Annotated in this window: 49 protein-coding genes and 1 pseudogene (1 of these 50 cut by a window edge); 17 read left to right on the top strand and 33 right to left on the bottom strand. The window is 70.4% G+C overall.

Annotation, left to right across the window (positions count from 1 at the left end):
- From ACFWFZ_RS26900 to ACFWFZ_RS26875, 6 genes are all read right to left on the bottom strand, one after another.
- On the bottom strand, positions 1–1247 hold the 5' portion of the coding sequence (locus tag ACFWFZ_RS26900; protein WP_387125551.1) for an aspartate aminotransferase family protein. The gene continues 49 nt to the left of window position 1, outside the view; the window shows 1247 of its 1296 coding nt (coding positions 1–1247); its start codon is at positions 1245–1247; its stop codon lies off the left edge, out of view.
- Complete coding sequence (locus ACFWFZ_RS26895; RefSeq protein WP_387125550.1) at positions 1244–2086, bottom strand: nitrilase-related carbon-nitrogen hydrolase; 843 nt, start codon at positions 2084–2086, stop codon at positions 1244–1246. Before ACFWFZ_RS26895 ends, ACFWFZ_RS26900 begins: the two co-directional genes overlap by 4 nt.
- A 549-nt stretch (positions 2087–2635) precedes the next feature.
- Positions 2636–4258: a hypothetical protein gene (locus ACFWFZ_RS26890; protein WP_387125549.1), complete on the bottom strand. Its 1623-nt coding sequence runs from the start codon at positions 4256–4258 to the stop codon at positions 2636–2638.
- 99 nt (positions 4259–4357) lie between these two features.
- Entirely contained in the window at positions 4358–4738 is a 381-nt protein-coding gene (locus tag ACFWFZ_RS26885; protein ID WP_387125547.1) for a PPOX class F420-dependent oxidoreductase, read from the bottom strand.
- 118 nt (positions 4739–4856) lie between these two features.
- The gene (locus tag ACFWFZ_RS26880) at positions 4857–5033 is read right to left on the bottom strand and encodes a hypothetical protein (protein WP_387125546.1); all 177 of its coding nucleotides are present in this window, start codon (positions 5031–5033) and stop codon (positions 4857–4859) included.
- 105 nt (positions 5034–5138) lie between these two features.
- A complete protein-coding gene (locus ACFWFZ_RS26875; RefSeq protein ID WP_387125545.1) occupies positions 5139–5390 on the bottom strand; it encodes a helix-turn-helix domain-containing protein in 252 nt (83 codons plus the stop codon).
- 78 nt (positions 5391–5468) lie between these two features.
- On the opposite strand from ACFWFZ_RS26875, the gene map reads away from it, so the two are divergent.
- Positions 5469–6236 carry a type I methionyl aminopeptidase gene (map, locus tag ACFWFZ_RS26870; RefSeq protein WP_387125544.1) on the top strand — a complete coding sequence of 256 codons (768 nt, stop codon included), beginning with the start codon at positions 5469–5471 and terminating at the stop codon, positions 6234–6236.
- Between the two features lie 18 nt (positions 6237–6254).
- Here the strand turns inward: map and ggt are convergent, their stop codons facing one another.
- A complete protein-coding gene (gene ggt / locus ACFWFZ_RS26865; protein WP_387125543.1) occupies positions 6255–8057 on the bottom strand; it encodes a gamma-glutamyltransferase in 1803 nt (600 codons plus the stop codon).
- 101 nt (positions 8058–8158) lie between these two features.
- On the opposite strand from ggt, the gene ACFWFZ_RS26860 reads away from it, so the two are divergent.
- Positions 8159–8884: a hypothetical protein gene (locus ACFWFZ_RS26860; protein WP_387125542.1), complete on the top strand. Its 726-nt coding sequence runs from the start codon at positions 8159–8161 to the stop codon at positions 8882–8884.
- Here ACFWFZ_RS26860 and ACFWFZ_RS26855 read toward each other — a convergent pair.
- From ACFWFZ_RS26855 to ACFWFZ_RS26830, 6 genes are all read right to left on the bottom strand, one after another.
- Positions 8844–10106 carry a cytochrome P450 gene (locus ACFWFZ_RS26855; protein WP_387125541.1) on the bottom strand — a complete coding sequence of 421 codons (1263 nt, stop codon included), beginning with the start codon at positions 10104–10106 and terminating at the stop codon, positions 8844–8846. The genes ACFWFZ_RS26860 and ACFWFZ_RS26855 overlap by 41 nt on opposite strands.
- Before the next feature lie 120 nt (positions 10107–10226).
- On the bottom strand, positions 10227–10763 hold the full coding sequence (locus ACFWFZ_RS26850; protein ID WP_387125540.1) for a hypothetical protein: 537 nt from the start codon (positions 10761–10763) through the stop codon (positions 10227–10229).
- Positions 10760–12205: an ATP-binding protein gene (locus ACFWFZ_RS26845; protein WP_387125539.1), complete on the bottom strand. Its 1446-nt coding sequence runs from the start codon at positions 12203–12205 to the stop codon at positions 10760–10762. Before ACFWFZ_RS26845 ends, ACFWFZ_RS26850 begins: the two co-directional genes overlap by 4 nt.
- Before the next feature lie 6 nt (positions 12206–12211).
- Positions 12212–12895 carry a response regulator gene (locus ACFWFZ_RS26840; RefSeq protein WP_387125538.1) on the bottom strand — a complete coding sequence of 228 codons (684 nt, stop codon included), beginning with the start codon at positions 12893–12895 and terminating at the stop codon, positions 12212–12214.
- Positions 12896–12935: 40 nt separating this feature from the next.
- Positions 12936–14603 (bottom strand): murein biosynthesis integral membrane protein MurJ, encoded by a 1668-nt coding sequence (gene murJ / locus ACFWFZ_RS26835; RefSeq protein ID WP_387125537.1) that lies wholly within the window; start codon positions 14601–14603, stop codon positions 12936–12938.
- Positions 14600–15763: a lipid II:glycine glycyltransferase FemX gene (locus ACFWFZ_RS26830; protein ID WP_387125536.1), complete on the bottom strand. Its 1164-nt coding sequence runs from the start codon at positions 15761–15763 to the stop codon at positions 14600–14602. The genes murJ and ACFWFZ_RS26830 overlap by 4 nt, the downstream gene beginning before the upstream one ends.
- Positions 15764–15988: 225 nt before the next feature.
- Here ACFWFZ_RS26830 and ACFWFZ_RS26825 point away from each other — a divergent pair, with 225 nt between their 5' ends.
- Positions 15989–17182 (top strand): Ig-like domain-containing protein, encoded by a 1194-nt coding sequence (locus tag ACFWFZ_RS26825; RefSeq protein WP_387125535.1) that lies wholly within the window; start codon positions 15989–15991, stop codon positions 17180–17182.
- 133 nt (positions 17183–17315) lie between these two features.
- Positions 17316–18914, top strand: a complete 1599-nt coding sequence (locus ACFWFZ_RS26820; RefSeq protein WP_387125533.1) for a CocE/NonD family hydrolase — start codon at positions 17316–17318, stop codon at positions 18912–18914.
- 43 nt (positions 18915–18957) lie between these two features.
- On the opposite strand, the gene ACFWFZ_RS26815 is transcribed toward ACFWFZ_RS26820, so the two are convergent.
- From ACFWFZ_RS26815 to ACFWFZ_RS26775, 9 genes are all read right to left on the bottom strand, one after another.
- Positions 18958–19701, bottom strand: coding sequence for an amino acid ABC transporter ATP-binding protein (locus ACFWFZ_RS26815; RefSeq protein ID WP_387125532.1), 744 nt, complete (start codon positions 19699–19701; stop codon positions 18958–18960).
- A gap of 203 nt (positions 19702–19904) precedes the next feature.
- Complete coding sequence (locus tag ACFWFZ_RS26810; RefSeq protein WP_387125530.1) at positions 19905–20345, bottom strand: DUF6278 family protein; 441 nt, start codon at positions 20343–20345, stop codon at positions 19905–19907.
- 118 nt (positions 20346–20463) lie between these two features.
- The gene (locus ACFWFZ_RS26805) at positions 20464–21249 is read right to left on the bottom strand and encodes an exodeoxyribonuclease III (RefSeq protein ID WP_387125529.1); all 786 of its coding nucleotides are present in this window, start codon (positions 21247–21249) and stop codon (positions 20464–20466) included.
- A 75-nt stretch (positions 21250–21324) separates the two neighbouring features.
- Positions 21325–21957 (bottom strand): MBL fold metallo-hydrolase, encoded by a 633-nt coding sequence (locus ACFWFZ_RS26800; protein WP_387125528.1) that lies wholly within the window; start codon positions 21955–21957, stop codon positions 21325–21327.
- Positions 21958–22033: 76 nt separating this feature from the next.
- Positions 22034–22627 (bottom strand): hypothetical protein, encoded by a 594-nt coding sequence (locus ACFWFZ_RS26795; RefSeq protein ID WP_387125527.1) that lies wholly within the window; start codon positions 22625–22627, stop codon positions 22034–22036.
- Positions 22624–23796: an ROK family glucokinase gene (locus tag ACFWFZ_RS26790; protein ID WP_387125526.1), complete on the bottom strand. Its 1173-nt coding sequence runs from the start codon at positions 23794–23796 to the stop codon at positions 22624–22626. Before ACFWFZ_RS26790 ends, ACFWFZ_RS26795 begins: the two co-directional genes overlap by 4 nt.
- The gene (locus tag ACFWFZ_RS26785) at positions 23793–24752 is read right to left on the bottom strand and encodes an ATP-binding cassette domain-containing protein (RefSeq protein ID WP_387125525.1); all 960 of its coding nucleotides are present in this window, start codon (positions 24750–24752) and stop codon (positions 23793–23795) included. The genes ACFWFZ_RS26790 and ACFWFZ_RS26785 overlap by 4 nt, the downstream gene beginning before the upstream one ends.
- A complete protein-coding gene (locus tag ACFWFZ_RS26780) occupies positions 24719–25753 on the bottom strand; it encodes an ABC transporter permease (protein WP_387125524.1) in 1035 nt (344 codons plus the stop codon). Before ACFWFZ_RS26780 ends, ACFWFZ_RS26785 begins: the two co-directional genes overlap by 34 nt.
- A complete protein-coding gene (locus tag ACFWFZ_RS26775) occupies positions 25750–26730 on the bottom strand; it encodes a sugar ABC transporter substrate-binding protein (RefSeq protein ID WP_387125523.1) in 981 nt (326 codons plus the stop codon). Before ACFWFZ_RS26775 ends, ACFWFZ_RS26780 begins: the two co-directional genes overlap by 4 nt.
- 250 nt (positions 26731–26980) lie before the next feature.
- Here ACFWFZ_RS26775 and ACFWFZ_RS26770 point away from each other — a divergent pair, with 250 nt between their 5' ends.
- Entirely contained in the window at positions 26981–27994 is a 1014-nt protein-coding gene (locus ACFWFZ_RS26770; protein WP_387125522.1) for a Gfo/Idh/MocA family oxidoreductase, read from the top strand.
- Between the two features lie 87 nt (positions 27995–28081).
- Here the strand turns inward: ACFWFZ_RS26770 and ACFWFZ_RS26765 are convergent, their stop codons facing one another.
- On the bottom strand, positions 28082–29014 hold the full coding sequence (locus ACFWFZ_RS26765) for a DMT family transporter (protein ID WP_387125521.1): 933 nt from the start codon (positions 29012–29014) through the stop codon (positions 28082–28084).
- A gap of 134 nt (positions 29015–29148) precedes the next feature.
- Here ACFWFZ_RS26765 and ACFWFZ_RS26760 point away from each other — a divergent pair, with 134 nt between their 5' ends.
- Positions 29149–29517 (top strand): hypothetical protein, encoded by a 369-nt coding sequence (locus ACFWFZ_RS26760; RefSeq protein ID WP_157840143.1) that lies wholly within the window; start codon positions 29149–29151, stop codon positions 29515–29517.
- 75 nt (positions 29518–29592) lie between these two features.
- Here ACFWFZ_RS26760 and ACFWFZ_RS26755 read toward each other — a convergent pair whose 3' ends face one another.
- Positions 29593–30210 (bottom strand): dihydrofolate reductase family protein, encoded by a 618-nt coding sequence (locus ACFWFZ_RS26755; RefSeq protein WP_387125520.1) that lies wholly within the window; start codon positions 30208–30210, stop codon positions 29593–29595.
- Positions 30211–30421: 211 nt separating this feature from the next.
- A complete protein-coding gene (locus ACFWFZ_RS26750; protein WP_052030017.1) occupies positions 30422–31003 on the bottom strand; it encodes a hypothetical protein in 582 nt (193 codons plus the stop codon).
- 301 nt (positions 31004–31304) lie between these two features.
- Here ACFWFZ_RS26750 and ACFWFZ_RS26745 point away from each other — a divergent pair.
- A pseudogene (locus ACFWFZ_RS26745) lies at positions 31305–32068 on the top strand (transposase family protein).
- 390 nt (positions 32069–32458) lie between these two features.
- Here ACFWFZ_RS26745 and ACFWFZ_RS26740 read toward each other — a convergent pair.
- The 3 genes from ACFWFZ_RS26740 to ACFWFZ_RS26730 all read right to left on the bottom strand — a co-directional run bounded on the left by ACFWFZ_RS26740 (position 32459) and on the right by ACFWFZ_RS26730 (position 34379).
- Complete coding sequence (locus ACFWFZ_RS26740; protein ID WP_387125519.1) at positions 32459–32920, bottom strand: hypothetical protein; 462 nt, start codon at positions 32918–32920, stop codon at positions 32459–32461.
- A gap of 1034 nt (positions 32921–33954) precedes the next feature.
- On the bottom strand, positions 33955–34185 hold the full coding sequence (locus tag ACFWFZ_RS26735; RefSeq protein WP_387125518.1) for a hypothetical protein: 231 nt from the start codon (positions 34183–34185) through the stop codon (positions 33955–33957).
- A complete protein-coding gene (locus ACFWFZ_RS26730) occupies positions 34182–34379 on the bottom strand; it encodes a hypothetical protein (protein ID WP_387125517.1) in 198 nt (65 codons plus the stop codon). Before ACFWFZ_RS26730 ends, ACFWFZ_RS26735 begins: the two co-directional genes overlap by 4 nt.
- A 156-nt stretch (positions 34380–34535) precedes the next feature.
- Between ACFWFZ_RS26730 and ACFWFZ_RS26725 the strand changes: the two genes are divergently transcribed.
- Positions 34536–35258, top strand: a complete 723-nt coding sequence (locus tag ACFWFZ_RS26725) for a GntR family transcriptional regulator (protein ID WP_019761424.1) — start codon at positions 34536–34538, stop codon at positions 35256–35258.
- Between the two features lie 70 nt (positions 35259–35328).
- Here the strand turns inward: ACFWFZ_RS26725 and ACFWFZ_RS26720 are convergent, their stop codons facing one another.
- On the bottom strand, positions 35329–36168 hold the full coding sequence (locus ACFWFZ_RS26720) for a GntR family transcriptional regulator (protein ID WP_387125516.1): 840 nt from the start codon (positions 36166–36168) through the stop codon (positions 35329–35331).
- Between the two features lie 259 nt (positions 36169–36427).
- Here ACFWFZ_RS26720 and ACFWFZ_RS26715 point away from each other — a divergent pair, with 259 nt between their 5' ends.
- From ACFWFZ_RS26715 to ACFWFZ_RS26695, 5 genes are all read left to right on the top strand, one after another.
- Complete coding sequence (locus ACFWFZ_RS26715) at positions 36428–36754, top strand: hypothetical protein (RefSeq protein ID WP_387125582.1); 327 nt, start codon at positions 36428–36430, stop codon at positions 36752–36754.
- On the top strand, positions 36754–38082 hold the full coding sequence (locus tag ACFWFZ_RS26710) for an FtsK/SpoIIIE domain-containing protein (RefSeq protein WP_387125515.1): 1329 nt from the start codon (positions 36754–36756) through the stop codon (positions 38080–38082). Before ACFWFZ_RS26715 ends, ACFWFZ_RS26710 begins: the two co-directional genes overlap by 1 nt.
- 138 nt (positions 38083–38220) lie before the next feature.
- Positions 38221–39567: a replication initiator gene (locus tag ACFWFZ_RS26705; protein ID WP_387125514.1), complete on the top strand. Its 1347-nt coding sequence runs from the start codon at positions 38221–38223 to the stop codon at positions 39565–39567.
- Positions 39560–39745 (top strand): helix-turn-helix domain-containing protein, encoded by a 186-nt coding sequence (locus ACFWFZ_RS26700; protein ID WP_387125513.1) that lies wholly within the window; start codon positions 39560–39562, stop codon positions 39743–39745. The genes ACFWFZ_RS26705 and ACFWFZ_RS26700 overlap by 8 nt, the downstream gene beginning before the upstream one ends.
- On the top strand, positions 39742–40998 hold the full coding sequence (locus ACFWFZ_RS26695; protein ID WP_387125512.1) for a tyrosine-type recombinase/integrase: 1257 nt from the start codon (positions 39742–39744) through the stop codon (positions 40996–40998). Before ACFWFZ_RS26700 ends, ACFWFZ_RS26695 begins: the two co-directional genes overlap by 4 nt.
- A gap of 93 nt (positions 40999–41091) precedes the next feature.
- Here ACFWFZ_RS26695 and ACFWFZ_RS26690 read toward each other — a convergent pair whose 3' ends face one another.
- Together ACFWFZ_RS26690 and ACFWFZ_RS26685 are read right to left on the bottom strand one after the other, a co-directional pair.
- Positions 41092–41370 (bottom strand): hypothetical protein, encoded by a 279-nt coding sequence (locus tag ACFWFZ_RS26690; protein WP_387125511.1) that lies wholly within the window; start codon positions 41368–41370, stop codon positions 41092–41094.
- A 52-nt stretch (positions 41371–41422) separates the two neighbouring features.
- Positions 41423–48760: a polymorphic toxin-type HINT domain-containing protein gene (locus ACFWFZ_RS26685; RefSeq protein WP_387125510.1), complete on the bottom strand. Its 7338-nt coding sequence runs from the start codon at positions 48758–48760 to the stop codon at positions 41423–41425.
- Positions 48761–49322: 562 nt separating this feature from the next.
- Here ACFWFZ_RS26685 and ACFWFZ_RS26680 point away from each other — a divergent pair.
- The 4 genes from ACFWFZ_RS26680 (at position 49323) to ACFWFZ_RS26665 (ending at position 54899) form a co-directional block, all read left to right on the top strand.
- The gene (locus ACFWFZ_RS26680) at positions 49323–52442 is read left to right on the top strand and encodes a DNRLRE domain-containing protein (RefSeq protein WP_387125509.1); all 3120 of its coding nucleotides are present in this window, start codon (positions 49323–49325) and stop codon (positions 52440–52442) included.
- Positions 52443–52599: 157 nt separating this feature from the next.
- Positions 52600–53334, top strand: a complete 735-nt coding sequence (locus ACFWFZ_RS26675; protein ID WP_387125508.1) for an SDR family NAD(P)-dependent oxidoreductase — start codon at positions 52600–52602, stop codon at positions 53332–53334.
- 352 nt (positions 53335–53686) lie between these two features.
- Positions 53687–54322 (top strand): VOC family protein, encoded by a 636-nt coding sequence (locus tag ACFWFZ_RS26670; RefSeq protein ID WP_387125507.1) that lies wholly within the window; start codon positions 53687–53689, stop codon positions 54320–54322.
- A 127-nt stretch (positions 54323–54449) separates the two neighbouring features.
- The gene (locus ACFWFZ_RS26665) at positions 54450–54899 is read left to right on the top strand and encodes a GNAT family N-acetyltransferase (RefSeq protein ID WP_387125506.1); all 450 of its coding nucleotides are present in this window, start codon (positions 54450–54452) and stop codon (positions 54897–54899) included.
- A gap of 196 nt (positions 54900–55095) precedes the next feature.
- On the opposite strand, the gene alc is transcribed toward ACFWFZ_RS26665, so the two are convergent.
- On the bottom strand, positions 55096–56214 hold the full coding sequence (gene alc / locus ACFWFZ_RS26660; protein ID WP_387125505.1) for an allantoicase: 1119 nt from the start codon (positions 56212–56214) through the stop codon (positions 55096–55098).
- A gap of 3 nt (positions 56215–56217) precedes the next feature.
- Positions 56218–57552: an allantoinase AllB gene (allB, locus tag ACFWFZ_RS26655; RefSeq protein WP_387125581.1), complete on the bottom strand. Its 1335-nt coding sequence runs from the start codon at positions 57550–57552 to the stop codon at positions 56218–56220.
- Positions 57553–57671: the final 119 nt, after the last annotated feature.

The following is a 57671-nucleotide window of genomic DNA, read 5'->3' as shown; positions in this document are numbered from 1 at the left end:
GCCTCGGCGACGGTGAGGGAGAGCGGCGGCGCGATGCGCAGCACGCTGGTGTTGTGGCCGCCGCCCTTGCCGAGGAGCAGGCCGCCTTCGCGGGCCGCCTCCAGGACGGCGGAGGCGGCGTCCGGGTCGGCCTGGTCGGTGCCGGGTTCGGTGAGCTCGATGCCGGCCATCAGGCCCCGGCCGTGGACCTCCCGTACGGCGGGGACGGTGGCGGCGATCTGGCGCAGCCGTTCCAGGAGCAGGCCGCCGACGCGTCGTGCGTTGCCCTGGAGGTCGTGTTCCAGCAGGTAGCCGAGGTTGGCGACGCCGGCCGCCATGGTGACGGGGGAACCGCCGAAGGTGGAGATGGAGTTGGAGTCGAGGCAGTTCATCACCTCGGCGCGGGCGACGACGCCGCCGACGGACATGCCGTTGCCGATGCCCTTGGCGAAGGTGAGGATGTCCGGCGGGCCGTTCTGCGCGTGCGCCTGCCAGCCCCAGAAGTGGTCGCCGGTACGGCCCCAGCCGGTCTGCACCTCGTCGCTGATCCACAGGATGCCGTGGCGGTCGAGGACCTCGCGGAAGACGCCGTACAGCCCGTCGGGCGGGGAGGTGAAGCCGCCGACTCCCTGGACGGGCTCGGCGATGAGGGCGGCCACTCCCCCGCGGGCCTGGCCGAGCACGTCTTCGAGGTCGGCGACGGCCGCGGCGGTGAAGGCGGTGTCGTCGAGGTGGGCGAAGGGGCCGCGGGTGCGGACGGCACCGTGGACGTAGTACGTCTGCAGCGGCGAGAGGCTGGTCGGGGACCAGCCTCGGTTGCCGGTGACGGAGACGGTGGAGAAGGACCGGCCGTGGTAGCTGTTGCGCATCGCCAGGATCTGGTTGGAGCGGCGGTACGTCGTCGCGAGCAGCAGGGCGGTGTCGTTGGCCTCGGTGCCGGAGGTCGTGAAGAAGACGCGGGCGTCGGGGATGCCGGACAGGGCGGCCACCCGTTCGGCGAGCTCGATCATCGGCCGGTTGAGGTACAGGGTGGAGGAGTGGATGATCCGCCCGGCCTGCTCGGAGACGGCCTTGGTGACCTCGGGCAGGGCGTGGGCGGTCATCGTGGTGAGGATGCCGCCGAAGAAGTCGAGGTAGCGGTTGCCGTCGGCGTCCCAGACGTGGCGGCCCTCGCCGTGGGTGAGCTCGATGGGGTTGGTGTAGTAGAGCGCGAGCCAGTCGGGCAGGACGGTGCGGTGGCGGTTGTGGAGCGGGGTGGGGTCGGTCACGGCTGTACGAGCCCTCCGTAGGCGTCGGGGCGGCGGTCGCGGTAGAAGGCCCACTGGTCGCGGACCTCCTTGATCAGGTCGAAGTCGAGGTCGCGGACGAGGAGTTCCTCCTCCTTGTCGCTGGCGACGTCGCCGACGAACCGGCCGCGCGGGTCGACGAAGTAGCTGGTGCCGTAGAAGTCGTTGTCGCCGTACTCCTCCTGGCCGACGCGGTTGATCGCGGCGATGAAGTACTCGTTGGCGACGGCCGCGGCGGGCTGTTCCAGCTGCCAGAGGTAGGCGGAGAGGCCCCGGTGGGTGGCGGAGGGGTTGTAGACCAGCTGGGCGCCGGCCAGGCCCAGTTGGCGCCAGCCCTCGGGGAAGTGGCGGTCGTAGCAGATGTAGACGCCGATCCGGCCGACGGCGGTGTCGAAGACGGGCCAGCCGAGGTTGCCGGGGCGGAAGTAGTACTTCTCCCAGAAGCCCTTGACCTGCGGGATGTGGTGCTTGCGGTACTTGCCGAGGTAGGTGCCGTCGGCGTCGATGACGGCGGCGGTGTTGTAGTAGAAGCCGGCGCTCTCCAGCTCGAAGACGGGGACGACGATGACCATCCCGGTCTCGCGGGCGAGGTCCTGCATACGGCGGACGGTCGGGCCGTCGGGGACGGCCTCGGCCCAGCGGTAGTGCTCGGGCTCCTGGACCTGACAGAAGTAGGGGGCGTTGAACACTTCCTGGAAGCCGATGATCTTCGCGCCTTCGGCGGCGGCCCGGCGGGCGTACTCCTCGTGCTTGGCGATCATCGATTCGGTGTCTCCGGTCCAGGTGGCCTGGACCAGCGCGGCGCGGACGACTTGGGCCATGAGCTGCTCCTTGTGACGGGAACGCCGTGTTCTACGCACGTAGACGGTGTGCGTAGGGAGTAGAACGTAGGCCTCGTCACAGCGCGGGGCAAGACCGCCTTGCACAGTTGGAGTAGTCGGTCACGTTACGTCGCGACGCGGTCGTTTGCGGTCAGCGGGCGGGACTTTGACGACATGAAGGCGGGGTGTCCGCAAGGGGTGGCGCCCGCGGCGTGCCGTGCGACGTGCAGTGCAGCGGGCCTGCGGCGGGCCGTGCGGCGTGCCGCGGCGGGTCGGGGTGCGCGGTGGCGGGCAGCGCGGGCCCGGCCGGATCCGAAGGCTCGCTGCAGCGCGACGGCCCCCGGTGCGGGTGCCCATGCGGGGCGGACGGTCCGGCCACAGCACTCAGGGCTGTCCCGTGATCCCCGACGGGCACGCGACGCCGGCTACGGCGCCATCGCCGCGTGGTCGCAAGCGCCCGCATACGCCCAGCATGAGGACGCTCCTGCGCTTCGCGATGCGCCGCATCCGACGCCGCGCGCTGATCTACCGCAGATGACGGGACAGCCCTCAGGCAGGGACGATGCCGGCGACGCGCAGGGCGTGGACGAGGTCGCGGTGGCGGGCGCCGGGGAGCAGGCCGGCCGCATGGAGCAGCTTCGGGGTGAACCACTGGGGGTCGTGCCGGGCCAGGGCGGCGGCCTCCTCGGCGGTACGGACCCGTACGAAGGCTCCGAGCAGGGCGTCGGCCTCCCGGGAGCGGCCGGCCGCGCCGAGGGCGAGAGCCGCGTCCGCGACCTCGGAGGCGGGGCGGGAGACGCCCTGGCGGAGCAGGGCGTCGCAGTCGGCCTCCCGGCCGGCGTCGCCGAGGGCGGCGGCGGCCGCCGCGAGCTGTACGGGCGGCAGCGAGGCAGCCTCCCAGAGCAGGGTGTTCCAGTCGGCGGCCAGGCCGGCGCGGGCCAGCTCGGCGGCCAGGTGGGGCAACTGCCAGGCGGGCCAGGCCGCGGCCTGGCACAGCAGGGCGTACGCCTCCCCGGTACGGCCCTGCGCGCGCAGCGCGAGCAGCTCGACGGTGACGGCCCGGGGCGTGCCGGTCGGCTGCGCCGGCGTGGGCGGGGCCTCCGGTTCCGACGCCGGCGCCGGCGCCGGCTCGGGCTGCGGCTCAGGCGGCCGTAGGCCGAACCGGGCGCCGCGTGGGGCGGGGTGGGCCCCGTCGTCCGAGTGGCCCGGAGGCGGGGTGAAGGCGGGGGCTTCGGGAGCCGGCGCCCCGGCGTACCGGGCACCCCCGCTACGCCGCGCCCCGCGCAACCACCGCCCCTCGGCCCGCCCGACGGGCGGCAGAACCGGCGCCTGCGCCGGCCCCTCGACGGGAACGCCTGTCTGAGCCGCGGGCTCCGCAGGCACGTCGGCCTCGGCCCGCGCCCCGGCCACGGGCCAAGCCCCTGCCTGGGCTGCGCCCTGTGCGGGGACCCCGGCCCGCGGCGGGGTCACGGCGTGCAACCCCGCCTCGGCCGCCGGCTCCGGGTGGCCGACGGCCCCGGGCCGGAGCCCGATGTGCGGCACCGCCTCGGCCGCCGGGCCCGCGCGGCCGGCGGCCCCGGGCCGGGGCCCGGCGTGCGGCACCGCCTCGGCCGCGGGCTCCGGCGGCGCGCCGGGGCGACGTCGGGGCCGGGGCGCGGGGTGGGTGGGGGCTTCGGCTCGGGGCGGGTGGGGGGATCGTTGGTGGGGGACGGTGGGTAAGGGGTCGGTCTGCAGGGCGGTCAGCCGGGCCGCCAGGTCCTCGTGGCGGGCCACCGCGCGGGCCACGTCGTCCTGGGTCCAGGACAGCTCCCGGGTCAGGGCGTCGGTCTCGGCCCGGTCGGCGGGCGCGCTCAGCCGGGCGGTCAGGCTCCGCAGGGCGGCCTCCGACTCCGCCCGCCGGGCGGCCTCCGCCGCGAGGAGGGTCCGCAGCTCGCCCTCACCTCCCGGCAGCCGGTCCCACACGGTGACGGCCGCCGCCCGCAGCCGCGCCGCGTATACGGTCTCCCGCGCCGCGAGCTCCGTGCCACCCACCCGCGCCAGGTCCCTCAGCAGCGATTCCACCACGTCCCACGGGGGTATCGCCGCCCCGTCCAGACAGGCCCGCACGCCTTCCGGATCCCGGCGCAGGAACTCCCCGTACCAGCCTGCCCCGGCATCCAGTCTCTGCGTCAATCCCCTCAAGTATCCGGAGAGTTGACTGATCGCCAGTGAAGTCGCGGTCTCCATGACCGCATTGGATCCCACCTGTGTTACGGGCGGGCTACGGGAGCCTCAAAGCTTGACGGCGATCGCGGTGTGCGGCCGCTTCCCCCGGCGCACCAGGGCGGCGGGCACGTCCAGCGCCCAGAACTGCCAGGTGTACTTGCGCGACATCAGCTTGCGCACCCGTCGCAGCCCCTCCTCGTCGAGCAGCCGGGCGCGCCCCTCGACGACGGGCGCGCCTTCCTCGACGCGTCCCCGCACGTCGCACGCGGCGAGCGTGACCCGCCCGTCGTTGCGGATGCGCTTGACCTTCCACGAGTCGCTGCGCGTCCACACGTACAGCTCGCCTCCGTCGGCGACCGCCCACACCGGGGTCGCCACGGGCGTGCCGTCCTTGCGGAAGGTGGTGAGGCTGACGTACCGCGCGTTGCCGAGCTCCTGGAGATCCATACCCGGACCCTAGTCCTGACGGCCGGCGGCCCGCGGCCCGGCACCCCCGGGAGCCGGCGGGGTGTCGGGCCCGGCCGTCACTCCACCGGCCGAGCGCGTCGCCGGCGTGCGGCGCCGGTCAGCGGGCGGACGGGGCGCGGGGGGCCGGTGTCCCCTGCCGGGCGCGCCCGTCCGCTTCCCGTGCGGGATCCGGCCGGTCGTCCGGCAGTGCGCACGCGGCCAGCAGCAGCCCTCCGGCGAGGAGGGCGCCGACGGCTGCGCATCCGAGTCGTTTGGCTGCGTTCGCGGCTGACACGCCTTCACGCTTGCCCCGCCCGCGGCAAGTCCCACCGCCGATTGGGCCGTTCGGCCTCGGCTCCCGCCCGAACGGCAGGAGGAGGCGGCGGGCTGCTCGGCGGTCCTACGCCGGAACGGCCGCGCAGCGCCGGAGGAGATCGTCCAGCGAGAGGCCGAGCGCCTCGGCGAGGGCGGCGACCGTGAAGAAGGCGGGGGTGGGCGCCCGGCCGGTCTCGATCTTGCGCAGCGTCTCGGCGGAGAGCCCGGCTCCGGCCGCGATCTCGACCATGCTGCGGGCGCCGCGCGCCTCGCGCAGCAGGGCGCCCAGGCGCTCGCCGCGCTCGCGCTCTTCGGGGGTGAGAGGGGTACGGACCATGGGGTCATCCTACCCGGAGCCCCAATAGTTATCCCGGTATAGTTATCCCGTTACAGTTATACCGGTATAGTTATTGGCATGGTGGAACTGAAGACAGCACCCGAGATCGAGAAGATGCGCGCCGCGGGCCGGATCGTCGCCCGCACCCTGGCCGCCGTACGGAAGGCCGCGCACGTCGGAGTGACCCTGGCGGAGCTGGACGGGGTGGCCCGCGGGGTGCTTCACGGAGCCGGCGCGACCTCCCCCTTCCTCGGCTACCGGCCGCGGTTCGCGCCCGTGCCCTTCCCCGCGGTGGTGTGCGCCTCCGTCAACGACGCGATCGTGCACGGCATCCCCGACGGCTACCGGTTGCGCGACGGCGACCTCGTCAGCATCGACTGCGGGGCCAAGCTCGCCGGCTGGGTCGGGGACGCGGCGGTCAGCTTCACCGTCGGCCGCGCCCGGCCCGAGGACCAGCGGCTGATCGAGACGTCCGAGGCGGCCCTCGCGGCCGGTATCTCCGCCGCCGTGCCCGGCAACAGGATCGGGGACATCGCCCACGCCGTCGGCACGGTCTGCCGCGCCGCCGGATACGGCGTCCCCGACGGCTTCGGCGGCCACGGCATCGGCCGCAGGATGCACGAGGACCCGGGCGTGCCCAACGAGGGGCTGCCGGGGCGCGGTATGAAGCTGCGCCCCGGCATGGTCCTCGCCATCGAGCCGATGCTGATCGCGGGTGGTACGGACGACTACCGGTGCGACGGCGACGGCTGGACCCTGCGCACCGTCGACGGCACCCGCGCCGCCCACTCGGAGCACACGGTCGCGATCACCGGTCGCGGCCCGCGGATCCTGACCGCCCTGTGACCCTCGGGAGCCCGCCGCCTACGGGTTCCCGCGCGGGTGGACCACCATGGCCGAGCCGCCGCCCCGGCGGCTGGTCTCCGCCCCCGCCAGCCAGCGCCCGTCCGGCAGTCGCTGCACACCGGTCGCCGCGCCGATCTCCGGGTTCTGCCGGAACGCCTGCCCCAGGGCCTCCAGCTCGGCGCGCAGCGGGCTGTCCCACAGGCCCGGCTCCAGCTCGGTGGTGGTCTGGTTGCGCTGGCTGGCCCGCGGCGCCGCGATCGCCGCGACCAGCGGCAGGCCCCGGTCCAGGTGGCCGGTCAGGGTCTGCAGGACGGTGGTGATGATGGTGGCTCCCCCGGGTGAACCGACCGCCAGCACCGGTCGGCCGTCGTCCAGCACGATCGTCGGGGACATGGACGAGCGCGGCCGCTTGCCGGGACCGGGCAGGTTCGGGTCCGGGACTCCCGGCGCCGCCGGGGCGAAGGAGAAGTCGGTGAGTTCGTTGTTGAGGAGGAAGCCGCGGCCGGGGACGGTGATGGCGCTGCCGCCGGTGGACTCGATGGTCAGGGTGTAGGAGACGACGTTGCCCCAGCGGTCGGCGACCGTCAGGTGCGTGGTGTTCTCCCCCTCGTACGTGGTCGGGGCGGCCTGCCCGGTGGTGGCGCAGGGCGCCGGGTGGCGCGGATCGCCGGGGGCCAGCGGGCTGGTCAGCGTCCGGTCCGGCCTGATCAGGCAGGCGCGGGAGTCGGCGAACCGCTGCGAGAGCAGTTCCCGCGTCGGCACGTCCACGGCGGCCGGGTCGCCGACCCAGCGGCCGCGGTCGGCGAAGGAGATCCGGGAGGCCTCGATGAAGCGGTGCAGGTACTGCGCCTCGGACAGCTTCGAGAGGTCGGTCCGCTCCAGGATGTTCAGCGCCTCACCGACCGTGGTGCCGCCCGAGGACGAGGGCGCCATGCCGTAGACGTCCAGGCCGCGGTAGCCGACACGGGTCGGTTCCTGCCGCTTGGTCGCGTACGCGCGCAGGTCCCCGGTGGTCAGGTCACCGGGCCGTACCGTGCGGGTGGCCGCGGGGTCCACCGGGGGTGTGCGCACGGCCCGGACGATGTCCTCGGCGAGGCGTCCCCGGTAGAGGGCGCCGGTTCCCTTGCGGGCGAGTTCGGCGTAGGTGGCGGCCAGGTCGGGGTTCTTGAAGGTGGAGCCGACGACGGGCAGGGCGCCGCCCGGCAGGAAGAGCTTCGCGGTGTCCGGGAAGTCCTTGAAGCGGTCCTCGTTGAGTGCGGTCTGGGCGCGGAAGGTGCTGTCCACCCTGAAGCCGTCGCGGGCCAGTCTCTCGGCGGGCTTCAGCAGGGAGCCCAGTGAGCGGCTGCCCCAGGCGTCGAGAGCGGTCTTCCAGGTGGCGGGGGTGCCGGGGACACCGACGCCGAGGCCGCTGGTCTGGCCCTCGGCGAAGGGGATCGGCTGCCCGTTCTCCTGGAAGAGGGTCTCGGTGGCCGTGGCCGGGGCGGTTTCCCGGCCGTCGACGGTGTGGACCCGGTGCGAGCGGGCGTCGTAGTAGACGAAGTAGCCGCCCCCGCCGATGCCCGCCGAGTAGGGCTCGGTCACGCCGAGCGCGGCGGCGGTGGCGACGGCCGCGTCGACGGCGTTGCCGCCGGAGCGCAGCACGGCGATCCCGGCGGCCGAGGCGTCGGCGTCGACGCTGGCGACGGCCCCGCCGTAGCCGGCGGCGACCGGTACCTTCGCCGGCGGGGTGGCCGTGGTGGTGGGCGGGGCGGTGGCCCCGGTGGAGACGAGCGCCCCGGCGAGGGCGACGAGCGCTAACTGACGTGCGGCGGGACCACGCATCCGATACCTCCAGTCGACGGCCGGTCAGGCCTGGCTGGCGCAGCGTAGCTTCACCGCACCCCCCGCGTCAGGAAGGCCGGGCGGCGGCTACCATCCGCCGCATGAACGATGACGTGCGCAACATCGTGCTGGGGTTGATAGCCACCGGCCTCTCCGCCGGGGTCGGCTGGTTCGCCCGGACGTATCTGTGGCGCCGCGCGCTGCGCCGCAAGCAGGTGTTCTTCGGGCTCCCGCCCGGCTCCGACTGCCTGTTCGTCGTCAACCGTCAGATGGGCGGCAAGGAGTCCTCCGTCCACCGCAACGACGCCTTCGCCCTGCTGGAGGTCTCCGCACTCATCAAGGACTGCGGGGCGAACGTGCAGATCGTCACGCACGACACCGCCCGTCAGGGCTTCGGCGACCGGGCCGAGTTCTGCGTCGGCGGGCCGGTGTCCAACGCGCGCACCACGGCGCACCTGTCGTCCATGCTGCCGGGCATCACCGTCAACACCGACACCGAGCAGCACGAGGACCGGGGCGCGATCCTCGTGGGCGGCGAGACCTACCGGTGGCGTCCGGGGCTGGAGGAGCACGTGCTGCTGGCCCGGCTGACGGGCGGGGAGGGCGGCCGCCCGGTGTTCCTGCTGTCGGGGCAGACGGCGGTCAGCAACCAGGCGGCCGCCCGGTACCTGAGCCGGCACCACACGCAGCTGGCGCGCAAGTACGGGGCGGACTCGTTCTGTCTGGTGCTGAAGGTGGTCAACAGCGACGCCTACGGGCCGGACGTGACCGAGCTGGTCGCGGACGTCACCCGGCCGGCCCGGACACCCGCAGCGGCAGCCGTGTGATCCCGTTGATGAAGTTCGACACCAGCCGCCGGGGTGGGCCCGCCAGCTCCGGTACGGGCATGGCCGCGCACCACTCCTCGTAGAGGGTGCGCAGCTGGAGGCGGGCGAAGTGCGCGCCGAGGCAGACGTGCGGGCCGTCCCCGAAGGACACGTGCGGGTTGGGTGTGCGGCCGGGGTCCAGGCGGCCCGGGTCGGTGAAGACGCGTTCGTCGTGGTTGGCCGAGGCGTGGAAGACGACGACCTTGTCGCCGGCCCGGACCGGCTGCCCGGCCAGTTCGTGGTCGACGGCGGCGGTGCGTCGGAAGCTGAGGACCGGCGGGTGGACGCGCAGGAGTTCTTCGACCGCGCCCGCCGGGGAGTACCGGCCCGCCGCGAGCCTGCGGTAGGCGTCGGGGGCGTGGGCGAGGGCGAGCAGGCCGCCGGGGGCGGCGCTGCGCACGGTGTCGTTGCCGGCGACGGTGAGCAGGAAGAAGAACATCTCCAGTTCGGCGGGGTCGAGTCCGGCCGTGGCGAGGGCGGTCATGACGTCGTCGCCGGGGTGCAGGCGTTTGTGGGCGGCGAGTTCGCGGGCGTACGCGAACATCTCGCCGAGCAGGGCCGGGGAGCGCGGGTTGAGGGGCTTGCCGTCGGGGCCGAGGAGCGGTGCGGGAGCGTCGTCGGGGTCCTGGTAGCCGATGACCCGCACGGTCCAGTCGAGCAGCAGGGCGCGGTCGGCGGGCGGGACGCCCAGCAGGTCGGTGAGGTTGAGCAGCGCGTAGTCGTCGGTGACGGTGCGGACGAGGTCGGTGGCGCCGTCGTCGTCGGCGGCGTCCCGGGCGGCGGCCAGCAGCGTACGGGCCCGTTCGCGGACACGCCCGGCGAAGGCGTCGACGCGGGCGGGGGTGAAGACGCGGGCGACGAGCCGGCGCAGCCGGCCGTGGTCGGGTGGATCCTGGTTGAGCATGGTGCGGCGCAGGAAGGGCAGGTCGGCCGGGTCGGGGTCGCGGATCTGGGTGGCGCCCAGCCAGGACGAGTACGTCCGGTGGTCGCGCAGGACGCGGACGACGTCGGCGTGCCGGGTGACGGCCCAGAATCCGGGGCCGGCGGGCCAGCCGGCGATCTCGGGCTCCGGCTGCCAGGCCACGGGGTGCAGGTCGCGCAGGAGCCGGTAGCGCTCGTGCGGGACGCCGGCGGCGTAGATGCGGGGGTCGAAGACGTCGGGGACGTCCGCGGCGTGGTCCATGGGGCCACCGTGACGGGTGCGCGGCCCGACCGCAAGGGCGCGGCGTACGTCGGGACGCGTACGTCGGGACGCGTACGTCGGGACGCGTGTGTCGGCACCCGTACGCCGGGGCGGCGTACGTCAGCGCGGCGTCCGGCAGTCGGCGGAGGGGAGGGTGGTGTCGGTGCCCTGGATGGTGACCGGGCTGAGGGTGTCCGGCACGGCGGAGACGCCGACGGTGCACACCAGCTGGTTGCGGGCCGTCTGCGACAGGCCGCCCACCGCGAACGGCACGCTCACGGTCAGCCCCTTCCCCGGCGCGTACGTGCTCACCGTCACGGCGTCGGACTTCGCGTCGGGCACCTTCGGCAGCGCCGTGGTGAGCCCGGCCGCCGAGGCCGGACCGCTGGGGCCGTTCAGCAGCAGCCGCAGGAGCGGCGTGGGCGCGAGGGTGTAGTCCGTGCCGACCGAGAAGGGGACCGGGACGAGCCGGTCGCCGTCCTTGGAGACGAAGTAGAGGACGGCGGCGGTCTTGCCGCCGGGGACCTTGACGCCGGCGGCGTGGCCGCTCTCGACCACCCCGGTGCGTTTGATCCCGCAGCCGGCGAGCAGCAGGGCGCAGCCGGTCAGTACCGCCGTGGCCGCCGCGGCGCGGGCTCTGGTCTTCCGCCCTGTCATACGCGGGCCTCCAGCGGCATGTCGAGGGTGAAGAGGGCGCCTGCGGAGGGCGCGTTGCCGGCCCGGAGGGTGCCGCCGTGCAGGCGGACGTTCTCCAGGGTGATGGCGAGTCCGAGGCCGCTGCCGGCGGAGCGGGTCCGGGCCGCGTCGGCCTTGAAGAAGCGGTCGAAGATGTGCGGCAGCACCTCGGGCGCGATGCCGGGTCCGCTGTCGGCGACGTCGATGAGGAGCCGTTCGCCGGCCTCGCCGGGCGCGGTCCGCACGGTGACGCGTACGGGGGCGCCGCCGTGCCGCAGGGCGTTGCCGACGAGGTTGGCGAGGACCACGTCGAAGCGGCGCGGGTCGAGCCGGGCGCGTACCGCGTCGGGCAGCTCGGTGACGACGCGGCCGTCGTCCCAGTGGCGCCGTTCGAGGGTCTTGCGGACGGCTTCGGCGATGTCCACGTCGTCGAGGTTGAGCTCGGCGGCCCGGGCGTCGAAGCGGGACATCTCCATCAGGTCCTCCACGAGGACGGCGAGTTTGCCGGTCTCGGCGCTGACCAGGCGCAGGGCCTTGGCCGTGTCGGCGTCGAGGCGGGCGGCGTCCTCGTCGAGCACCTCGGTCACGGCGAGCATCCCTGCGAGCGGGGTGCGCAGTTCGTGGGAGACGTCGGAGGCGAAGCGGCGGGCGCGGACCTCCGCTTCCTGGAGTTCGCGCACGGACTGTTCCAGGGCGCGGGCGGTCTCGTTGAAGGTGCGGGCGAGTCCGGCGAGTTCGTCGGCGCCCCGGACCTCGATGCGGGTGTCGAGGCGGCCTTTGCCCAGCTTCTGGGCGGCGCGGCGCATGTCGCGGACGGGCCGCAGCACGCTGCGGGCGGCCAGCAGCGCGGGGACGATGGCGATGGCCAGGCCCGGGACGGCGCCCTGCTGGGCGGCCTCGACCATGGCTTCGACGGTCTGCTTCTCGGCGGAGAGCGGGACGCTGGCGTAGAAGACGACCCCGGTGGGTTCGGTGTATCCGTTGTGCTCGAAGACGGCGGGGACGCCGATGGTCAGCCAGGGGTTGCCGCGCTGGTCCTCGACGCGCTGGAAGGCGGTGTACGGGTTGTCGCGGACCTTCTCCCGCAGGCTGTCGGTGATCACGGTCGAGGTGGGCGTGTCGGGGTTGGTGGAGACGCGCATGCCTGCGTACTCGCCGAAGACGATCCACGGGTGGGGCTTGCCGCGCTTGCCGAGCTCGATGACGATGCGCTGCAGTTCCTGCTGTTCCAGGGGGAGGCGGAACTCCTGCTGCTCGATCTGGTCGCGCAGGGTGCTGACGGCGGTGTCCTGGGTCTGCTTGAGGATGGCGTTGCGCGCCTGCTGGTAGGTCAGGGCGGCGGTGGTGCCCGCGCTGATCGCGGCGACCAGGAGGAAGGCCGCTATCAGCCGGGTGCGCAGCCCGAGGGGTGCTATGCGTCGCACCGCGGCCTACAGGGGGCCGAAGCGGTAGCCGAAGCCGCGCACGGTCTGTATGTAGCGGGGGCTGCGGGCGGGGTCCTCTATCTTGTGGCGCAGGCGGCGGACGCAGGCGTCCACGAGCCGGGCGTCGGCGTGGTAGCTGTGGTCCCAGACGTACTCAAGGAGCTGCTGGCGGGAGAAGACCTGCTCGGGCGAGGCCGACAGGTGCAGCAGGAGCTTGATCTCGCTGGGTGCGAGGGCGACGCGTTCGGCGTTCTTGGCGACGGTCAGCCCGGCGCGGTCGATGGTGAGTTCGCCGTGGGCCTCGATGCCGGGGCGGGCTCCGACCGGGTCGCTGAGGCGGCGCAGGACGGCCTTGATGCGGGCTTCGATGACCTCGGTGCGGGCGGGTTTGACGATGTAGTCGTCGGCGCCCGCCTCCAGGCCGATGACGATGTCGAAGTCGTCGCCGCGTGCGGTGAGCATGATGATCGGGACTTCGCTGGTCTGGCGGATGCGGTGGCAGACCTGCACGCCGTTGATGCCGGGCAGCATCAGGTCGAGCAGGACGAGTTCGGGGCGGAAGTCCGCCATCATGGCGAGCCCTTCCTCCCCGGTCTCGGCCGCCTGTACCTCGTGGCCGCGGCGGCGCAGGCCGAGGCCGACCCCTTCGCGGATGGAAGGGTCGTCCTCGATCAGCAGTACACGTGGCATCCGGTCAGTATCCCAAGGGGGTCTTCGGCTCCTGCTCCCGCTACCGGCCTGTCTTGCGGCGCAGGGAGTCGAGCAGGTCGGTGATCTCGGCCAGGCGCAGCGGCCGGGCAAGGAGGACGACGAACAGGACGAGGGCCGCAGTTCCCGCGCCGACCGCGGCGAAGTCGCCGAAGCGCCCGGCGGCGAGGGCCGCCGCGTGCGCCGCGCCGGCCGCTGGCACGCAGGCCGCCAGCAGCCGCAGGTGGGTGCGTACCGCGGTGGTGCGCCGTACGGTACGGGTGCCCGCGCGCGGGCCGAGCCTGCGGGAGAGGGCGTACCCGGTGACGGCGGCGCCCGCGAGGAAGGCGACGGAGGAGGCGGCGGCCATGCCGGTCACCGCCCAGCGCGGGGACAGCAGGAGGTAGGCGGCGGCCGACAGTCCGGCGTTCAGGGTGACGATGACGAGGTTGAGGAGGAAGGGGGTCCGGGTGTCGGAGAGGGCGTAGAAGCCGCGCGCGAGCACGTACTGCGCGGAGAAGGCGACCAGGCCGGGGGCGAAGGCGGTGAGCATGCCCGCCATCACCTCGATGTCGGCGGCACCGGTGCGTCCGTAGCCGAAGACGGCGCCCGTCACCCAGGGGGCGAGGGCGGCCATGAGGGCGGCGGCGGGAACGACGAGGGCGGCGCTGGAGCGCAGCGCGTAGGAGACGTCGCGGCGGACGGCGGCGAGGTCGCCGTCGGCGGCGGCCGAGCTCATCCGGGGCATCAGCGCGGTCACGAGGGAGACGGTGATGATGCCCTGCGGGACGATCCACAGCTGGTAGGCGTTGCTGTAGGCGGTGTAGCCGGCGCCGCCCGCGAGGCCGGCGTCGACGGCGTGCTGCCCGGTGGTGGTGGAGAGCCGGGTGACGACCCAGTAGGCGATCTGGTTGGTGAGGACGAGCAGGACGGTCCAGCCCGCGTTGCGCAGGGGGCGGCCGAGGCCGCTGCCGCGCCAGTCGAAGCGGGGGCGCCAGCGGAAGCGGGCCGCGCGCAGCGAGGGGATCAGGGCGAGGGCCTGGACGACGATGCCGGCGGTGGTGCCGAGGCCCAGGAGGCGGGTCTCGGCGGCGGTGAGGCCGTCCGCGCCGTCGTGGGAGACGTAGAGGAACAGCCCGAAGACGGCGATGATCACGAAGTTGTTGAGGACCGGGGTCCACATCATCGCGCCGAACCGGCCGCGGGAGTTCAGTACCTGGCCGAGCAGGGTGAAGAGCCCGTAGAAGAGGATCTGGGGCAGGCAGTACCGGGCGAGGGCCGCGGTGGTGCTCGCCTGGGCGCCGCTGTAGCCCGTGTACCAGGAGACGATCAGCGGGGCGGCGAGGACCGCGGCGGCGGTGAGTGCCACGAGTGCCGCCGTGCAGGCGGTGAGCAGGCGGTCGGTGTAGGCGGCGCCGCCGTCGGCGTGTTCCTTGGCGGCCCGGACCAGCTCGGGTACGAAGACGGCGTTGAGCGCTCCGCCGATGAGGAGGATGTAGATGATGTTCGGGACGGTGTTGGCGACGGCGTAGCCGTCGCCGAGCAGTCCGGTGCCCAGGGCGGCGACGACGACGGCGGAGCGTATGAAGCCGGTGGCGCGGGAGACGACGGAACCGGCCGCCATGAGCGCACCGCTGCGCAGCACCGAGGTCTTCCTCGGTGCCGCGCTGACGGGAGCCGGGCCGGCCGGTCTGGTGTCGGTGGCCGTCACCGGCGGGCCAGGTAGGCCTGGAACGCCTTGTAGAGCGCCGTGTTGGCGACTCCGTCCATCGGGATCTCCCATTCGCCGAGCGTTTCGACGACCTGTCCGCCGGTGCCGAGCTTCCAGCGCAGCAGCCCGAAAGAACGTTCGTCGGGGTCGAGGGTGGAGGGTACCCCGCGCATGTCGTACTCGTCGGCTCCGAGGGCGTGTGCGTCGCGCATCATGCGCCACTGCAGGGCGTTGCTGGGCCGCACTTCGCGCCGGTGGTCGGCGGAGGCGCCGGTCTGGTACCAGACCCTGCTGCCGGTGCTGATCATGGTGTGGGCGGCGAGGATCTCGCCGCGGTGGATGGCCAGGTAGAGCCGCATCCGGCCGGGCTGTTCCTCGTTCAGGACGCGGTACTGCTGCTCGTAGTACGCGAGGGAGCGGCCGAGCCGGAAGCCGTCGCGCTCTTCGGTGATCCGCAGCAGCCGGTAGAACTCGGGCAGGTCGTCGCAGGTGCCGAGGACCGTCTCGACCCCGGCCTTGCCGGCCTTGCGGACGTTGCGCCGCCACTCCTGGTTGAGGCCGGACCACAGGTCGTCGAGGCTGCGGCCGGCGAGGGGCACGCGGAAGACGTGGCGGGGCTGGGCGTCGCCGTCGTCCTCGCCGCCGCAGCGCTTCCAGCCGCGGGTCCGCAGCCGGTCGGCGAGGGCGGCGCCCACGGGGTCGACCTCGGTGGCGAGGACGTCGGATATCTGACGGCCCGTTCCGGCGCCGGCCTTGGCGGTGGCGGCGTCCCAGCGGCGGTAGGCGGGGCTGGGGCCGATACGGACGGCGAAGGCGCCGGCGTGGCGCAGGTGGCGCATGAGCGGGCCCAGCCAGCGGTCGATGCGCGGGTCCGACCAGTCGGCGACGGGGCCCTCGGGAAGGTAGGCGAAGTATTTGCGGGTGCCGGGCAATTGCCGATAGAGAACGAGACCGGCACCTTCGATCTCTCCGCCCGGACCGTGCCATCCGATCATTTCCGAGCGCCAAAGGTCCTTCACCCGAGCCCAGGACGGGTACTGCAGAAAGCTCGCCGACGGGGTCCTGGAGAGAAAGGACTGGTATGCGGAGACGGACAGGGCGCGCACCTGGAGCTCCTGGTCCTGGTCCTGCCGGGCGGGAGTGACGAGCAGTGCGCACACGGATGACAGCCTTCCTGTTCGCGCCGAGGGGTCGTTCACAGGACTCTCACAGCCACCCGTGACCGCACTGCGCGGCAAATGTGACCGGACGATGACCGTTTCGCTGCGGTCCGGGTCACAACCGAAAAGGCCGATCATTTCCGCGGTGTGCGCAACCTAAAGTCGTCCCGATCTCATCCTCTTTTGTGAACGCTCTTCACCACCACTACTCGAAGGGGCCCTTCGTTGAGCCGCACACGCCGCACCGCCATTGCGGGCACCGCACTCCTGGCCGCCGCGCTGACCGCCTGCTCGGGCGGGAGTGACGGCGGCAGCGACGACAAGGGCAAGGACGAGTCGAAGCCGAAGGCGCCCATGGCGGTCTCGGTGAACCTCACGGGCGATCAGGTCAAGGCCGGCCAGCCGGTGACGGTGACCGTCGCCGAGGGCAAGCTGGCCCAGGTGAAGGTGACCGACGCCAAGGGTGCGGAGCTGCCGGGGAAGATAGCCGACGACGGGAAGACCTGGACCTCGGAGCGCAACGCCCCGCCCGGTGCGGAGTACAAGGTCGAGGCGCAGAACACCGACAGCCAGAGCGCCACCACGCAGTTCAGGACCAGCGCCGCCGACAAGGTGAACAAGGTCTCGATCAACATCCCCAAGGGCAGCACGGTGGGCGTGGCGATGCCGGTGTCGATCGTCTTCGACAACCCGGTGACGAACAAGGCCGAGGTGGAGAAGCAGCTCAAGGTCACCACCTCGGACAACACCGAGGGTTCCTGGGGCTGGATCAAGGACTACTCCGGCAACGACCGCGTCGACTGGCGGCCCAAGGAGTACTGGAAGTCCGGCACGGACGTGAAGGTCGAGATGAACCTGAACGGCGTGGACTCCGGCAAGGGCGGCGGCCTCTTCGCGAAGGACTACAACACCGAGTTCAAGATCGGGAAGGACCGCCGGATCCAGGTCAGCCTCGACACCAAGAAGATGTCGGTGACCGAGGACGGCCAGGTACAGAAGACGATCCCGATCTCGGCCGGCACACCGGGAGGCAAGAAGGCGTCCTGGTCCGGGAAGATGGTGATCATGTCGAAGGAGGGCACCATCCGGATGGACTCCCAGACGGTGGGCCTCGATGACGCCTACGACAAGATGGTCGACTACTCGATGCGCCTCACCTGGTCCGGCATGTACGCGCACGCCGCCCCGTGGAACGCCGCCAACTTCGGCCGCACCAACAGCAGTTCCGGCTGCGTGGGGATGAGCGACGCCGACGCCAAGGAGTTCTTCGCGCAGTCGCAGATCGGCGACGCCTTCGAGGTGGTCGGCGGGGGCTCCAAGGGCAACGCCGACATCGGCAACGGCTATGGCGAGTGGAACCTGTCCTGGGACCAGTGGAAGGCCAAGAGCGCCCTGTCCACCGCCCCGCAGAACGGCTGACCTGCGGACCGCTCCGACTGACTCTCGGTCAATTGTTACCAGCACGTAACTTACTCACGGGTTACCTCCGGTAAGCCCCTCCCGTTACCGTCGGGTCACTTTCAGGACTCCCGGTGCACGCGAGGAGCGACCGATGGAACGCACCACCACCGCCGCAGCCGTGGCGGCACTCCTGGCGGCGACCGCCCTGGGCCTGGCCCCCCACCAGGCCCAGGCGGCCACCGCGCCCGCCGCGGCCGCCACCGCCGCCACCACCCAGACCGCCCCGGCGGACCTGCGATTTCACGACATCCCCGGCTCCGGCGGCATCACCCTCAAGGGCAACGTCTTCACCCCGGCCGGAGCCCAGAGCGGCCGGACGTATCCGCTGATCGTGCTGCCCACGAGCTGGGGCATGCCGCAGATCGAATACATCGCCCAGGCCAAGAAACTCGCCGACTCCGGCTACGTCGTGGTCAGCTACACCTCCCGCGGCTTCTGGCTCTCCGGCGGCCAGATCGAGGTGGCCGGCCCGCCGGACATCGCCGACGTCTCCGCCGTCATCGACTGGGCCCTGGCCCACACCCCCGCCGACGCCGACCGCGTCGGCCTGGGCGGGGTCTCGTACGGCGCCGGCATCAGCCTGCTCGCCTCCGCGCACGACCCGCGCGTCAAGGCCGTGGTCGCCATGAGCGGCTGGGCCGACCTCATCGAATCCATCTACTCGGGCCGCACCCAGCACCGCCAGGCCGCCGGGCTGCTCGGCGCCGCCGGCTACCTCACGGGCCGCCCCGGACCCGAACTCCAGTCGATCCTGGGTGACTTCCTCGGCTCCCGGCTGGACCGCGAGCAGCAGATGATCGAGTGGGGCAGGAAGCGTTCGGCAGCCGAGCAGGTGGACCGGATCAACGCCAACGGCACCGCCGTCATGCTCGGCAACGCGTGGGGCGACACGATCTTCCCGCCGAACCAGTACGCGAAGTTCTACGAGCGGCTCACCGGCCCCAAGCGGCTGGAGTTCCGCCCCGGAGACCACGCCACCGCCGAGGGCACCGGCCTGCTCGGCCTGCCCAACGACACCTGGACCCATGCCCACCGCTGGTTCGACCGCTACCTCAAGGGCGAGCGCAACGGCGTCGACACCGAGGCCCCCGTGCAGATCAAGTCCCGTAGCGACAGCGGTTACGAGGGCTACGCCGACTGGGCGTCGGTCGGCTCCGGCGGCACCGAGCGGCTCGCGCTCTCCGACAGCGAGCACCTCTTCGCGAACGTGGACTCAGGCGCCGACGGCGGCGTCGTGCTGCTCTCCAGCGTCTTCGACCAGTTCTTCAAGGCCCCGCCGATCGCCTCGATCCCGCTCCTCCCCCGGGCCTTCGCCGCCGTCTGGCAGTCGGACCGCTACGACGAGGCCCGACGGATCCGCGGCACCGTCCGGCTGCACACCACCGTCACGCCCACCAAGGGCGACGGCACCTTCGTCGCCTACCTCTACGACGTCGGCCCGCTCGGCATCGGCAAGCTCGTCAGCAACGCCCCGTACACCTTCCACGGCAAGGCCCCCGGCCAGGCTTTCGGGGTGGACCTGGAGCTCTTCTCGACCGCCTACGACGTACCCGCGGGCCACCGGCTCGCCCTTGTCGTCGACACCGTCGACCCGCTCTACATCGAGCACAACCCCACCGGCGCGCAGCTGACCTTCACCTCGCCGCAGGGCGACCCCAGCTATGTCTCGGTGCCGCTGCGCGAGCGGTGATCCACCGCGGCGGCCGGGCCCCGGGGCCCCGATCCGGGACCCCTCAGTGCTTGAGGATCTTGGAGAGGAAGTCCTTGGCCCGGTCGCTCTCCGGTGAGGTGAAGAACCCCTCGGGGGTGCGGTCCTCGACGATCCGGCCGTCGGCCATGAAGACCACGCGGTGCGCCGCGGAGCGGGCGAAGCCCATCTCGTGGGTGACCACGACCATGGTCATGCCCTCTTGGGCGAGCTGCTGCATGACCTCCAGCACCTCGTTGATCATCTCCGGGTCCAGTGCGGAGGTGGGCTCGTCGAAGAGCAGCGCCTTGGGGTCCATGGCGAGGGCGCGGGCGATCGCCACGCGCTGCTGCTGGCCGCCGGAGAGCTGGGCGGGGAACTTGTCGGCCTGGTCGGCGAGGCCGACACGGTCCAGGAGCTGCCGGGAGCGCTGGTCCGCCTCGCGCTGAGCGCGCCCGAGGACCTTGACCTGCGCGAGCGAGACGTTGGCGAGAACGGTCTTGTGCGCGAAGAGGTTGAAGGACTGGAAGACCATCCCCACCTCGGCGCGCAGCCGGGCCAGGTCCTTGCCCTCGTCGGGCAGCGGCTCCCCGTCGATCAGGATCGTGCCCGACTCCACGGTCTCCAGCCGGTTGATCGCCCGGCACAGGGTGGACTTCCCGGAGCCGGAGGGACCGATGACCACCACCACCTCCCCGCGGCCGACGGTGAGGTTGATGTCCCGCAGTACGTGCAGCGGTCCGAAGTGCTTGTTGACGTCCCGCAGCTCGATCAACGGATCGACGGCCATACGCTGCCCTGCCCACTCGGTGTCGGTGCCGGGTCGGCGGCCTCGGGTGCCGGCGCCGGTCTCGATGGGTCCCGGTCGGCCTCGTCGCGCCGGGGCGCGCCTCGGTCTCCCGGGTCAGCGCAAACTATCCAGCCCCGGAAGGGCACTTCGCCGCGACACGCCGCCTGCCGCCGGAGCCGCGGCAGTCGCCGGAGGCGGGCCGGTCAGCCCTCGGAGGCCTCGGCGTAGGCCTGGCTGAGCTCGGGGGAACCGGTCATCGCCCACGACACCCCCGACTCGATCACGTTCAGCTCGCGGCCCGACGCCAGACGGATCACCGGCTGGCCGTTGGGCCACACCTTCCAGCCGGCCCCCGGGACGGTCCGGACGATCACGGTGCCGAGGTAGAAGCCCGCGTCGTTGCCGAGCCAGGGCACCACCTCGGGGTCCCGCCGCCAGCGGGGCATCAGCTGGTCGAGGGCCTCCAACGAGGCCGGGCTCCCGTCGAGTTCGAGCCCGGCCGCCCGCGCGTGGACCCGCAGCATCTCGCACTCCGAGAACAACTCGGCGACGCCCTCGGGATCGTCCACGAGGGCGGCGGCGAGCCCCGCACCCTGTTCCGTTTCACGCCGGTTCAGCCAGTTGTCCAGGAAAGGGATGTTCATACCGCCCAGCGTCGCACCAGGACCCGCCGCTGGCCACAGGGCGCGCCTGGACCGGCCGCCGCCGATCGGCCGCCCCGATCGGCCGCCCCGCAGCCGCGCCGGCCGCCGGGCGGTCCGCCTACCGGTCCAGGTCCAGGTCGACGACGACCGGTGCGTGGTCGGAGGCGCCCTTGCCCTTGCGCTCCTCGCGGTCGACGTAGGCGTCGGTGACGGCCTTGGTGAAGGGCTCGTTTCCGTAGACGAGGTCGATGCGCATGCCCTTGTTCTTGGGGAAGGCGAGCATCCGGTAGTCCCAGAAGGTGTACGGACGGTCGTACTTCAGCGCGCGCGGGAAGACGTCCGACAGGCCGATGCCGCGCAGCGCCTCCAGGGCGGCCCGCTCGGCCGGGGTGACGTGGGTGAGGCCCGCGAAGACCGCCGGGTCGTACACGTCCTCGTCGGTCGGGGCCACGTTGAAGTCGCCGAGCACCGCGAAGGGGCGCGGGCCGGCCGCGTCATCGGCGACGGCCGCGGCCAGGGAGCGGAACCAGTCCAGCTTGTAACCGTAGTGGTCGTGCTCGACCTCCCGGCCGTTGGGCACGTACACCGACCAGACCCGGACCCCGTCGCAGGTGGCGGAGATCGCGCGGGGCTCCTGGACGCCCTCGTAGTCGGGGCCGCCGGGGAGTCCCATGACCACGTCGTCCAGGCCGACCCTGGAGAGCAGGGCCACGCCGTTCCACCGGCCGGTGGCGTTGACCGCCGCCTCGTAGCCCAGCTCGCGCAGCTGCTCGTGCGGGAACTGCTCCGCCGAGCACTTGGTCTCCTGGATGCACACGACATCGGTGCCGGAGCTCTCCAGCCAGGCCAGCAGGCGCGGCAGCCGGGCGGTGATGGAGTTGACGTTGTAGGTGGCGATACGCATACCTGCCAACCTACCGCCCGGCACCGACAGCGCCCGGCCGCCGACCGTCACGGCGGGACCGTCACGGCGGGACCGTCACAGCTCGGCGCTGTCCCCCGCGGTGAGGCGCCCGTGGTCGGTGCCGCCCAGCTTGTCCAGCGCGAAGTCGTAGATCGGCCGGGCGATGTCGGCGAGGTAGGCGTCGTGGATGTCGAGGGCCCGCCGGGGCTTGACCTCGCGGAGGTAGTCGATCACCTCGGAGACCTTGTTCCAGGGCGCGTGCACCGGCACCATCAGGGTCTCCACCGGGACCCCGGGCACGGTCAGCGCGTCGCCGGGGTGGAAGAGGGACCCGTCGACGAGGTAGCCGACGTTCGTGACCCGCGGGATGTCCGGGTGGATCACGGCGTGCAGCTCACCGTGCACCTGCACCTCGAAACCGGCCGCGGTGAAGGTGTCGCCGTGGCCGACCGTGTGCACCCGGCCGGGGTAGGCGGGCGCGAGCCGCTCGGCGACGCTGCGCAGGGTCCACAGCGCGGCCGCCGGGGACGCGTCGAGGGCCGCCCGCAGCCGGCCCTCGTCGAAGTGGTCGGGGTGTTCGTGCGTGACCAGCAGGGCGTCCGCCCCCAGGCCCGCGTCCGGTTCGCTGAAGGCGCCCGGGTCGATGACGAGCGTGCGCCCGTCCTTCTCCAACTGGACGCAGGAGTGCAGCCGCTTGGTGAGCTTCATGATCCCAGGCTAGTACCGCGCCAGGCGACGTTCGCCCGTCAGGAGCGGCACTCGGGAAGGGCCCGGTCGGCGGTGGTCAGGGCGTGGCCGTGGAGACGACGTAGACCTTGGGCTTCTCGGGGTCGGTGAGGTCGACGGTGATGTCGCGGCTGGGGCGCGGGTCGGTCTGCTCCAGGGTGGTTCCGTACCAGAGGGCGCGCGGGCTCCAGCTCCACCCCGCGACCTCGGCGTCATGCGGGGAGATCGTGACGTCCCCGGGGACCAGCGCGTCGCGGCTGGTGCCGACGGCGGCGAGGAAGGCGTCCAGGTCGGCCGGGGTCACCGCGAACTGGGTGAAGAGGCGGCTGGTGCGCCAGTTGTTGGTCTCCAGGAACCCGACCTTCCAGGCCTTCGCCGGGATCGGCACCTCGTAGATGCTGCGCTGCACCCTGGAGGGCCAGCCGGGGCGCACCTTGGACGCGCCGACCTTGGCGGCCTTGTCGCGGCCGCTCTCGCGGCTCTGCTGGGTGGAGATCGCCAGGTAGCCCGCGGGTACGCCGATCAGCAGCACGATGATGATCGCGGTGATCCAGCGCCGCTTGACGACGTGCCTGCGGTCCTCGGGGGTGGGCTGCGGCGTGCCGCCCTCGTCGGAGGCGGAGGCCTGGTGGGGCAGGGTGGGCGGGTTCACGGCTGTGCGTCGTCCTTGGAGTCCGTGGGTGCGGCGGTCTCGCGCCGGCGGCCCAGCTGCGCGTAGCGCTCGTAGCGCTCGACCCGTCGGCGGGTGGCGCGGCGGAAGCGCCGGGCGACGAGCCGGGCGAGGTCGGCGGCACCGACCATGCCCGCGTCGGGGCCGAGCTGGGCCTTGGCGATGCGGGCTTCCGGGCGGTAGCCGCGGCCGGTGAGGTGGCGGCGGAAGGCGTCCCGGGCGGGGCCGATCAGCAGGTCGTCGGCGGCGCTGACGCCGCCGCCGATGACGAAGCAGGACGGGTCGAGGGCGGCGGCGAGGTTGGCGATGCCGACGCCGAGCCACTGGCCGATGTCCTGGAGCAGCTCGACGCACATGGCGTCGCCCTCGCGGGCCAGCTCGGTGATGAGCGGCCCGGTGATCTCCGAGACGTTCCCGCCGACCCTGGCGATGATGTTGTACGCGACCGGGGAGTCGGCGGCGGCCAGCTCGCGGGCCTCGCGCACCAGGGCGTTGCCGGAGCTGTACTGCTCCCAGCAGCCGCGGTTGCCGCAGGGGCAGCGGTGGCCGCCGGGGACGACCTGCATGTGGCCGAACTCTCCGGCGACCCCGTACCGGCCGCGCTTGACCTGGCCGCCTTCGAGGATGGCCCCGCCGATGCCGGTACCGAGGGTGATCATGACGAGGTGGTCCTCGCCGCGTCCGGCGCCGAAGCGCCATTCCGCCCACGCGGCGGTGTTGGCGTCGTTGTCGACCATGACCGGCACGGCGAGCCGGGATTGGAGGGCGTCGCGCAGCGGCTCGTCGCGCCAGGCCAGGTGGGGTGCGAAGAGGACCCGTGAGCGGTCGGCGTCGACCCAGCCGGCCGCGCCGATGCCGACGGCGTGCACGTCGTGCCGGTCGGAGAGGTCCAGCACCAGTTCGACGATGGTGTCCTCGACGACCTTGGGGCTCTTGGACTTGTCCGGGGTCTCGGTGCGGATCTTCTCCAGGATGATCCCGTCGGCGTCGACGACACCGGCCATCACCTTGGTGCCGCCGATGTCGATGCCGACGGTCGGGACGCGTGGGGCGGTCAGGTGCGACCGCCGCTCACGGGTTCCGATGGTGCGCAGGACGGTGCCTCGCGCCGACCCCCGGTGGGTGAGCGTGAAGTCCCGGTACGTGCTCATCGAGTCGTGTCGTCCCTCGTGGGTGCGGTGGTGCGGGAAGCCTCGTCGGCTGCGCCCGCCGGACCGGTGCGGCCGGCTCCGCGGGCCGTCGCGTCCGTGACGCCCGTCCCCGATTCTGCCACCCGCTCCAGTTCGTGGCTCAGTTCGTCGAGCTCGGAGCCGCCCGCCATCTGGCGGGTGAGCTCGTCGAGAGTGATCGAGTCGCGGGTGTGACTGCCTGCCATGGCGCCGCGTTTGAGCAGGACGAAGCGGTCCCCGACCAGGTAGGCGTGGTGCGGGTTGTGGGTGATCAGGACCACACCGAGGCCTGCGTCGCGGGCCGCGGCGACGTATTTGAGGACCACACCGGACTGCTTGACGCCGAGGGCGGCGGTCGGCTCGTCGAGTACGAGGACCTTCGCCCCGAAGTGGACGGCGCGGGCGATGGCCACGCACTGCCGCTCGCCGCCGGACAGCGTGCCGATGGGCTGGTCGACGTCGCGCAGGTCGATGCCCATGCGCAGCAGCTCGGCGCGGGTGGTCCGGCGCATGGTCTCGACGTCGAGGCGGCGGAGGGGGCCGCGGCCCTTCGTCGGCTCGGAGCCGAGGAAGAAGTTGCGCCAGACGGGCATGAGCGGGACCACGGCGAGGTCCTGGTAGACGGTCGCGATGCCGTGGTCGAGGGCGGCGCGCGGGTTGGCGAGGACGGTCTCCTCGCCCTCGATCTCGAAGCTGCCGGCGTCGTGCCGGTGCAACCCCGCGATGATCTTGATGAGGGTGGACTTGCCGGCGCCGTTGTCGCCGAGGACGCAGGTGATCTCACCCGCGGAGACCTCCAGGGAGACGTCCTGGAGGGCCCGGACGTTGCCGTAGTACTTGCTGACGCCGGTCAGCTTCACCAGGGCGGCCGTTCCGGCCGGGCTGGTGGTGGTTTCGCCGTTGGTCACTTGCTCGCCTCCGCCCGCTTGCGGACCCATGCGTTGAGCAGCGTGGCCAGCAGGAGCATCGCGCCGAGGAAGAACTTGAACCAGTCCGGGTTCCACTGGGCGTAGACGATGCCGTTGCTGGTCATGCCGAAGATGAAGGCGCCGACCGCCGAGCCGATGGCGGAGCCGTAGCCGCCGGTCATCAGGCAGCCGCCGATGACCGCCGCGATGATGTAGAGGAACTCGTTGCCGACGCCCTCGCCCGACTGGACCACGTCGAACGAGAAGAGGATGTGCTGGCCGGAGATCCAGGCGCACAGGGCGACGCCCATGTACAGGCCGATACGGGTCTTCACGACGGGCACGCCGACCGCCCGGGCCGCGTCGGCCCCGCCGCCGACGGCGAAGATCCAGTTGCCGGCGCGGGTGCGCAGCAGGATCCAGGTGGCGACGGCGACCAGGGCCAGCCACCACAGGACGGTGATCTGGAGGGTGACCGAGCCGATCTCCCACTTCGAGGCGAAGACGGCGCGGGCGGAGGGGAAGCCCTCCATGTCGGCGATGGACTTGGTGGAGACCGTGCCGCTGATCAGCTTGGTGAAGCCGAGGTTCAGGCCGGTCAGCATCAGGAAGGTGCCGAGCGTGATGATGAAGCTGGGCAGCTTGGTGCGGGTCAGCATGAAGCCGTTGAAGAAGCCGACGGCCAGCGTGACCAGGAGGGACACTCCGACACCGACCCAGACGTTCGCGGTCATCTGGTAGCTGAACATGGAGCTCACCAGGGCCGAGGTCGTGACCATGACACCCGCGGAGAGGTCGAACTCGCCGCCGATCATCAGCAGGGCCACGGGTACCGCCATGATCCCGATGGTGGAGGCCGAGTACAGGATCGTGCTGAGGCTGGAGGCCTGGAGGAAGGTGGGGGCGGCGATGGAGAAGAAGACGAAGACGGCGGCGGCGCCGACCACCGCGCCCAGCTCGGGGCGCCCGAGCAGCTTGCGGACGGGGGAGGTCGGCGCGAGCCGCTCGTCGACGGCGGTGGCGGCGCTCATCGGCTGCCCCGCTTGATGTACTCCTCCAGCTCGGCGGCCTCGGCGGCGGTGACGATCTGCGGTCCGGTGAGCACCGGTCGGCCGCCGCCGAGCACGTTCGCGTTGTACCGGTACAGCCAGAGCAGGTCGATGGCCTGGTATCCCTGCAGGTAGGGCTGCTGGTCCACGGCGAAGCCGAGGGCGCCGGACGTGAGGTCGCGGGCCACGGAGTCGTTGAGGTCGAAGGTGTCGACCTCGGCCTTGCTGCCGGCGGCCTCCTTGGCCTTGACGGCGGTGGGCGCGAAGGGCGCGCCGAGGGTGAGGATCGCGTCGACGGACGGGTCCGCCTGGAGCTTGGCCTGGATGGCCGCCTGCACGGAGGGCATGTTGGTGCCCTCGACGTACAGGTTCTCCATCTCCCCGGAGAAGGTCTTCTTCGCCCCGGCGCAGCGCTGCTCGTGGCCGACGTTGCCCTGCTCGTGCAGGACGCAGAGGGTCTTCCTGCGGCCGCGTTTGTTCAGCTCGGTGCCGACCGCCTCGCCCGCGATCGTCTCGTCCTGGCCGATGTGGGTGAGCGCCCCGTACGCGGCGGACTGGGCGGATCCGGAATTGACCGTGATCACCGGGATGCCGGCCTTGACGGCCTTCTGCACCACGTCCTTGAGGGCCTCCGGCTTGGCCAGGCTCACCACGATCCCGTCGACCTTCTGGTCGATGGCGTTCTGCACGAACTGCGCCTGCTGCTGTGCCTGGTCGTCGTGGGAGTAGACGAAATTGATGTTGTCCTTGGCCGCGGCCTCCTTGGCGCCCTTCTGGACGATGTCCCAGAAGGTGTCGCCGTCGCCCGCGTGGGTCACCATCGCGAAGGTCCAGCGCGGGGTGGAGACGGCGGGCCGGCCCGCCTCGGCGGCCTTCGCCCGCTCCTCGGCGCGCTTGCCGCCGGTACTGCTGCAGCCCGCGAGCGAGGCCCCCAGTACCGCCGCGAGCACGGCGCCCACGACGCGTACCCCTGTCCGAACCCTAGCCACGTCGCCGCGCCCTTCCCTCGTCCGTCTCGTCCGCCATCGCGTCCGTCATCATTCGGTCATTCCGGTGTCAGCCGCCCAGTATCCGCCACAGTGGACCATGAAGGGCCATCGGGGCATCGATGCGCAGATCGACATGGCGGGATCGCAGATCAGCGCGCGAAGATCGCAGATCCGTTGCGAGCGGATTGACAGGTTCCCCCGACGGGGCCAGGTTGAGTTCATGCGCATCGGGCTCATCGGAACTGGCCGGATCGGGTCGTTCCACGCGGCGACGCTCGCCCGTCATCCGGAGGCGGGCTCGCTCCTGCTGGCCGACTCCGATCCCGCGCGGGCGGCGCGCCTCGCCGACCGGCTCGGGGCCACCGCCGCGCCCTCCGTGGAGCAGGTCTTCACCTGGGGCGTGGACGCGGTGGTCGTGGCCTCCTCCACCGACGGGCACGCGGAGCTGGTCGTACGGGCGGTACGCGGCGGGCTCCCGGTGTTCTGCGAGAAGCCGGTCGCCCCGGACCTGAACCGCACCCTGTCGGTGCTGCGCGAGGTGGCGGCCCTGGGCGGCCTGCTCCAGGTGGGCTTCATGCGCCGCTTCGACGCCGGCTACCTCACAGCCCGGGAGATGGTCCGCTCGGGCGCCCTGGGCCGGCTGCACACCGTACGGACGACGACGGCCGATCCGGCGCCGCCGACCGCCGACTACCTGGCGACCTCGGGCGGGCTGTACCGGGACTGCATGGTGCACGACTTCGACATGGTGCGCTGGGTGACCGGGCACGAGGTGGTGGAGGTGTACGCGGCCGGGTCCGACGCCGGTCCCCCGCAGTTCCGGCAGACGGGTGACGTGGACACGGCCGCGGCGGTCCTCACCCTGGACGACGGGACCCTGGTCACGGCCACCGGCACGCGGTGCAACGGCGCCGGCTACGACGTACGGATGGAGCTGGCCGGGGAGCGCGACCAGGTCTCCGCCGGACTGGACGACCGGACGCCGATCGCCTCGACCGAACCGAACGGGCCGCCGGCGGCGAGCAAGCCGTGGACCGGCTTCCTGGAACGCTTCGGCCCGGCGTACGAGGCCGAGCTGGACGCCTTCGTACGCCAGGCGCGGGGCGAGGGCGAGAACCCCTGCGACGGGCGGGAGGCCCTGGCCGCGCTGCGGGTCGCCGAGGCCTGCGAGCTGTCGCGTCGGGAGCGGCGCCGGGTCCGGCTGGAGGAGCTCCCGGACCTGCCGGATCGGTGACCGGTTCGCCGGCCGCATCGGTGAGCAGGGCATCCGGCCACCCTATGGCGGTGATCCCCGGCTGACTGCGGCGCTTTCCGGCCACGCTCACGGGGCGGGCGCCGAGGCGACGGCCCGGCGGCCCCAGGCGGTACCCGCGAGCACCAGGACGGCTCCGGCGTAGCCGAGGGGGCCCAGGTGCTCACCTCCGACGGCGATACCGGCGACGGCGGCCCACAGGGGCTCGGTGCCGAGCAGCAGGCTGACCCGGGAGGGCGAGGTACGCCGTACGGCCCACATCTGCACGAAGAAGGCGAAGAGCGTGCAGAAGACGGAGAGGAACGCCAGGCCCGCCCACTCGGCGGGCCCGAAGTCGGCGGCGGCCGCCCACGGTGCGGCGCCGGTTGCGGGCAGGGCGGCCAGCAGGGCGAAGACGAGCACGGCGCCGCCGAGCTGGACGGTGGTGAGGGAGAGGGAGTCGGCCTCCTGGACGGCCTCGACCCGGGCCATCAGCAGGACGTGCAGGGTCCGGGCGAGCGCGGCCCCGAGGATGAGCAGGTCACCGAGGCCGGGCGCGGTGAATCCGGCCCCGGTGCCCTGAGTGAGCAGCACGACGCCGAGGACGGACGCGGCGGCCGCCCCGAGGAAGCCGGGGGACGGCGCCTGCTTCCTGATGGCGGCCTCGGCGAGCGGGGTGAAGATCATGGTGAGGCTGATGATCAGCCCGGCGTTGGTGGCGGAGGTGTGGACGACCCCGTAGGTCTCCAGCAGGAAGATCCCGCCGAGTACGAGCCCCAGCAGCCCGGCGCCCCGCAGCTGGGCGGGGCTCAGCGCACGCAGGCGCGCCCATCCGGCGAGGACCAGCACGGGCAGCACGACCGCGAATCTGAGAACCAGCACGGCGATCACGGTGTGCGCGGTGGTGATCCCCTTGGCGGCGAGATAGCTGCCGCCCCACACGACGGCGACGGCCAGCACGGGCAGATCACCGCGCCAGGCCCGGCGGGGAGCGGCGACGAGGGGTGGCGCGGCAACGGTCACGGCAGTCTCCAGCGGGCGCTCAGGGGGTGGAGACATCGACGGCTCGCACGGTTGCGGGGCACACCGTACCGGAGCCGATCATGCGGGGCGACCCGTTTCCGGGCCGTCCGCTTGCGACCCGTAGCATCGGGCCCATGGCTGATCTCTACGCCGTGGACCTGGCGTTCGACCTGCTCGACACCACGCCCGACGCCGTACTCGCGGAGGTGCGCCGCCAGCTGACGGGGGACGGCCTGCTCTCGCCCCGGGGCCCGGCGTGGCGCGTCGGCGGCATGCTCGTCGGCGAGTTCGGCCCGGCGGAACGCGACGGCTGGGCCCTGACGGCCCGCCAGGAGATCCACGAGGAGCAGCTCCCGGCCCTGGAGGACCTCCTGCTGCTGCTCACCCCGCACATCCGCCCGCCGGGCCCGGTCGGCCGCATCCGCCACTACGAGCACGAGGCCCCGGACCTCCTGGTCCTGCGCGAGGGCCGCGTGGTCCAACTGGCCCTGGACCGGCGGTAGCGGACGCAGCCCGGCGCGCGCCGGCCCCGGCCCTACGGCGAGCTCGGCCCGCCCACCCGTGCCGGTCCTCGGGGGTCAGGCACCGACGGTGCCGAAGGAGGCGCGGCCCGTCGGCCGGTAGGTGTGGATGGCCGTCCCGACGGGCGTCGTCCGGGAGCCCGTCAGCTCGTAGGCGGTCGGCAGCCCGCCGGTGGGGAACAGCCGGTGTCCGGTGCCCAGCGCCACGGGGAAGACCAGCAGGTTGATCTCGTCCACGAGGTCCCGGGCGAGCAGCCACTGCGCGAGCTGCCCGCTTCCGTGCACCTGGAGCTCTCCGTCCAGCGCGTCCTTGACCCGGACGATCTCGCTCTGCAGGTGTTCCCCGTCGAGCACGGTGGCCGGCCCCCAGGCCGGCTCCTTGAGGGTGGTCGAGGCCACGTACTTGGGCAGCCGGTTCAACCCGCCCGCCACGGGGTCGGCGGGGTCGTCGTGCTCCGGCCAGTAGCCGGCGAAGATCTCGTACGTCTTCCGCCCGAGCAGGAACGCCCCGGCCCGGCCGAACACCTCGGTGATGAACTCCCCCATCCCCTCCTCGACGTACGGCGCGGCCCACCCGCCGTACTCGAACCCGTCGCTGCGGTCCTCGTCGGGCCCGCCGGGCGCCTGCATCACGCCGTCCAGCGTCACGAAGGTGGTCAGTGTCAGCTCGGCCATGCCTCTGCGCTCCTCGCTCGATGGTCTCTACGGATTCAGACTCCCGCCCCCACCCGAACTCATCGCGCCGCCACGCACGACCGCCAATGCTTACCACCGGTCAGTGAGCTCTTTCCACCTTCACGCTGAGCTGGTCAGGTGTAGGGCGAGGACGGCTTGGGCGAGTGCGGTGATGCGGACCGGACGGCGGCGTGCACGAGCACCGAGTTGGTCACGGGTGGACGCCCGCCTGCGCAGCCAGATACTCGACGCCGCGGTGGCCGGACTGCTTGGACACGTGGACGTGGACCGCGTGCCGGCCGGACAGCAGTGCAGGGTCGGCGTGGTCGCCGCGGAAGGCGACCTGTACCGCGTCGTGGCGGGAGCCGTGCAGGCCGTGCTCGGGTCTGTCCGGCCAGCGGCCCGGCCATACGAGGAGGACCGCGTTGCCGTTGTCGCCCAGTGCCGCGATAACCCGGTCCTCGGCCGTCCCCCGTGCGAACCGTGCCGACATCTCGAGCGGCAGGTGTGCCTCCAGTTCACGGTCGTCCATGACCGGCACGTCCGGTTCGCAGCCGCCGGCGCCGCAAGAGGGTCGGGCGCCAGGGTAAGGGCGGTGCACAAAGCGGGAGTTCGGCAGCGCCGCCGCCATTCGGCGGACTTCGTCGACGCTCTCCAGGTGCGTCAGCAGTTCCGCCTCCTCGCCGTGGTGTTCCATCAGCGCGCACAGCCGCATGGCCTGGCGGTACGCGTCGGCGGCGTCAGCGGTGACGTGGACACAGCGTGAGTAGCCGGCCAGGCAGTCTTCGCACATGGCCGCATGGTGCCACCCGCTGGTCCGGACTGTCACCCGGAATGATCGGCGGACTCCGATGCCGAAGGGCGGCCGTCGGCATGGCTCCCACGATGCTTTTGACGGGCAGGGCGTACAAGCGGTGCAGGCCGATGGTGTCGAGGTGGAGAAAGTCCGTCGCGAGCAAGCCGCCCACCTGGGTCTTGAGGAACTGAGTCGACTCCAACCCGGTGGACGCGTTGGCCAGTTGGGCTGACAGGCAGGTGAAGCCCCTGGTAGACGGGTCTTCGACCAAGAAAACCGTCTCCTTCAGAGGCTTCGTGTGCTTGTGTACCCCTCCGGCGTCGACGTGTCCAGCTCTGCCCTGCGCCTCCTGTCCGCCAAGCTCCGCCAACACCGCCGGGAGCTCGGCACCCGGTGGAGGCGCCTGACTCCGGGCCGGCAGGCTCTGCTCACACTCGCCCACCTCCGCAACGGCCACCCCTACGCCCAGCTCGCGGCCGGGTTCGGTGTCGGCACCACCACCGCCTACCGATACGTCGCCGAGGCTGTCGACCTCTTGGCCGCACTCGCCCCCGACCCTTGAGGAGGCTGCCGGCATCGACCAAGGCGCTTGTACTACTGGACGGCACCTTGCTGCCCATCGACCGGATCGCCGCGGACCGCCCTTTCTACCCCGGGAAGCACAAGAAGCACGGGATGAACGTGCAGGTTCTGGCCGATCCGTCCGGTCGGCTGCTGTGGGCATCGCCGGCTCTTCCCGGCGCTGTCCATGACGTCCGAGCCGCCCGTGAACACGGCATCGTCGACATGCTCACGGACGCCGGCATCACGTGCTGGGCGGACAAGGGATACCGCGGTGCCGGAGGCACAGTCCGCGTTCCGTACTGGGGTCGCTGGGAGACGCTCTCCGACGGTCAGAAGGCCGTCAACCGATCTCACGCCAAGATCCGGGCCATGGTCGAGCAGGCCGTCGCCACCCTTAGGTCCTGGCGACTCCTCCGCAAACTGCGGTGCTCGACCACCCGCATCACAAGCCTGGTCCAAGCTGTCCTGACCCTGCATCTGGCGAGCTCAGGCCGATGACGGAAAGAGCTCAGTCTGCAGAGCGCCGCCTACAGCAAGCTGCCCACAACGGACCATAACCTTGGACGGATAGCCCGTGTCTGCCCTATTGGGCTTATATGCTATGAGCGTGAACCTCATATCCCATGTTGCAGGCTTAGTTAGCCATCCTTTACATCGACACTAATATGCAGCCACAAAGGTCGCCTGCGCCACAAGCCCCTACTTGCGCGCCATCTTTCAGGCGATACACCTGTCGACACCGATCACATCTTGGGAATTGCAGGGTCGCTGCGGTGTGAGATGCCAGGCAAATCGAGCCAATCGGCAAGCGTCCGCCAGAATATGCACAATGCCCGGCCGGAGGGGATCCTCCGGCCGGGCATTGCATTGCGGTCAACCGGGCGCCACTTAGGACAGCAAATGGAGTCGCATAAACTCCTTATTACTACGCAGCTTTGGATACTCTCTTTCCAAATCGGAAATCAACTGCCTAATAGATGCGGAAGCAGAATTACTGAGCTCACCCAGTGACACCTCAGACGACCCGTCCACATAGTTCGCACTTATTTCCGCTCCACCGGAGGGCGACTTGCTAATAAAGATCTCGTCGGCCATGCCAGCGAAGGTCACCCTCCCACTCCCCGCGGATTCCACTCGGCGAGTAGCCTCATAGAATTCGACGGAAAAGTCGAGCATCTGAACCCCCCCTCCGGTCACGATGCTGAAATCGACGTCATTTATCTGCAGCTTCAGATCTCCCCCGAAGCACGAATAGCACAGATCCGCAAGGCTGGAAGTAGCGAGATCCATCTTGCTCTGCTCCCGCAGTACGAGTGGATCGCTCGACAATGTGTAGTTGATTACAATCACGGGGGACCTCCTGCACCTGTGCCCATCTTGATCGGGAAGGCGGTAATAATCTGTTTCTTACGCACCACCACTCGGACGCCCGTCAATGGCTTCCCGTTCCTGTCATACCCCACCGTTCTCCCGAAGTCGAACTCATGGACGTGCCCCCCCTTCAGACCATTGGAGCCACGCGCCCCCTTCTGCAGGGCTTCCTCCACGAGGGAACGGATCGTCGTGGTGTTATCTGTAGAGAACTTGCTCTTACCGGGGTGCCGACTGCTCGCGGAGTGCCGGTTGAAAATGTGATGCCAGTCAGCCCCGTTGACCCTGCCGCCGCAATTGTGGACGAGGACGGGGGTGGCTCCCGCCAGCACATAGTACGTGTGCGTGCCGAGGTGCTGTCATCTGCGTTTTCGCAGGTCAGCGGAATTCGGCCAGTCCGTGGGTGTGCGTGGAAGTGCCGTGCTGTGCGCCTCTGTTGCCGTCGGCGTTGCCGTCAGACGGCTACGCACGCGAGGGCGGTGGAGTGGGCTTTGGCCGGTGTCCTGCCCGGGTTGGGGTCGGGCATGGTCAGGGGGCCGTACGCTGGCCCGGCAACTCGGGCAGGTCGTGATCCTGCCCGGAATTTGAACGAGTGGCCCCCTGGCCTTGCCTGACGCGGGCACCGGCCCGGGGAGGTGGGTAAAGCCCACGGAGCCGACCGGCCCCACCTCCGGGCCTCCGTCCTGGCCAACTCCCTGCCGTCGCCTCGCCATCGGTCTGGCGCTCCCGTGCGGGCGCGTCCGGCTTCCTCCGCGCTTCCGGCACTACGCCGCGCTGTTTCTGCGCGGCCTGGTCGCTGGCCGGCCCGCGGTGGCGGAGCCGAGAGCGGGCCGGGCGGGCGGCCGTGCCGCGCGCGACCCGCGTCAGCGGGTCGCCTTGAAGACGTAGAGAAAGTTTGGACGCATCCTGCTTCGGCGGTACGCCGTGGTCGGTGGCCGGGCGTCCGGCCGGGCTGCTGGCCTGGTGCGTTGGTCTGCGAGTTGTGGGTCCTGTTCCGAATGACGGTGGTGGTTCTACTCGGCTCGGGTGACCTTGGCATGGTCGGTGAAGACGCGCCTGAACAGGTCGTGGCCGGTGCGTCCGGTGTGGCGGAGTGCCCAGTCCTGTGCGGCTTCCTGCTCGGAGTGGGGTCCGGATTCGGCTCCGCAGCCGCCGGTGACGCAGAACGCCTCGTAGGTGATGCCGCCTTCGGGCGCGTGGCGGATGGTGTGAACGACGTGTCGGTAGATAGCGCGGGGGCTCACTGGTGACCCTCCGGGTGGCGTCGCATGTAGACGTTGCAGTCGCTGACGGTGGTCATGTCGCCGACCACTCGCGCCCGGTCACGTACGTTGGCCAGCTCGGCACAGCCCGCGCAGCCCTCGACCGGTGTCGGCTCCGGGTCCAGGCGCAAGGGAAGTTCGACCGGCTTGGTGGAGTACCTGGTCGGCTCCGTCACTGCACATCGCCACCTCTCGAACGTCATATGGCCGACCTCTTGACAGGTCGGTGCTCTAGTTCAGTATTCGAGTGGCCGAAGCACTCCCGCTAGGGTTCGTAGTGCACTAGTGTGCTCCCACTGACATCACGTCAACTCAACGGAGGGGCAAGCCTTATGCCCAGTCCCAAGACGTTCACGAAGATCGCGGATCACTTCCGGGAGCGCATCCTGTCGGGAGAGCTTGAGCCCGGCGCCAAGCTGCCGACCAACCGCGAGATCGCCGGCCAGTGGCAGGCCGCAGCCGCCACCGTCTCCCGCGCCTTGCAGGCCCTCCAGGTGGAGAACTTCATCCGCACCACTCCCCGCGGTACCTACGTTGCCGACGACCCGCGCTGGACACTGTCGGCACGAGACCGACTGGCCCGGGTCCAGCGGGTGAAATCGTTCCTGGCCGAAGGTGAGACAAGCCGGGTCACGGCCGCCGAACTGATCACCCCGCCGCTGTACGTGGCGGAGATCTTCGACCTGGAGGCCGGGGATCAGGTGGTGCGGCGCGAGTGGCTGGCCGGACGGGGCAAGACCCGGACCGTGTTCGCGGTCACCTGGTACCCGGCCCCGTTCGCCGCCCTCGTGCCGGATCTGCTGAACACGGCCCCGGGCCGCAATCACGGACTGTCCGCCCGGGTTCTGGAAGCCACCGGGCGCACGATCACCCACGCCCGCGACGACATGCACGCCCGCCCCGCCGACGCGCGAGAGGCCAGCGCGCTCGGCTTGCCGGTCGGCTCCCCGATCCTGGCCGGCGCCCACCGATGGTCGGACGCGGAAGGGATCATCGAGTACGGGGAATGGTGCCTGCCGCCCCGGTTCACCATCGGCTACGAGTACCAGCCCTGACCGATCCACGCGCAGTGTCCCCGAAAGCCAGCCTGCGGCCTTCGGGGACGCTGCCGTTCACGTGTCCGTCTCAGTCCGCGTCGCGGCCTTCGAGGCGTTCGACACGCTCTTCGAGCTCCTCGATCCGCTCCAAGGCGCGTTCCAGCTTGTAGGCCAGATCCGCTACTCCGGCCGCCGGGAACTCCTTCTGCGGGGCAGCCGACGCTTCGTCCTCGTCCACCGGCTGCACCGCGACCGGCACCTCTGTGCCGAACTCGCCCCCCACGACGACATATGCCATCGACCCGTTCCGCTGGTGGGCCTTCTTCATCCGGCCTTCCAGGGTGAGGAAGGTCAGGGCCTGATCTGCGGATTCCGGGTCGCCGCCGATCGTGTCGACCACCTCGTCCACGGTGACCCTGGCCCCCCTGGCCAGTGATCCGTCCCTGATCTTGCGGACCAGGCGGCCGTGGATGAGCTGGGTGGCGAAGCCGTGGTCGTCCCAGTCCCGTACGTAGACCTCGTCGCCGGGCAGCTCGCCGGGGTAGCGCAGGAGGAAGTTGCCGGCCAGCAGGGCGACGGCATTGGTGACCACGTTGAGCGGCACCGCGTAGTGCTCCGCCAGGACCTCACGGGCGGGCAGCCTGGCGCCGGGGGCCAGGGTGCCGGAGTAGATCTGCTGCTGGAGATCGCCAGCGACCTTCTCGAAGGCGTCCTCGAAGTCGGCCGAGCGCGTGACAAATGTGCCGCGCCCTTGGCGGGCGATGACCCAGCCCTCGTTCCTGAGCAGCCGGATCGCCTTCTGCACGGTCAGGCTCGATGCCTTGTAGGTCTGCATGAGCTGGCTCTGCGTCGGCAGGAGCTGACCCGGACGCAGTTCGCCGTCCCGGATCTGCTGGCGCAGGTCGTCCGCGATGCGTTCGAACGTCAAGCGCGCTTCGTCAGCAGCAGCCATGTCCATCCCTGGTCCCAGTCCGATTCCACCCGCCGTAGGCCGCCCGCTGACTGTCGTGTTTCACCAGCTCAGCGGCCCCGCGGGGTCAGCGTAGCCGCCTGATGGATGGACCACGGCGAGAATGGATGGAACTCAATAGGGATGGACTTCGGATGGAATGAATGTATGGTTGCGGCACGCGATCACCCACATGGGTGATCCACACCCCTCTACCTGGAGGTTTGCCGTGAAGACCATGCCCATCGACCAGTCCCAGGCACTGATGATCCTGGCCTCCGAGCCCCGGCCGCAGTTCAAGGACCGCGAGAGCCGGCAGCCCGCGATCGACCGGGGCACCGGCGCCCACGTGCACCTGGTGGAAGTGATGTTCGCGTTCAACGGCCGCGCCGAAGTGATCGCCGTGAAGGTCCCCGAGCCGGGTCTCGGCAAGGGCCTGAAGGTCGGCCTGCCGGTCGTTTTCACCGGACTTGTCGCCTCGGCCTGGGAGAACGAGATCAACGGCAAGGACCGGCACGGCGTCTCCGTCCGCGCCGAGGCCATCACCCTCAAGGCGAGCGCCTGATGCCCGACAACCGCCTTGGGCTCGCGCTTCTCGTCTTCGCCGTGCTGGTCGTGCTTGGGCTGCTGGGCTGGGCCGGGTACTGCTTCACCCGCTGGTACCGGGCCGATGCCGAGACCCGGGTCAGCCTGCGGCAGGCGCGGCGGCTGCGGTGGGGCTGGAAGCGGCTCGCGCCGATGCTCGGCCTCGCGGTCAAGGACGCCACCCCAACCGTGGTCCAGCAGTACGGCCCGCAGGAGCCACCGACCAAGCCGCGCGTGCTGGTGCCGCGTCTGCACACCCGCGCCGATGCCTTCGGCGTCACCGTCACCGCCGACGCGCTGCCGCAGGTCGGGCTCAGCGCCTGGCAGGACGCGAACGAGGGTCTGTGCGACGCCTGGGGAATGCGCCGCATCAGCATCAGTCAGCCCAATCCCGGAGTGATCGTCGCGCGAGGCTTCCGACGTGAGCCGCTGGAGGCGGTGATCCGCTCACCACTCCTCGGTCCGGACGGCTCTCCAGTCTGCCGGCCTGGTCAGTTCGCCTCCACCGATGATGTGCTGCTCGGCTGGGACGAGGACGGCACCCCGATCGTGCTCAACCTCGCCTACTCCGCGCACGCGCTCATCGCCGGCGTCACCCGCTCCGGCAAGTCGATCACCGTCAACACCCTGCTCGCCTACGCCTCGCTCATGCGGGATGTGCGGCTGATCGTGATCGACCCTAACCTCGGTGCGGTCGCGCCCTGGTGGCGTACCGCCTACAAGGTCTCCGACGCCGTCCACCCCGACGAGCCGACCGAGATCCTGCGTTGGGTCCGCGAGGAGATGCAGCGCCGCGAGCGGCTGTTCTGGTCCGGCCGTACCGACCGCATCACCGAGTTCAGCCCCGAGCTGCCGCTGCTGCTCGTGGTGATCGACGAGGTGGCGAACTACACCCGGCACCCGGACCGCAAGGCCCGCGAACGCTTCGAGGCCGAGCTGCTGGCCATCGCCAGCCAGGGCGCCAAGTTCGGCGCCCGGCTGTGGCTGCTCACCCAGAAGCCCTCCGCGGACGTGCTCACCACCGCCGTACGCACCAACCTGTCCGCCCGGATCTGCCACCGCGTCGACACCGTCGAGGACTTCCTGCACCTCTTCCCCGACGGCCGGGACCTGGACATCACCGCCGCCGACCGCACCATGCCCCAGGGCATCTCCATCGCCTCCGTCGGCGACATGCGCACCCCCGTCCGGCTGCGCTCGGTCTACCTGCCCACCGAAGCCTGCTGGCAGATCAACGACCTGATGTGCGCCGAAGGGCTCAAGGTCCGCGAGCTGCCCGACCGCGTCGACCTGGACAAGGCGGCGTGACCGCCGCCTCGTGGTCCCGTTTCGCAGTGATCACCGGCAAGGGCGTGTAGTCGCCAAACCCTCGCCCCTGCCGGGGCCTCCCTCCCTTATCCGTCCGCGGCACACGTGTGTGCCGCAGTGCAGAGAGGTCCTGCCAGCATGCCACCGCGCGACCCGACCACCACAATCCCTCGCCCCGAACCCGCCACGGCCGCGCTGCCCACGTTCACCGGGTACCGCGACCTGCTCGGCCTGGTACGGCAGCTGTCCTCGCTCGGTGGCTGCGCCCAACCGATCCGCCTCGAAGGCCAGCGCATCGATGTCGACGCCTTCACCGGCGAGATCCTGCGCGAACTGAAGTCCAAGGAACTGCCCGCCGGGCACCTGCTGGTCCGCTGCGGCAACCGCCGCACCACCCGCTGCCCCTCCTGCGCCGAGCTCTACCGCCAGGACACCTACCACCTCATCGCCGCCGGCCTGCGCGGCGGCAAGAACATCCCCGACCAGGTCGCCACCCATCCCAGGGTGTTCGCCACCCTCACCGCCCCGTCATACGGACCCGTGCACGGGCGACGCGTGGGCGGCTCCGCCCGCTGCCGTTGCGGACGCGCCCACACCAAGAGCGACTTGCTCCTCGGCACCGCGCTCGACCCGGAGCGCTACGACTACACCGGCGCGGTGCTGTGGAACGCCCATGCCCCGGCCCTGTGGGCCCGCTTCATGCTTCACCTGCGTCGCACCATCACCGCCGCAGCTGGTGTCCCGCAGCGTCTGCTCTCCAAGGTCGTCCGGGTCTCGTACGCCAAGGTCGCCGAGTACCAGCAGCGCGGCCTGATCCACTTCCATGCCATCATCCGGCTCGACGGCCCCGCAGGCCCCTACACCCCGCCACCCGCCTGGGCCACCCCCGACCTGCTGGCCGATGCCATCCGGATCGCGGCCACCCGCGCCCGCATCGACGGGCCAGAGGTCAACAGTCGGGGCCGCGCCTTCGTCTTCGGCGAGCAGATCGACATCAGGATCATCCGGTCCACGGCCTTCCAGGCCGGGACCGCGATCACCGAGGGCAAGGTCGCCGGATACGTCGCCAAATACGCCACCAAGGGCACCGAAGCCGCGACCGGCACCCTCGACCACCGGCTGAAGAGGATCACCGACCTCTGGTTTGAGTCCGTGCCCGAGCACGCCGCCCGGATGATCCGCACCGCATGGGCCCTCGGCGCCCGCGACGATCTCAAGTACCTGAACCTGCGCAAGTGGGCCCACATGCTCGGCTTCCGCGGCCACTTCTCCACCAAGACCCGCGCCTACTCCACCACCCTCGGAGCCCTCCGCGCCGCCCGCACCGCCTGGCACCGCCGCCACACCCCTCCGCCTTCCCCGACCACCCTCGTCCTCGCCCACTGGGCCTACGACGGCACCGGCCTCACCCCCGACCTCGAACGCCTCGCCACCCTCATCGACGGCAGCCCGACGCGCGCACAGGCGGTGGCAACCGATGCATGACGACGAACTCCTCACCGTGCCCGAGGCCATGGCCCGCCTCAAGATCGGCCGCTCCGCCCTCTACGACCTCCTGCGCACCCGCCACCTCGCCTCCCTGACCATCGGCCGCGCCCGCCGCATCCCCACCCACGCCCTGGACGACTACATCCAGCGCCACCTGGAAGAAGCCGCCCGATGACCGCCCCCAAGCGCAAGAAGGCCCGCGCCAACGGCGAAGGGACCATCTACCAGCGCACGGACGGCCGCTGGGAAGCCGCCGGCTACGTCTTCGCCGCCAACAGCACCCGCAAACGCGTCCGCGTCTACGGCACCACCCGGCGAGAAGCCGCCGACAAACTCGCCGAGAAGATCGCCGACAGCAACCGCGGACTGCCCGTCGCCACCGCCGACAGCACCGTCGGCGACTACCTCACCTACTGGCTCGGCAGCGTCGCCGTCCACCGGCTTCGGGAGAACACCCACACCCGCTACGCCGCCTGCGTCCGCCTCCACCTCATCCCCGGACTCGGCACCAAAAAAATCGCCCGCCTCACCGCCAAGGACATACGCACCTTCCTCGACCGACTCCGCACCGCCTGCCAGTGCTGCACCCAGGGCCTGGACGCCGAACGGAAGTGGTGCTGCGCCATTGGTGAATGCTGCCAGAAGCGACTGTCCGCTTTGACCGTGACCTACGTGCACTCGGTACTCAAGTCAGCCCTGGAACACGCCGTCCGCGAAGACGAGTTGCCGCGCAACGTCGCTCGCAACGTCAAGACCACCACACACCAGCCCAGGCGCTTCCGTCCGCTCACTGCGGCAGAGGCCCGTCAGTTCCTCGACGCGGCCCGCACCGATCGGCTCCACGCGCTGTACGAACTCGCGCTCCGTACCGGCCTCCGCAAGGGCGAACTCCTCGGCCTCCGCTGGGAAGACCTCGACCTCACAACCGGAACGGCCAGCATCCGCCGCTCGCTCCAGCGCACCCGCACCGGCGGCCTCACCCACCTACCCACCAAAACCCGGGCGTCCGAGCGCCGCATTGCCCTCCCGACCGAATGCCTCTACTCCCTCGAGGAACACAAGAAGCGGCAGGACAAGGAGCGCGAGACCGCAGGGCCGGACTGGAGAGACAACAGCCTCGTCTTCACCACGCCCATAGGACGGCCTCTCGACCCTGCCAACCTCACCCGCCGCTTCCGCAGCTTCCTCAACCGAGCCGGGCTCCGGCGTATCCGCTTCCACGACCTCCGCCACTCGACCGCGACGCTGCTCCTGGAACAGGGGGTCGACCTCGTCGTGATCAAAGAGCTGTTGGGCCACGCCCACATCGGCGTCACCGCCGGCGTCTACGCCCACGTCCGACTCCGTCTCCAACGCCAAGCCATCGACACCCTCAACAACGCCCTCGGAGCGGCCAACGACCCGCCCGCCACGGAAGGTGTCCGCTGACGTTGCCGTCAGTCCACGTGAAGAGCCCCGCCAGGATCTCCCAGCGGGGCTCTTCATGCGTTTGCCATCAATTCCCTGAAACTCAACAGCGCCTCAGCGGTGGACGACCGAGGAAACCCAGATCGTCACATCACTTGCGATCCTTGATGCTGTTCCACCGGGAACGACTCGATGTTCTCGTCTCTCTGGGTTCCGATACTCCACTTCAAGCCGATCATCTGAATCCAGAGTCACGACGACGTACCACTGATCGCCGGACCCCTGTGACTCGATCGTAAGGAATGAGTTATCGGGATAACTCAGCTCGCCGATCAACTCGAAGAGCAGGTCTTCCGAGATTCCCTCGTACGACTCGCCGCTCTCCGTTTCCACGGTGTACGAACTTGATGACATGCCACCTCCAGCTTTCACGCAGGTAGAGCGTCTACCAACCGTCGCGATCCCTGAAGAACCCGCCGCCAGTCACATGCTGCAAGTCCTTCTCCCAGGACTGGGTAGGCGCCACAGAGCCTCTATGTGGTTCAAAATTCAGCGGCCCCGGATGCCTCTCCGTCATATACCGCTCTACATCAAGAGCATCCTGTCGAGAGTCGTAATTCCTGAGGATTACCATCCGAGTTCCACCCTCGTAGTCTGAGTTCTTGTAGCGGCCGACGGGATTCTTGGAGATTCCCCATTTGAGCAATTCACCGCTCGAGGGTTTCACGAGAGCGTACAAGGATGTCTGCCCAGCGTCGGGAAGTGGGCCACTGATTGGCTTTCCCGTAGTGAAGGTCGGACAGGATGCGTTGTGGACGAGTACAGGAGTCTCACCCGCCAGCACATAGTACGTGTGGAGGTCGGCAACGGTGAGGTTGTAGGTCTCGTCGAAGGCCTCGTAGGCGCGAACTGCTGCAATCGCTACCCCTGCCCCATCGTCTGCGCGAAGGGTCTCACCCGGCTTGAGGTCTGCAGCGTCCTTCCAGACCCGGTCGGTTTCCGACCAGAACGGGTGGTGGCCCGTCGTGGTGATGGTCTTGACGCCGTCAGCAGTCTGGACGCTCAGGTCGACGTAGGTCTTGTCGTCCTCCGTGTAGATGGTCGCCGTAACGGTTCTCCCGGAGGTCTCGCCGGTCTCCGGGTCGGTCGCCAGGACCTCGTCGCCTTCGACCAGATCCTCAATGGGCTTGCTGGTTCCGTCTGCGAGGAGGACTTCCGTGCCGGCGACAAAGCTATTACGGCAGGGGGGCGGCGGCGTCCCCCTGGGCCCCCCGAAGCCCCTGAGCATCGGGCCGCTGCCATGCTGTAGCGCGGCAACTCCAACCTCGGCAACTGCCTCAACGTAGGTCATCTGGTTTTCACAGGTGACCCCTTCACGAGCACAGAGGAAGTCCGGGACCGACCAGTGGACAGCAGTGCCAGGATGACGGGGCCGACAGCCATCCCCACTCTTCATGTCTATGCAGTCGGCATAGATGTTGTAGTGCCTCTTGATGCTGGGGTCGCTCTTGTAAAGGGCCTTGGTGGACTCCTGGAAGGTCGGCACGTCCTTGAAGACGATGACGGTCTTGCCGATCTTCAGGGTGATCGGACCATCGTTGTAGTAGCTGAGATCCTTGCCCGGGGTGTAGTTCTTTGCAGCGGTGTTGCATCCGCCGCATCCGCCGCTGTCGAATCCGCCGTCGTTGTCACCCTCGAACAGCTTCAGGCCGCTCGGGTCCGAGTTGGTGATGGGGTTGCCGTTGGAGTACGTGTACCCGTTCATCTGCAGCGGGTCCGCGAGGTCGATGATCGGGTCGACCGTGAGGAAGCGGCCCGTCGTCGGGTCGTACTCGCGGGCGCCGATGTGGGTCAGGCCCGTGGTGTTGTCGTCGTTACCGACGCCGAGGAAGGTGCGGTCGCCGGGCCAGTAGGCGGGCTGGCTGCCGCGCGGGTTGCCGTACGGGTCGGACTTGCGGCGGGTGGCCTGCTGGTCCTTCTTCTGGTCGACGCTGATCGTCGCCGTGTTGTGGTGGTCGGTGAGCAGGTGCGACAGAGTGTGGCCGGTGGTCTTGCCGTTGGTGCGGCGGACCGTGGTCGGGGCGCCGGGGCTGCTGTAGTAGCGGACGGCGTCGATGGCCTTGCCGGCCTTGTCGACGGTGATCTCGGTCTCGCCGAGGTAGAGGGTACGGGCGCTTCCGGTTTCCTGGATGACCCGATTGCCGGAGGCGTCGTAGAGGTAGTTGGTGACGTTGCCGAAGCTCCACTGCTGGGCCGGCGTGGGCGCAGGGCTCGCACACGTGAAGATGTGCAGCTCGTTGCCTTCGGCGTCGTTGTCATTGGGGACGGTGACGCACTGGTTGGCACCGGTGACGAGGGCTTGCGGTTTGCCCTCAGGGGCGTAGGTGAACTTCTGGTTGAGGTCCCCCGCCGCGCAGGCCTTAAGGACAGCCTTGCCGTTGGCGGCAGTGAGGCACTTGCCGAGGGCCTGAACGGTGTCGCCGGTGATCCTCCACTGCTGGGGCTTCGTCTCGTTGCAGGACAGCAGTTGGACGGTCGTGCCGTCGGCGGTGTTGCCGTCCCGGACGTCAAGGCACTTGCCGGAGAGGCCGGTGACCGCGACGGAACCGATACCGGGGCTGGTGGCGGAGAGGAGCTTGCCGCGGCGGTCCCAGTTCAGGGTCTGGGTGTCGCCGTCGATCGTGCGGGTCTTGGTGCTGCCGACCGAGCTGTAGGTGTAGGTGGAAAGGGAGTCCACCGTGGAGCCGGCTGTTCTGGTGGTCTTGTTGACCTTGGTCAGGGCGTGGGGCTGCTTCTTCGGGTAGGGCTGTGCTCCACCCGTGATCTCGACGCCGTACGTGTAGCTCGTCTCGTCCTTGAGCGCGCTGTTCGTGGGATCGTGATCGGTCAGCTTGGTGCGGTTGCCGATCTTGTCGAACGCGTACTCCTGGTAGTAGGCGTCACCCGGAGTGCCGGAACCCACATCGGTGAGCGCCGGAGCGTCAGGCGTCGTGGGGCACGTGTCCTTGGCAGTCCAGGCTCGGACGAGCTGGCCCATGGCGTCGTACGTGAAGCACTGGCGGTCGACGAGCTCCGCTCCCTTGGCTGCTCCCGGGTACGAGTCCGTGATCGAGGTCGGGTTGCCGACCATGTCGTACTGGTAGGCGAGCGAGGAGAGGAGGTTCGACTGGGAGTTGGCGTCCGGTGTCTCCCTGTGGCTTGACGCCTTGGCGACCCGTCCCGTGTGGGGGTTGTAGGAGTTCGTCGTCCACACACGGTAGGGCGCGTTGCCGGCCGCGGTACGCAGTACCTGGCCGAACGGGCTGTAGACGGTGTCCGCCGTGTACCAGGACAGGCCCGACATGGTCTGCACCATGCCGTCGGTGTTGTAGCGGGTGACGAGCTTCTCGGCGGCGAGACCGCCGACGGTCGCGGGAAGGGTCGTGGACTGGACCTTGCCCGTGGGGGTGTACGTGGTGCTGTAGGCGTAGGAGCCGGCCAGGCCCTTGGTGGTGGGCAGGTCGGGGATCGTGATCCTCGACCCCGTGGGCCGGTACTCGCTGTCGTAGCCGGTGACTTCGGTCTTGAACGAGTGGGTGCCGCTCCACCTGCGGGTGGAGGCGACGGGCTGCCCCTTGCCGCCCGGCAGCGTGTCGTAGGTCCACGTGGCTATCGGGGCGGCGGTCTCGGAGTCGTCGCGCAGGGCGGTCTTGCGGCCGAGTGCGTCGTACGCCGTGTACTGGGTGACGTTGTAGGCGTTGGTCGCCGAGACCTGCTGGTCGAGGTTGTTGTACGTGAAGCTCGACTTGCCTGCGTCGGGGTCCTCGGACGCGATCACGCGGCCGCGGGCGTCATGGGTATAGGTCCAGTTGTTCTGGGCGGCATCGGTGACCTTGGCCAGCTTGCCGCGGACATCGTAGGTGTAGGTGGTCGTGTTCGACGTGGTGAGGTCGGTAGCGGTGTAGTGCTGGATCTCAGAGGTGCGGCCCAGGACATCGGTCGTCGTCCTGACTGCGCGGCTGCCCGCCAGCGGCGTGGTGCCGGTGGGCGAGATCGCGGTGCGGGTCAGGGTCGAGTCGCCGTCGTACTGGGAGATGGCGGACTGCCGGGCGGTGCCCTTCTCCAGGGCAGTGGTGCGTACGGCGCGGCCGAGGCCGTCGTACGCGGTCTGCGTGGAGTTGGGAACCTCGGTGATCGACTTGGGAACGAAGATCTCCGTGCTCAGATCACCTTCGGCGTGGTAGCCGTTGTTGGTCTGGCTGACGGTTCCGTTCGCACTGTGCAGGGTGTCGCTGACCAGACGTCCTCCGCCGTGGGCCTCGGTCTGGGTCTGGCGCGGGCGGAGCAGGCCGTCATAGATCGCGATCGAGCTGCTGTACGCACCGTTGTCCTTGAGTGTCCGAGAGATGACGACCGGCGCCTTGTGCTCGGTGATCTGGTACTCGAACGTGTAGGCAGCCTTGTCCGCAGCCTTCTGAGACGGGGTACGGACCTCAGTGGTCCGGCCGAGCGCATCGTACGTCGTGGTGACTTTGCGCCCATTGGCATCGGTCGCCTCCAGCACGCTGCCTCGGGTGGGTTCGAGCTTGGTCGTCACCTGGTGACCGAGTGCGTTGGTCGTGGTGACGGAGAACGCCGGGCCGGTAGCCGGGCTGAAGGTGACGGTCGTCGGGTTGCCCGCGGCGTCGTAGGTCTTGACTGCGCGCCCCAGCGAGTCGTACTCGGTGCGGCCGGCTGTCATCCAGCCCGTGCCCGCGCCGTCGATGCCGTCGACCTGGAACGGGAGGCCCTTGGTGGGTGCCGCCCCGAAGGCGTTCACCGCGTCGTAGGACGTACGGGATTTGCTGAGGACGGATCCGGAGGCAAGCGCGGCGGCGACGGCGGCCGCACTGCAGTCACCGTTGGTCTCAACGACTTCGGCCGTCAGGCCGATGAGGTTGCTCGCGGGGTTGTGGACGTAGTCGGGCTTGCTGCAGGACTCCTTGAACGTCGTCCAGCCGGTGCCCTTGTTCTCCTTGATGCCGGTGTGGGTGCTCAGGAGCAGGCCGTAGGACGTGGCCTTGTCCTCGTACGTGTTGGTGACCCGCTCCATCCGGGCAGCGCTGCCACGGATGTATTGGACCTTGTCAGTGCGTTCTGTGCCCAGGCGGTAGGCCTCGAGCGGAGTGGTGTCGGTCCGGGGTCGGGAGGCCGTCTTCTCGCTCCTCCACGGCTTGGTCAGCTCGCGGGACTCGACACTGCCGCCGGCTTTCGAGTACATGATGGTCTCTGCGGTCTGCCCCTGGAACTGGGGCAGGTCCTCGCCGAGGTCCTCGGCTCCGGTGGAGTCCTTGACCGTGACCTTCGCCGTGGGCGTCGACAGGCCCCGGAAGTACCGGCTGACGGTCTGGGACTGCTCCGTCGCGGTGGGCTTTCCCGCGTTCTCCGTCACGCCCTTGGTGGTGACGACCTCGGCGTAGCCGCGCCACTGGCTGAAGGTGCGCAACTCGGGCTTGGTGAACTCGTCGTCCTCCTTGGCCCAGGCCGCGCCGCCCTTGTACTCGTAGGCGGTGGTGACGTCGGGCTGACGGGCGACCCGGTCGATCTCGGTCACCCTCTCCACGACGTACTTGTTGAACCATTCGATCGGCGTCTTGTTCGGCGGCAGGTCCGGGTCCGGGGACCAGCGGACGGGGAAGCACCGGGTGTCGTTGCCCACTTCCATGAGGGTGGCGGGGCTGCCCACCGGACACGGAGCGGAGTAGTCGACGTGGATCTCGCCGCCGGTCTCCGTGCGGATCGTCTCCACACGAAGTCGGTCGAAGTCCGGGGTCGCCTCACCGGCCGACTTGGCCACCCGGTTGGGCATGTCGACCTCGTTGGCGAGGAAGGTGACGGGCGGCAGCGGCGGATCGTTGGCAGCGCCGTTCGGGCCGTAGCCGGTTCGGGCGATGGACTGCAGCCACAGCGGGGGGTGGGTGTCGGTCCGGTGGCGCGGGAGGGACTGGGTCAGCGTCCACTGGTCCACCTTGGAGAGGGCAGTGGCGCCTTCCGTGCGCTGCCCGTTGGTGGTGACGGACGCCAGTCGCTTGCGTGACCAGAACGTCGGCGAGGTGACGTAGCAGTTCGCCACGTCCGACTTGCAGTACAGGGTGGTGGGGGTGTCCCACCACCCCCGCTTGTCGTCGGCGTTCTTGGAGTTGAACTGGTCCTCTCCGCACTTGGTGTCACGGTCCGGGAAGCAGCGTTCATCCACCTTGAAGTCGACGCGGCCGGCGGGGGCCCCGGCAAGGTTGTCGGCGCGGAGCCCGTAGAAGATCTGGGTGGGATGCCCCCCGCGGACGTAGCCGACCTTGTTGGTGTCCTTCTCCGAGAACTTCTCGTTCCTCGCGTACCGGTTCCATTCCTTCGCCCAGTCGATGACCATGGCGTTGCCGTGGATGTCCTCGACGTAGTCGAGGTTCCAGCGCCAGGCCTGGGTGCAGAAGGAGTCCGCGTACGCCGCCTTGTAGCAGGGCTCGTCGGAGTGGTTGCCGACGACGGGGACGGTGAAAACCGAGTCCGTGACGGTCTTCGGGGACGTGCCGTCACCGTGGGTGCCCACGTTGTGGCGGCCGTAGTGGTAGCGCGTGCCGTCACGGGTGGTGACGACCCAGTACTCACCGTCCTTGGCGCCGTTGCCGCTGCCCGTCTTCAGCTCGACCTTGGCACCGTCGTCGGAGGATGGGACCCACTGCCCGGTCGTGGCGTCGTGGACGAGTTCCGTGGTCGAACCGGCGAGCGACATGACCACGCTGTCGCCGGCCCAACACAGGTCGCCCTTCTTCTTGTCCGTGGCGTTGTCGTTGTTCGGCTTTCCGTTGCGCTCCTTGAGGTCGTCGGAGCAGGAACGGAAGCGGCGCTCGATGTAGCCGGGGTTGTAGTCCCAGCCGTCACCCACCCAGGACGCCTGGCTGTTGGTCGCGGACGTCTTGCCGTCGACGGCCTGGGACGAGTACGAGAACGCGATGGCGGGGGTGGGTCCGGCCGGAGCCGGCGGAACCGTCAACGGATAGGACCAGGTGAAGCCACCGCTGTTTCCACCGGCGGTCCAGGAACCCGAAGCCCCCAGCGGCGTGGCCTTGTAGGTGCCGCCCGCACCCGCAGCACTGTCGGAGGCCGCGAGGACCACCGATCCGCCTCCCGCGCCCGTCATCGTCCGCATGCCCTGGACGGTGGCTGTGCTCGGGTCGATGGTTGCGGTGACCGTCTTGGCCGACGGGTTGTTGGTGCTCGGAACGTCCGTGGACACAGAGCACAGAGGATCCGACGGGCGCTCGAGGAAGCACACCGGCAGCTGCTTGAGCTGCAGGCGCGAGGCCCACTCGGCACCGTACAGGTCTCGGAATTTGGTGTAGTCCAGTTGCACGTCCACCGGAGTCGCGGCATCGGCCGGCGGCGTGACGGTGATGATCGCGCCGTCGACATCCGCGGCTTCGGTCTTGGTGCGCTCTGCGATGGCGGCCGACCAGGTACCCGACGGGGCGGTACTGGCCCCGTCGGCCTTGCCGATGCTGACGGGAAGCGCGCCGATCTGGACGGGAGCCGTGGCCCCGGCCGACAGGGTCTCGCTGGCGACGGCCGCAGGCGGTGCTGCCTTCTGCGTCGCCTCGTAATCAGCAGGTGGCTTTACGAGCTCGCCGCTCCAGCCCTTGAGCTGTGCGGCTGCTGTCGCATCGAGCTTGGCCTCGTCCTCATGCTGGAGCGACGGCAGTTGGACACCGGTGCGGTCGCCCGGTGGTGCCGCCCAGGCAGGGGCGGGCAGAAGCGTTGCGGCCAGGACCACGGACAGTGTGATGCCGGTGCGCCCGGCAAGGCGCGCGCGTCTCGCGCGGGCCCTTCTGTTTCCGGGCAGGCGGAAATTGTTCGCCGAGAGCGGCGACATGTGGACCCCCCCACGAGCTGCCGCCACGGCATGGGCACATGGACGACAGGAAACTGACAAATAGCCAGCTGATTGTGCGGGTAAGGGGACGGAAAAGTCACGGTTCCGATATCCGATGTGGGCTTTGTCACCTTAACGACTGCACACCCTGGACTATTGGGTGTGAATCAGCAGTTAACGGCACGCCGGACGGCCGGCACCGCGGGTGCGGATGTCGGCGTGATGGTTCATGCTCGGCTCGCGCATCTTGTGCGCGGACGGCGAACGGGGAGTGAGCCCTTCGCGTTTCGGGCCGATGGCCGGAATCATTTGTGAGTACCGAGGGCTGCGGAACCGCGCTGCCCGAGGGGGGAGAAGTACGCCTGTGTCTGTCAGTGAGCCCGTTGACGAAAGCCCGCCGAAGGCGGCTGAAAGAGAGGTCGTTGCTGTGGCAACGCCTCGTTGGTACCGGCGTCGCCGGGCCTTGGGAGGTATCGCCGCCCTTCTTGCCGTCGCCATCGCGGTGCCCGTCGGGGTGCACGTCATCGGCGGGGATGCTCGGGACCGGTCCGGTCAGGACGCGCCGATCTCCGAACACCAGGCGCGTCGCCTTGCCGCGGAGTCCGGCAAGGAGGTGGAGGTCACCGCCGCGCGTAGTGCGAACACCACGACGTGGGCCCGTCCGGACGGCTCGTTCCGCAAGGAGGTCCACAGCGCGGCCTTCCGCGCCGAGGTGGACGGCAAGTGGAAGCCCATCGACACCGACTTGGCGAGAGTCGACGGCGGCTACGCGGCCAAGGCCGTCAACGGCCGTGTGTTCTTCAGCGGGGGCACCGGCCAGCAGGGTGCCGACGGGGACCGGGCCTCACGCAGTGTGAGTCGGGTGGCACTGCGACAGGACGCACCGGGGCAGGCGTGGACCGAATTGGTCCGCCTGAAAACCGACGGTCACGAGATGGTCGTGAGCTGGCCCGGCACCCTGCCCGCGCCGGTCATCGACGGTCCTCGGGCGCTCTATGAGAACGTCCGTCCCGGCATCGACCTGGTGATGACCGCTCAGGACGGCGGTTACTCGCACCTGCTGGTCGTCAAGGACAAGCAGGCCGCGGCCGACCCGCTGCTCGGTGAGTTGAAGTACCGCCTCACCTCGCCCGACATGAAGTTCCAGCTGGACGCCGAGTCGGGTGCGATCAGTGCCCGTGACGCCAAGGGCGAGGAGATCGCCGGTTCCCCCAGCCCGATGTCATGGGACTCCAGTGGCAAGATCGCCACCACCGATGCCGTTGCGGCGTGGAAGCCGTCGGATGCGGCGAAGCAGCATCCTACGCTCGGGCTGCCCGGTCTGGCCGGCGCCGAAGGAGCCCGCCTGCGGCCGGTCAAGGCCAACCTCAACGAGAGCACGCTCTCCCTGACACCCGACAGCTCACTGCTGAACGACCCGCAGACCGTCTACCCGGTGTTCATCGACCCCTCGTTCAAGAGGCACAAGCACTCCTGGACGCTGCTCTACAAGACGGAAGGCAATTCAAGCTTCTACAACGGGCAGAACTACAACGCGAGCGGCACGAACGAAGCACGCGTCGGGTACGAGTCCACCACCGGCGGCACGTCCCGTTCCATCTTCAACTTCGAATTCGGCAGCGAGCTGCACGGCGCCGCCATCCTGTCGGCCAATGTGCGCGCATTGCAGACGTACTCGTGGTCCTGCGACCAGAAGCCGATGGACATCTACTCGACTCCCTTCATCACTTCGTCGAGTACGTGGAACAACACGACCGGTTTCTGGAACTGGAAGGTCACCAGCGAGCACTCCGGGTACGGATACAACAGCTCGTGTCCCGACAACTGGATCGCGCCCGACATCAAGGGCCTCGTGACCCACGCCTCGAACAACGGCTGGGGGGCCATGTCGCTGGGGTTCGCCGCCCCGAACGAGTCGGACTCGTACTACTGGAAGAAGTTCATCGCCAACGGCGAGACTGCTCCCTACATCGAGATCGTCTACAACACTCCCCCGAACATCCCGGTCGCGGCGAACATGAAGACCTACCCCGGCGGCCCCTGCCTGACCAGCGGTGCCGGCACCGCCATCGGCAAGACGAACGTCACCTTCCAGGTCCAGGGCACCGACCGCGACGACAGGACCGACCAGCAGAACCTGCACGAAATCCAGATCGAGGTGTGGGGAGGCGACAACGCGAAGGTCTACAGCCAATGGCTGCGTGTCAACAGCGACGGCTTCGTCACCGCCGAAGTGCCCTTCGACACGTTCGAGGACGGCAAGCAGTACTGGTGGCTCGCCCGCGCCAGGGACAAGGACGGCTGGTGGTCGCCCGGCAGCGGACCGGCCGACTCGGGTGGCGGAGGCTGGTGCACCTTCACCGTCAGCCACAGCGTGCCGCCCAACCCGGCTGTCGACTCGACGGACTTCCCGCCCAGCGGTAACGGCACCAACTGGAGCCTCAACCACGCCGGCACCCCGGACCAGGCGTTGTACCTCTCCGGAAACGGCGCCAAGGCCGGTGACGTCCAGGAGTACCAGTGGAGCCTGAACCGTCCGCTCTTCGACAAGAAGGCCGCACCGGACGCCACTGACAAGGCGACCATCAAGATGCAGGTCGACACCACTGGTCCCAACGTCCTCTACGTCCGGACGGTAAGCAAGTCCGGCAACGTGTCCGGCCACACCGCCTACGAGTTCCTCGTCAAGGCCAGGCCCGGCCTGGACAAGCCCGGCGACGTCACCGGCGACGGCCATCCCGACATCCTGGCCGTCAACGAGAAGGGAGACCTGCTCACCTACGCCGGTGACTCCCAAGGCGACACCGACGCCCACGTCCTCGCCACACTCGACAACGGCACGCCCGTCAGCGGCCACTGGAAGGACGCGACCACCGGTAAGTCGGCACTCATCGGTCACTCCACCGACTGGTTCCCCGGCGACGGGCTGACCGACGTCATCGCGCGGATGCCCGACGGCAAGATGTACGTCTACCCGGGTATCGGTACCGGCCAGTTCGACGTCGGCCGGCGCATGGAAATCCTGCTGCCCGCCAACGCGCCGGACCCGGCGACCTTCCGCCAGATCGTCGTCAGCGAGGACGTGGACGGCGACGGCACACCCGACCTGTTCGCCATCGCCGGCGACGTGCTGTGGATGTTTTCGGGATACTCGGGAGCCAGCTTCGCCTCCTACAAGCAGGTGGCCAACACGGTCTGGGACTCCCGCGACATCGTCGGTGTCCGGGACATCTCCGGCGACAAGGTCCCCGACCTGCTCTACCGCGACAACGCCAACCCCAACCGCGGCCTCGTCCTGCGCAAGGGCAAACCGGGGACGAACGGCGGCGTCGACCTCGTCTCCCTGAAGGACGGAGCGAGCGCCCTGGGCGGGCAGGACTACGGCTACGCCACCACGGGATGGGGCCGGAGCGCCGTTCCGAAGATCCTCGGCACCCCTGACGCCAACGGTGACGGCATCCCCGACATCTGGGCCGTCGACGCCAGCGGCAAGCAGTGGCTCTACATGGGTGGGAGCACGGCGGTCGGTGGCGCGACCGGCGTCGACGAGGACGCCTGGGACAAGTACCTCACCATCGGATAGCACGGTCCAGCGTCACGCGGAGCCCCGCCGGGAGACCGTTCCCGGTGGGGCTCCGTCGTTCGCGGACCGGGGGAACGCGGGGTCGAATTCCTGCCAGCGGTGGGGGGTTCGGCGCTATTTGATTGAAGCCGCAACCAAGCGATGCGGGAGGAAGAGCATGGACAGGAACGCGGTGGCGCTGGTGACCGGGGGAAGTCGGGGGATCGGGGCGGCCGTTGCCGTGCGGCTCGCCGAGGAGGGGGCGGATGTCGCGATCACGTACGTCAGCGATGCCGAGGCTGCGGGCCGGGTGGTCAAGGCGGTGGAGGCACTCGGGCAGCGGGCCGTCGCCCTGCGGGCGGATGCGGGGGACGCGGCGGAGGTCGCGAACGCGGTCGGGGAGACCGTACGGCGGTTCGGGCGGCTCGACGTGCTGGTCAACAACGCCGGGGTGGGGGCGGTCGGGCCCCTGGAGGGAGTCGGGGTGACCGAGGTCGACCGGGTGCTCGGCGTCAACGTGCGCGGCGCGTTCCTCGCGGCCCAGGCGGCCGCGGGGCGTATGCGGGAGGGCGGGCGGATCATCACGATCGGAAGCTGCATGGCGCAGCGGGTGCCGGGGCCGGGCGGCGTGCTGTACGCGATGAGCAAAGCCGCGACGATCGGCCTGACGAAGGCCCTGGCACGGGAGCTGGGCGGGCGCGGAATCACGGCGAACCTCGTACATCCGGGTCCCGTCGACACCGACATGAACCCGGCCGACGGACCGTACGCGGGCCCGCAGGCGGCAATGACGGCACTCGGCCGGTTCGGGAGGCCGGAGGAGGTCGCGGAGGTGGTGGCTTTCCTGGCTGGGCCCGGCGCCGGCTACGTCACGGGCGCGGAGTTCGCGGTGGACGGCGGCCACGCCGCGTAGCCCTCGCCGGGCGTGCGGGCGGATCCGGGGTACGAGGTCCGGGCCCCCACGGGGCGAGTCCCGGACCGGGGCGGTCCCCGGCTCCCGAGCACCGGCCCCAGAGCGCCGGGCGCGGGGGCTGGGCCGTCGGCCGGCTGCCGTCGGCGGGCCTCGCCGGCGCCTGCGCGGCTCGGGGTGCCGCAGGGTCCGACACGCGCGGGCAGCCCCGAAAGCCTGCCTGTCTCTTGGACGTGCAGGGCCCGTGGTGGTGCCGTATGCCGGGTCGGGATCCTGGGGCGATCCGCGGCGGACGCGGCCGGGGCGGTGGGCGTGGCGGCGGGATTTGTCTGGGTTGTCGGGTGATGATGGCGTCGTGCGACTTGATCACGTGTCCTATGCGGTGGCCCGCGACAGTTTCGTCTCCACCGTCCAGTGGATCGGGTCGGCCCTCGGAGCCGGGTTCGCCGACGGCGGTGTGCACCCGCGGTTCGGCACCCGCAATTTCATCCTCCCGCTGAGCGGCGGCACCTACGTCGAGGTCGTCACCACACTCGACCATCCCGCCGCCGACCGCGCGCCCTTCGGCCAGGCGGTCGCGCGCCGCGCCGCCGAGGGCGGCGGCTGGCTCGGTTGGGTGGTCTCCGTCGACGACATCGCCCCGGTCGAGGCCCGCCTCGGCCGCACCTCGGCCGAGGGCCACCGTGTCCGCCCCGACGGGTTCGACCTGAGGTGGAAGCAGATCGGCCTGCTGGAGCTGATGGAGGACCCGCAACTGCCCTACTTCCTGCAGTGGCTGGTCCCCACCGAGGAGCGCCCGAGCGCCGACCCGCGCACCCCCACCACCATCCACGGGCTCTCCATCGCCGGCGACGCCGCCTCCATCGCCGAATTCCTCGGCGAACCGGCCGACCACCCCCTCGACCAGATCGACGTCACCTGGGTCGAGGATGAGGAACCGGGCCTGGTCGCGGTCGAGTTCGCCACCGCCAAGGGCCCCGTCACCATCTGACCCGGTCGGCTGCCCCAAGGAGCGGCCGACCGGGGACCGCCCGCCCCGAGCACCCGTCACCAGGCGCCTTCCACGGCCGTTCTGATCATGCGCCCGCGCCTGCGGGGCTTGCGGGCAGGGTCGGGGCGTGGTGCTCGACGAGATCACCGACGAGAACCGGCGGGCCGCAGCCGACGTGGCGCCGGCGGACGACCAGCGGCGGTTCGTCGCCGCGCTCGGCGCCCGCTACGTGCTGCTGTCCATGCGCGGCGGCGTGTGGAACTCGCTCGCGATCCGGGCCGGTGACGCGGTGGTCGGGCACGTGATGTGCACGTACGACGAGGAGGGCGGCGCGCACTGGATCGGCGGCAAGATCGTCGACGCCGCCGAGCCGGGCCGGGGCGTGGGCCGGGCCGCGGTGCGCGCGCTGATCGGGCGGCTCGCCGCGCTGCCGTCCTGCCGGGAGATCCGGCTCTCGTACCACCCGGAGACCGCCCCCGCCGCGCGCCTCTACGCCGAGCTCGGCTTCACGCCCACCGGCGACTTCGAGGACGGCGAGGTCGTGGCCGCCCCGGCCGTCGCCCCGGCCTCCGACTGACCGGCCGGAGGCCGGGGCGCCGCAGGAGCCGCAGGAGCCGCAGGAGCCGCAGGAGCCGCCGTAAACTGCCCTGCGGCCCTTGCGGCACCGCCGTACACCCGCGCCTCAGGGCCGCACCGGAATCCCGGTGCGGCCCTGAGGCGCGTGCTGCGGGCCCCGGGGGTGTCGGCCCCCGGGACGGTTCACAGGCGCGGGGTCAGCCGCCCAGTTCCTGGTGGCGGGCGGTCAGCGCGGCCGCGCCGGCCTCCGTCAGCGAGCCGAACAGGCGCAGGCGGGAGAAGCCGCCGTCCGGGTAGATGTCGATGCGCACGTGCGTGCCCACCGCCGGGGTGTCCAGGACGAAGCGGTGGTTGGTGTCGGGCTGCAGGCGAGTGCGCGGCAGGAACTCCGTCCACTCGCCCTCCTCGCCCGTCTTCACCGACAGCGAGGCCCAGCCGGCCGAGTTGCCCTTGAGGTAGGCGGTGTCGATCTCGACGGCGCGGATCTCGGACTCGGTGACGAGCTGGTAGCGGATCCAGTCGTTGCCGTTGTCGCGGCGGCGGGCGGTCTCCCAGCCGTCGTCCATCTTGCGGGAGCGGCCCGGGTTGATGGTGTTGGTCGGCGGGGAGTAGAAGCGGTTGGAGGCGTCCTGGACGGAGCCGCCGTTCTCCAGGGCCACCACGTCGAAGGAGCCGAGCGCGGCGAGCCACTCCGGGTCGGGCAGGACCTCGCCGTGGACGCGCAGGCGGGCGATGCCGCCGTCGGGGTGCTGGTTGACGCGCAGGTGCGTGAAGCGCTGCTCGGCGTCGACCTCGAAGCCGTTGGCGGCGTGGCCGCCGACCGCCGTGCGGGGCACGATGGTCGTCCACTTCACGCCGTCGCCCTGGAGCTCCTCCGGGGTCGGTGCGAGGGCGCCCTCCCAGTTGGTGGCCTCGACGGAGACGGCCTGCGGCATGTTGCCGCGGAAGTGGGCGGTGTCGACCACGATGCCGCGGATGACGCCGGGGGCGCCCAGGCGCACCAGCGCCCAGTCGTGGTCCTCGGGCGTGGGCCAGGGCTGGGTGGCGCAGACGCCGCGGCGGCGGCGGGTCTCCCAGCCGTCCATGACCTTGCCCTTGTGGCCGAAGTCCTCGGGGTCGAAGTGCGCGGCCTCGGAGATCAGCAGGTTCTCGCGCTGGGCGAAGAACTCGTCGTTGGCGGCGATGACACCGGCGCCCAGCTCACGGGCGGCGAGGTTCGCGTACCGGGTGAAGGGGAAGTCGGCGGTGCGGTAGTCCGCGTACGGGTCGCCGCCTCCGTACGGGTTCGCGTTGCCGGTGAAGGATTCAATCGCCACTGGTCAGTTCTGCCTTTCGAGGAGGAGGCCCGTGGGCTCGGTCGGGGTGCCGTGGTCGGCGATCTGCGTGCCGCGCAGCCAGGTGGACTTCACGACGCCGTGCAGGGTCTTGCCCGCGTACGCCGTGACCTGGTTGCGGTGGTGGAGTTCGGCCGGGTCCACGGTGAACGCTTCTTCGGGGGCGAGCACGGCGAAGTCGGCGTCGCGGCCGGCCTCGATCGCGCCCTTCTGCGCCAGCCCGGCGAGGGCGGCCGGGGCGGCGGACATCCAGCGGACGACGTCCTCCAGGGTCCGGCCGCGGCGGCGCGCCTCGGTCCAGACGGCGGGGAGGCCGAGCTGGAGGGAGGAGATGCCGCCCCACGCGGTGGCGAAGTCGCTGGTCTTCAGGTCCGCGGTGGAGGGCGAGTGGTCGGAGACGATGCAGTCGATGGTGCCGTCGGCGAGCGCGTCCCACAGGAGGTCCTGGTTGGCGGCCTCGCGGATGGGCGGGCAGCACTTGAACTCGCTGGCACCGTCCGGCACTTCCTCCGCGGTGAGAGTGAGGTAGTGCGGGCAGGACTCGACGGTGATCCGCACGCCCTCGGCCTTGGCGGCGGCGATCAGCGGCAGCGCGTCGGAGGAGGACAGGTGCAGGACGTGGACGCGGGCGTTCAGCCGCTTCGCCTGGGCGATCAGGTTGCCGATGGCGGTGTTCTCGGCGTCGCGCGGCCGGGAGGCCAGGAAGTCGGCGTACTTGGGGCCCGGGACGAGGGGGGCGGCGTCGAGGTGGTGGGGGTCCTCGGCGTGCACGATCAGCAGGCCGCCGAAGCCGGTGATCTCGGCGAGGGAGGTGGCGAGCTGTTCCTGGTCGAGCTCGGGGAACTCCTCCACGCCCGAGGGCGACAGGAAGCACTTGAAGCCGTAGACGCCGGCGTCGTGCAGCGGGGCCAGGTCCTTGACGTTGTCCGGGAGGGCGCCGCCCCAGAAGCCGACGTCCACGTGCGCCTTGGCGCGCGCGACCTCCTGCTTGACGCGCAGGTTGTCGACCGTGGTGGTCGGCGGGAGGGAGTTGAGCGGCATGTCGAGGATCGTGGTGATGCCGCCGGCCGCGGCGGCGCGGGTGGCCGTCCAGAAGCCCTCCCACTCGGTGCGGCCCGGGTCGTTCACGTGGACGTGGGTGTCGACGAGGCCGGGGAGCAGGACGTCGTCGCCGAAGTCCTCCAGCCGGGCTCCGGCCGGTACTTCGGCGTCGTGTTCGAGCACGGCCGTGATCTTCCCGCCGGCGACGGCGACCGAGGCGGCCCGCGTCCCCTCGGGGGTGATGACGCGCGTCGAGCGCAGTACCAGTTCCACAGCCACGTCGGCCACCGGAACCTCCCCATCTACTTCCACAGAGCGAAATTCAACGTTCTGTTGACGGAGTCTTCCCGCCGATCCGGGAGCAGTCAAGAGCACCCGGACGGACCCCTGACACGCCA

It is taken from the genome of Streptomyces sp. NPDC060232 (genome assembly GCF_042726555.1).
GTDB lineage: Bacteria > Actinomycetota > Actinomycetes > Streptomycetales > Streptomycetaceae > Streptomyces.
The sequence above is the reverse complement of the archived record's forward strand: the minus strand, read 5'-3'. Positions and strand labels throughout refer to the sequence as shown.

Bases quoted from the DNA above. Each gene is read 5' to 3' on its own strand.
- ACFWFZ_RS26895 (WP_387125550.1), bottom strand. From the start codon at position 2,086: ATGGCCCAAGTCGTCCGCGCCGCGCTGGTCCAGGCCACCTGGACCGGA.
- ACFWFZ_RS26885 (WP_387125547.1), bottom strand. From the start codon at position 4,738: ATGGATCTCCAGGAGCTCGGCAACGCGCGGTACGTCAGCCTCACCACC.
- ACFWFZ_RS26875 (WP_387125545.1), bottom strand. From the start codon at position 5,390: ATGGTCCGTACCCCTCTCACCCCCGAAGAGCGCGAGCGCGGCGAGCGC.
- map (WP_387125544.1), top strand. From the start codon at position 5,469: ATGGTGGAACTGAAGACAGCACCCGAGATCGAGAAGATGCGCGCCGCG.
- ggt (WP_387125543.1), bottom strand. From the start codon at position 8,057: ATGCGTGGTCCCGCCGCACGTCAGTTAGCGCTCGTCGCCCTCGCCGGG.
- ACFWFZ_RS26860 (WP_387125542.1), top strand. From the start codon at position 8,159: ATGAACGATGACGTGCGCAACATCGTGCTGGGGTTGATAGCCACCGGC.
- ACFWFZ_RS26855 (WP_387125541.1), bottom strand. From the start codon at position 10,106: ATGGACCACGCCGCGGACGTCCCCGACGTCTTCGACCCCCGCATCTAC.
- ACFWFZ_RS26850 (WP_387125540.1), bottom strand. From the start codon at position 10,763: ATGACAGGGCGGAAGACCAGAGCCCGCGCCGCGGCGGCCACGGCGGTA.
- ACFWFZ_RS26840 (WP_387125538.1), bottom strand. From the start codon at position 12,895: ATGCCACGTGTACTGCTGATCGAGGACGACCCTTCCATCCGCGAAGGG.
- ACFWFZ_RS26820 (WP_387125533.1), top strand. From the start codon at position 17,316: ATGGAACGCACCACCACCGCCGCAGCCGTGGCGGCACTCCTGGCGGCG.
- ACFWFZ_RS26815 (WP_387125532.1), bottom strand. From the start codon at position 19,701: ATGGCCGTCGATCCGTTGATCGAGCTGCGGGACGTCAACAAGCACTTC.
- ACFWFZ_RS26810 (WP_387125530.1), bottom strand. From the start codon at position 20,345: ATGAACATCCCTTTCCTGGACAACTGGCTGAACCGGCGTGAAACGGAA.
- ACFWFZ_RS26805 (WP_387125529.1), bottom strand. From the start codon at position 21,249: ATGCGTATCGCCACCTACAACGTCAACTCCATCACCGCCCGGCTGCCG.
- ACFWFZ_RS26800 (WP_387125528.1), bottom strand. From the start codon at position 21,957: ATGAAGCTCACCAAGCGGCTGCACTCCTGCGTCCAGTTGGAGAAGGAC.
- ACFWFZ_RS26790 (WP_387125526.1), bottom strand. From the start codon at position 23,796: ATGAGCACGTACCGGGACTTCACGCTCACCCACCGGGGGTCGGCGCGA.
- ACFWFZ_RS26785 (WP_387125525.1), bottom strand. From the start codon at position 24,752: ATGGGTCCGCAAGCGGGCGGAGGCGAGCAAGTGACCAACGGCGAAACC.
- ACFWFZ_RS26780 (WP_387125524.1), bottom strand. From the start codon at position 25,753: ATGAGCGCCGCCACCGCCGTCGACGAGCGGCTCGCGCCGACCTCCCCC.
- ACFWFZ_RS26770 (WP_387125522.1), top strand. From the start codon at position 26,981: ATGCGCATCGGGCTCATCGGAACTGGCCGGATCGGGTCGTTCCACGCG.
- ACFWFZ_RS26760 (WP_157840143.1), top strand. From the start codon at position 29,149: ATGGCTGATCTCTACGCCGTGGACCTGGCGTTCGACCTGCTCGACACC.
- ACFWFZ_RS26755 (WP_387125520.1), bottom strand. From the start codon at position 30,210: ATGGCCGAGCTGACACTGACCACCTTCGTGACGCTGGACGGCGTGATG.
- ACFWFZ_RS26750 (WP_052030017.1), bottom strand. From the start codon at position 31,003: ATGTGCGAAGACTGCCTGGCCGGCTACTCACGCTGTGTCCACGTCACC.
- ACFWFZ_RS26725 (WP_019761424.1), top strand. From the start codon at position 34,536: ATGCCCAGTCCCAAGACGTTCACGAAGATCGCGGATCACTTCCGGGAG.
- ACFWFZ_RS26715 (WP_387125582.1), top strand. From the start codon at position 36,428: ATGCCCATCGACCAGTCCCAGGCACTGATGATCCTGGCCTCCGAGCCC.
- ACFWFZ_RS26710 (WP_387125515.1), top strand. From the start codon at position 36,754: ATGCCCGACAACCGCCTTGGGCTCGCGCTTCTCGTCTTCGCCGTGCTG.
- ACFWFZ_RS26705 (WP_387125514.1), top strand. From the start codon at position 38,221: ATGCCACCGCGCGACCCGACCACCACAATCCCTCGCCCCGAACCCGCC.
- ACFWFZ_RS26700 (WP_387125513.1), top strand. From the start codon at position 39,560: ATGCATGACGACGAACTCCTCACCGTGCCCGAGGCCATGGCCCGCCTC.
- ACFWFZ_RS26695 (WP_387125512.1), top strand. From the start codon at position 39,742: ATGACCGCCCCCAAGCGCAAGAAGGCCCGCGCCAACGGCGAAGGGACC.
- ACFWFZ_RS26675 (WP_387125508.1), top strand. From the start codon at position 52,600: ATGGACAGGAACGCGGTGGCGCTGGTGACCGGGGGAAGTCGGGGGATC.